Annotated in this window: 41 protein-coding genes; 23 read left to right on the forward strand and 18 right to left on the reverse strand. The window is 73.8% G+C overall.

The window, feature by feature from the left end:
• Window positions 1–216: 216 nt before the first annotated feature.
• Window positions 217–1,434 carry a thiolase family protein gene (locus AC067J_RS31650; protein WP_478305020.1) on the forward strand — a complete coding sequence of 406 codons (1,218 nt, stop codon included), beginning with the start codon at window positions 217–219 and terminating at the stop codon, window positions 1,432–1,434.
• A gap of 2 nt (window positions 1,435–1,436) precedes the next feature.
• Complete coding sequence (locus AC067J_RS31655) at window positions 1,437–3,566, forward strand: 3-hydroxyacyl-CoA dehydrogenase NAD-binding domain-containing protein (RefSeq protein WP_478305022.1); 2,130 nt, start codon at window positions 1,437–1,439, stop codon at window positions 3,564–3,566.
• A 250-nt stretch (window positions 3,567–3,816) separates the two neighbouring features.
• Here the strand turns inward: AC067J_RS31655 and AC067J_RS31660 are convergent, their stop codons facing one another.
• The 3 genes from AC067J_RS31660 to AC067J_RS31670 form a co-directional block, all read right to left on the reverse strand.
• Window positions 3,817–5,358 carry an ArnT family glycosyltransferase gene (locus tag AC067J_RS31660; protein ID WP_478305024.1) on the reverse strand — a complete coding sequence of 514 codons (1,542 nt, stop codon included), beginning with the start codon at window positions 5,356–5,358 and terminating at the stop codon, window positions 3,817–3,819.
• Window positions 5,359–5,556: 198 nt separating this feature from the next.
• Window positions 5,557–7,473: a 1-deoxy-D-xylulose-5-phosphate synthase gene (gene dxs, locus AC067J_RS31665; protein ID WP_478305025.1), complete on the reverse strand. Its 1,917-nt coding sequence runs from the start codon at window positions 7,471–7,473 to the stop codon at window positions 5,557–5,559.
• A 272-nt stretch (window positions 7,474–7,745) separates the two neighbouring features.
• On the reverse strand, window positions 7,746–8,948 hold the full coding sequence (locus AC067J_RS31670) for an ROK family transcriptional regulator (protein ID WP_478305026.1): 1,203 nt from the start codon (window positions 8,946–8,948) through the stop codon (window positions 7,746–7,748).
• A gap of 432 nt (window positions 8,949–9,380) precedes the next feature.
• Between AC067J_RS31670 and AC067J_RS31675 the strand changes: the two genes are divergently transcribed.
• Both AC067J_RS31675 and pepN read left to right on the forward strand, forming a co-directional pair.
• Window positions 9,381–11,264 carry an outer membrane protein assembly factor BamB family protein gene (locus AC067J_RS31675; protein ID WP_478305028.1) on the forward strand — a complete coding sequence of 628 codons (1,884 nt, stop codon included), beginning with the start codon at window positions 9,381–9,383 and terminating at the stop codon, window positions 11,262–11,264.
• A gap of 279 nt (window positions 11,265–11,543) precedes the next feature.
• Entirely contained in the window at window positions 11,544–14,126 is a 2,583-nt protein-coding gene (gene pepN / locus AC067J_RS31680) for an aminopeptidase N (protein ID WP_478305030.1), read from the forward strand.
• Between the two features lie 279 nt (window positions 14,127–14,405).
• On the opposite strand, the gene AC067J_RS31685 is transcribed toward pepN, so the two are convergent.
• On the reverse strand, window positions 14,406–14,636 hold the full coding sequence (locus AC067J_RS31685; protein WP_327681593.1) for a hypothetical protein: 231 nt from the start codon (window positions 14,634–14,636) through the stop codon (window positions 14,406–14,408).
• Between the two features lie 20 nt (window positions 14,637–14,656).
• Window positions 14,657–16,927: a 4-alpha-glucanotransferase gene (gene malQ / locus AC067J_RS31690; protein WP_478305108.1), complete on the reverse strand. Its 2,271-nt coding sequence runs from the start codon at window positions 16,925–16,927 to the stop codon at window positions 14,657–14,659.
• A gap of 771 nt (window positions 16,928–17,698) precedes the next feature.
• On the opposite strand from malQ, the gene AC067J_RS31695 reads away from it, so the two are divergent.
• The gene (locus AC067J_RS31695) at window positions 17,699–21,829 is read left to right on the forward strand and encodes a beta-N-acetylglucosaminidase domain-containing protein (protein ID WP_478305032.1); all 4,131 of its coding nucleotides are present in this window, start codon (window positions 17,699–17,701) and stop codon (window positions 21,827–21,829) included.
• Between the two features lie 315 nt (window positions 21,830–22,144).
• Here AC067J_RS31695 and AC067J_RS31700 read toward each other — a convergent pair whose 3' ends face one another.
• A complete protein-coding gene (locus AC067J_RS31700; protein WP_327681589.1) occupies window positions 22,145–22,789 on the reverse strand; it encodes an HNH endonuclease in 645 nt (214 codons plus the stop codon).
• 559 nt (window positions 22,790–23,348) lie between these two features.
• On the opposite strand from AC067J_RS31700, the gene AC067J_RS31705 reads away from it, so the two are divergent.
• The 12 genes from AC067J_RS31705 to AC067J_RS31760 all read left to right on the forward strand — a co-directional run bounded on the left by AC067J_RS31705 (window position 23,349) and on the right by AC067J_RS31760 (window position 38,064).
• Complete coding sequence (locus tag AC067J_RS31705) at window positions 23,349–24,575, forward strand: mechanosensitive ion channel family protein (protein WP_478305035.1); 1,227 nt, start codon at window positions 23,349–23,351, stop codon at window positions 24,573–24,575.
• Between the two features lie 317 nt (window positions 24,576–24,892).
• Window positions 24,893–26,083, forward strand: coding sequence for an ROK family transcriptional regulator (locus tag AC067J_RS31710; protein WP_478305037.1), 1,191 nt, complete (start codon window positions 24,893–24,895; stop codon window positions 26,081–26,083).
• Window positions 26,084–26,394: 311 nt separating this feature from the next.
• Complete coding sequence (locus AC067J_RS31715; protein ID WP_478305039.1) at window positions 26,395–27,750, forward strand: ABC transporter substrate-binding protein; 1,356 nt, start codon at window positions 26,395–26,397, stop codon at window positions 27,748–27,750.
• A gap of 24 nt (window positions 27,751–27,774) precedes the next feature.
• The gene (locus AC067J_RS31720) at window positions 27,775–28,773 is read left to right on the forward strand and encodes a carbohydrate ABC transporter permease (RefSeq protein ID WP_478305041.1); all 999 of its coding nucleotides are present in this window, start codon (window positions 27,775–27,777) and stop codon (window positions 28,771–28,773) included.
• A gap of 21 nt (window positions 28,774–28,794) precedes the next feature.
• Complete coding sequence (locus tag AC067J_RS31725) at window positions 28,795–29,706, forward strand: carbohydrate ABC transporter permease (RefSeq protein WP_478305043.1); 912 nt, start codon at window positions 28,795–28,797, stop codon at window positions 29,704–29,706.
• Complete coding sequence (locus tag AC067J_RS31730; protein ID WP_478305045.1) at window positions 29,706–30,995, forward strand: 6-phospho-beta-glucosidase; 1,290 nt, start codon at window positions 29,706–29,708, stop codon at window positions 30,993–30,995. The genes AC067J_RS31725 and AC067J_RS31730 overlap by 1 nt, the downstream gene beginning before the upstream one ends.
• A 151-nt stretch (window positions 30,996–31,146) precedes the next feature.
• A complete protein-coding gene (locus AC067J_RS31735; RefSeq protein WP_478305047.1) occupies window positions 31,147–32,166 on the forward strand; it encodes an N-acetylglucosamine kinase in 1,020 nt (339 codons plus the stop codon).
• A 513-nt stretch (window positions 32,167–32,679) separates the two neighbouring features.
• Window positions 32,680–34,125: a CBM96 family carbohydrate-binding protein gene (locus tag AC067J_RS31740; RefSeq protein ID WP_478305049.1), complete on the forward strand. Its 1,446-nt coding sequence runs from the start codon at window positions 32,680–32,682 to the stop codon at window positions 34,123–34,125.
• Between the two features lie 172 nt (window positions 34,126–34,297).
• The gene (locus AC067J_RS31745; RefSeq protein ID WP_478305051.1) at window positions 34,298–35,740 is read left to right on the forward strand and encodes an MFS transporter; all 1,443 of its coding nucleotides are present in this window, start codon (window positions 34,298–34,300) and stop codon (window positions 35,738–35,740) included.
• Window positions 35,737–36,729, forward strand: coding sequence for a hypothetical protein (locus tag AC067J_RS31750; protein WP_478305053.1), 993 nt, complete (start codon window positions 35,737–35,739; stop codon window positions 36,727–36,729). The genes AC067J_RS31745 and AC067J_RS31750 overlap by 4 nt, the downstream gene beginning before the upstream one ends.
• Window positions 36,730–36,876: 147 nt before the next feature.
• Entirely contained in the window at window positions 36,877–37,500 is a 624-nt protein-coding gene (locus AC067J_RS31755) for a hypothetical protein (protein ID WP_478305055.1), read from the forward strand.
• A gap of 129 nt (window positions 37,501–37,629) precedes the next feature.
• A complete protein-coding gene (locus AC067J_RS31760; protein ID WP_478305056.1) occupies window positions 37,630–38,064 on the forward strand; it encodes an SgcJ/EcaC family oxidoreductase in 435 nt (144 codons plus the stop codon).
• 146 nt (window positions 38,065–38,210) lie between these two features.
• On the opposite strand, the gene AC067J_RS31765 is transcribed toward AC067J_RS31760, so the two are convergent.
• From AC067J_RS31765 to AC067J_RS31790, 6 genes are all read right to left on the reverse strand, one after another.
• Window positions 38,211–38,879, reverse strand: coding sequence for a hypothetical protein (locus AC067J_RS31765; RefSeq protein ID WP_478305058.1), 669 nt, complete (start codon window positions 38,877–38,879; stop codon window positions 38,211–38,213).
• A gap of 180 nt (window positions 38,880–39,059) precedes the next feature.
• The gene (locus tag AC067J_RS31770; RefSeq protein ID WP_478305059.1) at window positions 39,060–39,584 is read right to left on the reverse strand and encodes a hypothetical protein; all 525 of its coding nucleotides are present in this window, start codon (window positions 39,582–39,584) and stop codon (window positions 39,060–39,062) included.
• A gap of 193 nt (window positions 39,585–39,777) precedes the next feature.
• On the reverse strand, window positions 39,778–40,971 hold the full coding sequence (gene tuf, locus AC067J_RS31775) for an elongation factor Tu (protein ID WP_478305061.1): 1,194 nt from the start codon (window positions 40,969–40,971) through the stop codon (window positions 39,778–39,780).
• 373 nt (window positions 40,972–41,344) lie between these two features.
• Window positions 41,345–42,268, reverse strand: coding sequence for a zinc-binding dehydrogenase (locus AC067J_RS31780; protein ID WP_478305062.1), 924 nt, complete (start codon window positions 42,266–42,268; stop codon window positions 41,345–41,347).
• A gap of 175 nt (window positions 42,269–42,443) precedes the next feature.
• Window positions 42,444–42,899 (reverse strand): RidA family protein, encoded by a 456-nt coding sequence (locus tag AC067J_RS31785; protein ID WP_478305064.1) that lies wholly within the window; start codon window positions 42,897–42,899, stop codon window positions 42,444–42,446.
• Window positions 42,900–43,077: 178 nt separating this feature from the next.
• On the reverse strand, window positions 43,078–44,142 hold the full coding sequence (locus tag AC067J_RS31790) for an NADP-dependent oxidoreductase (RefSeq protein ID WP_478305066.1): 1,065 nt from the start codon (window positions 44,140–44,142) through the stop codon (window positions 43,078–43,080).
• 296 nt (window positions 44,143–44,438) lie between these two features.
• On the opposite strand from AC067J_RS31790, the gene AC067J_RS31795 reads away from it, so the two are divergent.
• A complete protein-coding gene (locus AC067J_RS31795; RefSeq protein WP_478305068.1) occupies window positions 44,439–45,383 on the forward strand; it encodes a GNAT family N-acetyltransferase in 945 nt (314 codons plus the stop codon).
• Between the two features lie 537 nt (window positions 45,384–45,920).
• Here AC067J_RS31795 and AC067J_RS31800 read toward each other — a convergent pair.
• Window positions 45,921–46,286: a hypothetical protein gene (locus AC067J_RS31800; RefSeq protein ID WP_478305070.1), complete on the reverse strand. Its 366-nt coding sequence runs from the start codon at window positions 46,284–46,286 to the stop codon at window positions 45,921–45,923.
• A gap of 142 nt (window positions 46,287–46,428) precedes the next feature.
• Here AC067J_RS31800 and AC067J_RS31805 point away from each other — a divergent pair, with 142 nt between their 5' ends.
• From AC067J_RS31805 to AC067J_RS31815, 3 genes are read left to right on the forward strand one after another with little or no spacing between them, the layout of a single operon-like run.
• On the forward strand, window positions 46,429–46,788 hold the full coding sequence (locus AC067J_RS31805; RefSeq protein WP_478305072.1) for a hypothetical protein: 360 nt from the start codon (window positions 46,429–46,431) through the stop codon (window positions 46,786–46,788).
• Window positions 46,785–47,774, forward strand: a complete 990-nt coding sequence (locus tag AC067J_RS31810) for a hypothetical protein (RefSeq protein ID WP_478305074.1) — start codon at window positions 46,785–46,787, stop codon at window positions 47,772–47,774. Before AC067J_RS31805 ends, AC067J_RS31810 begins: the two co-directional genes overlap by 4 nt.
• A complete protein-coding gene (locus tag AC067J_RS31815) occupies window positions 47,771–48,160 on the forward strand; it encodes a roadblock/LC7 domain-containing protein (protein ID WP_478305076.1) in 390 nt (129 codons plus the stop codon). The genes AC067J_RS31810 and AC067J_RS31815 overlap by 4 nt, the downstream gene beginning before the upstream one ends.
• 328 nt (window positions 48,161–48,488) lie before the next feature.
• On the opposite strand, the gene AC067J_RS31820 is transcribed toward AC067J_RS31815, so the two are convergent.
• From AC067J_RS31820 to AC067J_RS31840, 5 genes are all read right to left on the reverse strand, one after another.
• The gene (locus tag AC067J_RS31820) at window positions 48,489–50,051 is read right to left on the reverse strand and encodes an alpha/beta fold hydrolase (RefSeq protein ID WP_478305078.1); all 1,563 of its coding nucleotides are present in this window, start codon (window positions 50,049–50,051) and stop codon (window positions 48,489–48,491) included.
• A gap of 543 nt (window positions 50,052–50,594) precedes the next feature.
• On the reverse strand, window positions 50,595–51,452 hold the full coding sequence (locus AC067J_RS31825; protein WP_478305080.1) for a hypothetical protein: 858 nt from the start codon (window positions 51,450–51,452) through the stop codon (window positions 50,595–50,597).
• Between the two features lie 16 nt (window positions 51,453–51,468).
• Window positions 51,469–52,041, reverse strand: a complete 573-nt coding sequence (locus tag AC067J_RS31830) for a papain-like cysteine protease family protein (RefSeq protein ID WP_478305082.1) — start codon at window positions 52,039–52,041, stop codon at window positions 51,469–51,471.
• Window positions 52,042–52,457: 416 nt separating this feature from the next.
• Window positions 52,458–53,024 (reverse strand): DUF4291 domain-containing protein, encoded by a 567-nt coding sequence (locus tag AC067J_RS31835; RefSeq protein WP_478305084.1) that lies wholly within the window; start codon window positions 53,022–53,024, stop codon window positions 52,458–52,460.
• Between the two features lie 286 nt (window positions 53,025–53,310).
• On the reverse strand, window positions 53,311–53,775 hold the full coding sequence (locus AC067J_RS31840; protein WP_478305086.1) for a VOC family protein: 465 nt from the start codon (window positions 53,773–53,775) through the stop codon (window positions 53,311–53,313).
• Between the two features lie 99 nt (window positions 53,776–53,874).
• Between AC067J_RS31840 and AC067J_RS31845 the strand changes: the two genes are divergently transcribed.
• Together AC067J_RS31845 and AC067J_RS31850 are read left to right on the forward strand one after the other, a co-directional pair.
• Window positions 53,875–54,456 carry a TetR/AcrR family transcriptional regulator gene (locus AC067J_RS31845; RefSeq protein ID WP_478305088.1) on the forward strand — a complete coding sequence of 194 codons (582 nt, stop codon included), beginning with the start codon at window positions 53,875–53,877 and terminating at the stop codon, window positions 54,454–54,456.
• Window positions 54,457–54,645: 189 nt separating this feature from the next.
• Window positions 54,646–54,936 carry a hypothetical protein gene (locus tag AC067J_RS31850; RefSeq protein WP_478305089.1) on the forward strand — a complete coding sequence of 97 codons (291 nt, stop codon included), beginning with the start codon at window positions 54,646–54,648 and terminating at the stop codon, window positions 54,934–54,936.
• Window positions 54,937–55,119: the final 183 nt, after the last annotated feature.

Consider the following 55,119-nt stretch of genomic DNA (forward strand, 5'->3'; position numbering starts at 1 on the left):
CGGCACCGGATCAAAGCGGCCCGGAGGCGAGCGGGCGACAGTACAGCCGACGACACGTGTCGCGGGACACACGAGGAGATGCACCCGTCGGGCCTGGGCAGGTTGGTTACCGGCGGGTAGCATGACGGTGAAGCAGCGCCGCTCACGTTCCCTCGTGCGACGGACGGCGGCAGCCTGCCCACCTCAACCTGTTGGTCCCTGGGAGGAGAAGCCCCCGTGCCTCGTACCGCGAGGGACGTCGTCTTCGTCGATGGCGTCCGCACCCCGTTCGGCAAGGCCGGCCCGAAGGGCATCTACCACGAGACGCGCGCCGACGACCTCGTCGTCAAGTGCATCCGGGAGCTCGTTCGCCGGAACCCGAGCCTGCCCGTCGAGCGCATCGACGAGGTCGCCATCGCGGCCACCACGCAGATCGGCGACCAGGGTCTGACCATCGGCCGCACCGCCGCGCTGCTGTCCGGCCTGCCGAAGTCCGTCCCCGGCTACTCGATCGACCGCATGTGTGCCGGCGCGCTGACCGCCGTCACCGCGACCGCCGGCGGCATCGCCTTCGGCGCGTACGACGTGGTCGTGGCCGGCGGCGTCGAGCACATGGGCCGCCACCCGATGGGCGAGGGCGTCGACCCGAACCCGCGCTTCGTCTCCGAGAAGCTCGTCGACGAGTCCGCCCTGTTCATGGGCATGACCGCGGAGAACCTGCACGACCGGTTCCCGCACATCACCAAGGAGCGCTGCGACGCGTACGCCGTGCGCTCGCAGGAGAAGGCCGCCAAGGCGTACGCCAACGGCGACATCCAGCCCGACCTGGTGCCGATCTCGATCCGCAACACCAACCCCGAGGTCGGCGAGACCGGCTGGGGCCTGGCCACCGTGGACGAGCCGCTGCGCCCGGGCACCACGATGGAGAACCTGGCGGGTCTCAAGACTCCGTTCCGCCCGCACGGCAACATCACCGCGGGCAACTCGGCCGGTCTGAACGACGGCGCCACCGCCTCGCTGCTGGCCGCCGAGGACGTGGCCGAGGAGCTGGGCCTGCCGGTCAAGATGCGCCTGGTCTCGTACGCCTTCGCGGGCGTCGAGCCCGAGGTCATGGGCATCGGCCCGGTGCCGGCCACCGAGAAGGCGCTGGCCAAGGCCGGTCTGACCATCGACGACATCCAGGCCTTCGAGGTCAACGAGGCCTTCGCCGTCCAGGTGCTGGCCTTCCTGGACCACTACGGCATCGCGGACGACGACGAGCGGGTCAACCCGTTCGGCGGCGCGATCGCCTTCGGCCACCCGCTGGCCTCCTCCGGCGTGCGCCTGATGAACCAGCTGGCCCGCCGCTTCGAGCAGCGCCCGGACGTCCGCTACGGCCTCACCACGATGTGCATCGGCTTCGGCATGGGCGGCACCATCATCTGGGAGAACCCGCACTTCGAGGGTGGTAAGTGACCATGAGCACCACGACTGAGCTGCTGACCCGCGGCGCCGAGCTCTTCCCCGGCGAGGTCGTCACCACCGCGCACGTCCGCCACCTGGACCTGCCGCTGCAGGCCGGCCGGCTGGCCCTGATCACCCTCGACAACGGCTTCGACCACACCAAGCCGACCACCTTCGGCCCGGGCTCGCTGCTCAAGCTGAGCGCGGCGCTGGACCAGGTCGAGGCGGAGGCCGCCGCGGGCACCATCGTCGGTGCCGCGATCACCGGCAAGCCGTTCATCTTCGCGGTCGGCGCCGACCTCAAGGGCGTCGAGCTGCTCAAGGAGCACGCGGACGCGCTGGCCATCGGCAAGGGCGGCCACGAGGTCTTCAAGCGGATCGCCGCGCTGTCCGTCCCGACCTTCGCGTTCTACAACGGCGCGGCGATGGGCGGCGGCGTCGAGGTCGGCCTGCACTGCGACTACCGCACGGTGTCCGCGGGCGTCCCGGCGTTCTCGCTGCCCGAGGTCTTCCTCGGCCTCGTCCCCGGCTGGGGCGGCTGCACCGTCCTGCCGAACCTGATCGGCCCGGCGAAGGCCGTCAAGGTCATCATCGAGAACTCGATGGCGCAGAACAAGCAGCTCAAGGGCAAGGACGTGTTCGAGCTGGGGATCGCCGACGCGATCTTCGAGCCGGCCGACTTCCTGGAGCAGTCGCTGCTCTGGGCGGCCCGCGTCCTCAAGGGCGACGTGACCGTCGAGCGCGAGGAGATCGACCGCGGCAAGGCCTGGGACGACGCCGTCGCCTGGGGCCGTCTGGTCGCCGACGCCAAGGTGCACGGTGCGGCCCCCGCCGCCTACCGGGCGCTGGACATCATCGCCCAGGTCAAGGACCAGGACCTGCAGGCCGGTTTCGACGCCGAGGACGCGGCCCTGGCCGACCTCATCATGGGCGGCGAGCTGCGCAGCGGCATCTACGCCTTCAACCTGGTGCAGCGCCGGGCCAAGCGCCCGGTCGGCGCGCCGGACAAGTCGCTGGCCCGCCCGGTCACCAAGGTCGGCGTCGTCGGTGCCGGTCTGATGGCCTCGCAGCTGGCGCTGCTGTTCGCCCGCCGTCTGGAGGTGCCGGTGGTCCTCACCGACATCGACCAGGAGCGCATCGACAAGGGTGTGGGCTACGTCCACGCCGAGATCGACAAGCTGCTCGGCAAGGGCCGGATCGGCAACGACAAGGCCAACCGCCTCAAGGGCCTGGTCACCGGCTCGCTCGACAAGGCCGCCGGCTTCTCCGACGCGGACTTCGTGATCGAGGCCGTGTTCGAGGAGATGGGCGTCAAGCAGACCGTCTTCGCGGACCTGGAGAACGTGGTCTCGCCGACCTGCGTGCTGGCGACCAACACCTCCTCCCTCTCGGTCACCGAGATGGCCTCGAAGCTGAAGCACCCCGAGCGGGTCGTCGGCTTCCACTTCTTCAACCCGGTCGCGATCCTGCCGCTGCTGGAGATCGTCCGCGGCGAGCAGACCGACGACGCCTCGCTGGCCACCGCCTTCGGCGTCTCGAAGAAGCTGAAGAAGACCTCGGTGCTGGTCAAGGACGCCCCGGCGTTCGTGGTGAACCGGATCCTGACCCGCTTCATGGGCGAGATCCAGAACATCATCGACGAGGGCACCCCGATCGCCACCGTCGAGAAGGGCGTCGAGCCGCTCGGCCTGCCGATGTCCCCGATCGTGCTGCTGGAGCTGGTCGGCCCGGCCATCGCGCTGCACGTCTCGGAGACCCTGCACGGTGCCTTCCCGGAGCGGTTCACCGTCTCCGAGAACCTCGGCAAGGTGGTCAAGGCCGGCAAGCGCGGCTTCTACACCTGGGTCGACGGCAAGCAGGTCCTCGACCCCGAGGTGCTGGAGCTGCTCTCCTTCGGCGACACCGTGCTGACCGAGGAGCAGGTGCTCGCCCGCTCGCTGGAGGCCGTCGCGCAGGAGATCGGCCTCATGCTGGAGGAAGGTGTCGTCGCCGAGGCGCAGGACATCGACCTCTGCATGATCACCGGCGCCGGCTGGCCCTTCCACCTGGGCGGGATCACCCCGTACCTGGACCGTGAGGGCATCTCGGAGCGCGTGAACGGCAAGCGCTTCCTCGCCCCGGGCCTGGCCTCCGTGCCTGCCTGAGGATGAACGGCGGAGCCCCGGTGACCGATGGATCGGTCACCGGGGCTCTTTCGCTTGCCGGGGCTGTTTCGCGGGGGCCTGCGCGTGCGGGTTCTCCCGCGGGTGCGACGGGCCGGGCCGCCACTGTCCCGTCCCGGCCCGGCCCGTCGCGGGCCTGGAAGGGGCGCAGAGGGCGCTCGGACCGGCGCGGGGCTCCTGGGGGCGCACGCCGGTCCGAGCGGGGCGCAGGGGCCCGTGCAGCGGCCGGGGGTCAGCGCTTGAGGCGGTAGACCACCGTGTCGGCGAAGACGCCGACCATCTCGTAGTGGGTGTCCAGCAGGGCTTCGATCTTCGGGATCATGCCGGGCTGGTACGGCGCGAGGCCGGAGTCGTCCACCACGACCTCGGGCAGGCCCTTGGCGATCTCCTGGTCGAACGTCTGCCAGGCGTTGTCCACGGAGAACTGCTCGCCGACGTTGGGGCTGCTGTCCTTGCCGCCGCTGTAGTTGGTCAGGAAGCCGGCGGTCAGGTACCGGGTGGCGGGCTTGCGGTCGGCCAGCCAGTACAGCTCCGGGTGCATGCCCCAGACCAGCACGGTGTCCTTGGGCGTGGTCTGCGCGGCGACCGCCGTGGCGACCTCGGTGGTGCGGTCGAGCCGCTCCCCCGGCCAGGCCAGGGCCAGGCCCCAGAAGACCGTCGCGGCGGCCGTGGTGTACACCAGGACCGGCTTCCAGCGGACCGCCGAGGTGGCGACCGCCCCGGTGCCCAGCAGCACCAGCGGGGGCATCAGCTGCAGGTAGTAGTGGCCGAAGAAGTGGAAGCCCACGCTGACCGCGACGACCGAGGAGAGCAGCCAGACCCAGAGGTCGGTGGTGGAGCCGTGCTCCTCCCCGGCGACGGGCAGCGGGCGGTGGCGGTACTTCAGCCAGAGCCGGCGGCCGACCGGCAGCAGGAAGCCGAGCCCGGCCCCGAGCAGGATCGCCGAGTTGCCGAGCGCCCGGCCGACCATCTGCAGCCAGGCGCCGCCGGCCGAGGCGTAGTCGCCGCTCCCGGTGACCACCCAGAAGAGGAAGCCCTTGGGCTTGGTGAGGATGACCGCGACCAGCGCTATCGGCAGCGTGAAGCCGAAGCCGATCTTGAACATCGCGGGCAGCCAGCGGACCCCGCGCCGGCGCGCGTCCTGGAAGAGCATCCAGAGCACCACCAGCAGCACCGCGCCGCCGGTCTGCTTGGTCAGCGAGCAGAGCGCGACCGCGATGCCCGCCGCCAGCCAGCGCCGCCGCTCGGCGTACCGGAAGGCGGCCACCATCGCGGGCAGCATGAAGACCTCGAAGGTCGCCGCCTGGGTGTCCTCCGGGGAGAGCCCGATGGAGACCAGCAGGTAGAGCAGCCCGGCTCCGGCGCCCGCCCGGTTGCCCCAGCGGCCGCGGGCGATCGAGGCCAGCAGGATCGCGGTGACCAGGTGGGCGACCACCGCCAGGGTGCGCAGCGGCCAGAGCGAGGCGGAGCCGAAGACCGCGAAGGAGGCCTGGTAGAGCCAGGGCAGCAGCGGGGGCTTGCGGTCGACCACGGTGTCGTACAGGACCCCGCCGTCCGCGAGCATCCGGGCCTGGGTGGCGAGGAAGCCCTCGTCGGGGCTCCACACCGGCCGGACGAAGGACGGGATGTGGGTGGCGAGCGCGACCACGGCCAACAACGGCACCAGCCGCGTCCAGTAGCCGGTGCGGACGCGCTCCCAGCCTTCGGCCGGGGGTACCCCCAAGGGCAGGCGCTCGACGAGCGCGTTCAGACGGGATCGGGTGGGGGTCGGCACGGATGACAACCTACCGGGCGGGATCGGCGCCGGAAGCGCCGGTCCCGCCTTTCGGTGCGATTATCAGCCTGATGCGTACCCGATCCGTGCCGAACTGTTGCCCGGCTGTCGCAATCGGACGGCCGAGGCGGGCCTAGGCAGCCGGGCCGGGGTGGCCGGGTGGCCGGGCCGGAGTGGCCCGGCGCCGGCCGGCAGCGGTCAGGCCTCGACGGTGGCCACGTCCAGCCGGGAGACCAGCGCGGTCACCCGGCGGGCGATGTCCGGAGCGGTGAGGCCGATCTCGGCGAGGATCTCCGGCCGCGAGGCGTGGTCCAGGAACTGCTGCGGGATGCCGAAGTCGCGCAGCGGCAGGTCCACGTCGGCGTCGCGCAGCGCCTGGGCGATCGCCGCGCCGACGCCGCCGACCCGGCCGCTGTCCTCGACCGTGACGACCACGCGGTGCTCGGCGGCCAGGCCGGGCAGGGCCGGGTCGACCGGCTTGACCCAGCGCGGGTCCACCACGGTGGCGGTGATGCCCTGCGCGGCCAGCAGGTCGGCCACCTCCAGGCACATCGGGGCCAGCGCGCCGACCGAGACGATCAGCACGTCGGCGCGGCGGCCGTCGGCCGCCTCCCCGGTGCCCGGCGCCGCCTCGCGCAGCACGTCCATGCCGCCGACCCGGCCGACCGCCGGAACGGCGGGACCGACCGTGCCCTTGGAGTAGCGGACCACGGTCGGGGCGTCCTTGACCTCGACCGCCTCGCGCAGCTGGGCGCGCACCTGGTCGGCGTCGCGCGGCGCGGCGAGCCGCAGGCCCGGGACGACCTGCAGGATCGACATGTCCCACATGCCGTTGTGCGAGGCGCCGTCGGTGCCGGTGACACCCGCCCGGTCCAGCACGAAGGTGACGCCCAGCTTGTGCAGCGCGACGTCCATCAGCACCTGGTCGAAGGCGCGGTTCAGGAAGGTCGCGTACACCGCGAAGACCGGGTGCAGGCCGCCGGTGGCCAGGCCGGCGGCGCTGGTGACGGCGTGCTGCTCGGCGATGCCGACGTCGAAGATGCGGTCCGGGAAGGCCTGGGCGAACGGGGCCAGGCCGACCGGGTGGAGCATCGCGGCGGTGATGCCGACGATGTCCTCGCGCTCGTGGCCGAGGGCCACCATCTCCTCGGCGAAGACCGAGGTCCAGTCCTTGCCCGCGCTCTTGATCGGCAGGCCGGTCTCCGGGTGGATCACGCCGACCGCGTGGAAGCGGTCCTCGTCGTTGTTCTCGGCGGCGTGGTAGCCGCGGCCCTTCTCGGTCAGGCAGTGCACGATCACCGGGCCGCCGAAGCCGCGCGCCTTGGTGAGGGCGGACTCCAGGGCGGTGAGGTCGTGGCCGTCGATCGGGCCGATGTACTTGAGGCCGAGGTCCTCGAACATGCCCTGCGGGGCGATGAAGTCCTTCAGGCCCTTCTTGGCGCCGTGCAGGGTCTCGAAGAGCTGCTGGCCAACCACGGGGGTGCGCTGCAGCGCGTCCTTGCCCCAGGAGAGGAACCGCTCGTAGCCCTGCGTGGTGCGCAGCGTGGCGAGGTGGTTGGCCAGGCCGCCGATGGTCGGCGAGTAGGAGCGCTCGTTGTCGTTGACGACGATGACGACCGGGCGGTCCTTGGCGTCGGCGATGTTGTTGAGCGCCTCCCAGGCCATGCCGCCGGTGAGCGCGCCGTCACCGATCACGGCCACCACCGGGTCGTGCTTGCCGAGCAGCTCGTTGGCCTTGGCCAGGCCGTCCGCGTAGGAGAGCACGGTGGAGGCGTGCGAGTTCTCGATCACGTCGTGCTCGGACTCGGCGCGGGACGGGTAGCCGGAGAGGCCGCCCTTGGTCCGCAGCTGCGAGAAGTCCTGGCGGCCGGTGAGCAGCTTGTGGACGTAGCTCTGGTGGCCGGTGTCGAAGAGGATGCGGTCGCGCGGCGAGTCGAAGATCCGGTGCAGCGCGATGGTCAGCTCCACCACGCCGAGGTTGGGGCCGAGGTGGCCGCCCGTCTTGGAGACCTCCGTCACCAGGAAGGTCCGGATCTCCTGGGCCAGGGTGGCCAGCTGTCCGGGCGTGAGCCGGTCGAGATCGCGCGGTCCCCGAATGCGGGTCAGCAGGGCCACCCGTTCCTCCTCGTTCAGTGTTCGCGGACCGCGGGGGTCCGACGGGCGTCGCTGCCCGGTGCGGCAGCACTCCCCGCCCCTTCGCGGTCGGTGCCGACCGGTCGAGTCTAATGTCCGGCTACCGGACACCGGGCGGGGCGTCCGGTGCCACCGGCCGGTACACGCCAGTCACCTCGACGGTCACTCTTTCGGGTGAACTGTGGAAACCGGCGTGTCGGCACGCCCGGAGAGGTCCGCGGCGCGCCGTGGCCGCCCGGCCCGGGCCGGAGGGCTCAGGGGCGGGCGGTGGCGGCCTGGGTCGGGCGGCCGAGCGCGCCGGAGTCGCCCATCTCGCTCATGACCAGCGCGAGCGCGCCCAGCACCTCGGCCCGGCCGCCCAGCGTGCCGGGGACGACCGAGAGCTGGCGGGCGGCGCTGGGGATGGCGTAACGGGCCACCGAGTCCCGGATCGGGGCCAGCACCAGCTCGCCGGCCTCGGCGAGGTCGCCGCCGAGGATCACCCGGCGGGGGTTGAGCAGGTTGCAGAGGGTCGCCACACCGGTGCCGATCTGCCGGCCCGCGTCGGCGATCACCCGGCGGCAGCCGAGGTCGCCCTGGTGGGCCAGCTCGACCACCCGGGGCAGCGAGAGCTCCGGGCCGAGGGTCGGGGTGAGCAGGTTGAGCAGGTAGCGCGAGCCGACGAAGGTCTCCAGACAGCCCCGGTTGCCGCAGCGGCAGACCGGGCCGGCCTCGTCCAGGGTGATGTGGCCGATCTCTCCGGCGGTGCCGCCCGGGCCGCGGTAGATCTGCCCGTTCACCACCAGGCCGGCGCCGACACCGCTGGCCACCTTGATGTAGGCGAGGTCGCTCAGACCGCGGCCGGCGCCCCAGACCAGCTCGCCGAGCGCGCCGAGGTTGGCGTCGTTGTCGACGTGCACCGGCATGCCGAGCCGCTGGGCCAGCTCGCGGCCCGGGGCGATCCCGGTCCAGCCGGGCAGGATCGCGGTCGAGCCCAGCGCGCCGGTCTCCACGTCGATCGGGCCGGGGACGCCGAGGCCCACGCCGATCACCTTCTCCGGGCGGAAGCCGGCCTGCGCGAGGAGCCGCTCGACCAGGGCCTCGGCGTGGTCGAAGCCCTGCGCGGCGGAGACGTCGACGTCGATCGGGGCGCTCTCCTCGGCGAGCACCCGGTGGGCGAGGTTGCCGACCGCGACCCTCAGGTGAGTGTGGCCGAAATCGATCCCCACCACGATGCCCGCGTCGCCGCTGAGCGAGACGCTGCGGGCGCGCCGTCCGCCCGAGGAGGTGTCGGCCACCACGACGGTGCCGCTCTCCTTCAGTTCCCGGACGATGTTGGACACGGTGGCCGCCGAGAGTCCGGTGCCACGGGCGATCTCGGCCTGGGTCAGCGAGCCGGCCATCCGCACCGCGCGGAGCACCCGCTCCAGGTTGGCGCGGTGCAGTGAGGACTGCGAGCCCGGTGTGTCCGACGACATGATCCACCCTCCCAAGGGCGCGGGGACCCCTCCGCCGGGCGTCCCTTTTCAAGTCCTGAAGCCTAGGCCCTGCGAGGAGGGGACGGAGCGGTCACCGGTGAAGGAGGAGGAGCGGCGCCGGGGTCGGGGGCGGACCCGGGACAGGTGAGGACTCCGGAGAGAGACCGGGGAGAGCCTGGGAAGAGGCCGGGGAGAGACCGGGGGGAGGCCGGGGAGAGTGCGGGAAGGTGACGCCCGGACACCTGCGGAGCGGGCCCCGCGGGCGGCCCCCCGACCGGTCCGACCCCAGGTCAGGACGGCGGTGCACGGGGTTGCGGGCGCCAGGGACCGTCCGAAAACCGTCCCCCCGTACGATGGTGCCCAATCTCACCCGTCCCACCGGCCGCGACGTGAACCGGCCGGGGGGCGCTTCCAGACATGACGGGGCATCAGATGGCAGGGGATCACCCTACGCCGGGGGCAGGCGACACGCCCGGCGGCGGTCAGGACAACCGGGGCGTCTCGCTCGGGCGCAAGCCCGGCGGCGCGGACCCGGCGGCCGTGGCGGACCAGCAGACACAGCTCGGCGGGTCGGCGGTGCCCGGGCAGGCCGCGCCGCCCGCACCGGCCGGCGCACCCCCGGCACCGGGCATGCCGCCGGCCCAGCCCCCGGGCCAGCCGGCCGCGGGCCAGGGCTACGCCTACGCGCCCACCGCTCCCGCCTTCCCCGCGCAGGGCCCCCCGCAGGGTCCGCCGCCGGGCGCCCCGGTCGGCCCGTACGACCCGGCCCAGCAGGCGTTCGGGGCCGCCCCGAACGCCGGGCAGCCCTACGGCTACGCGGCCCCGCCGCCCGCCGACGGCGGCGGCGCCGGGTACGGCTACCCGCAGCAGGGCGGCTACGGCTTCCCCGGCGCTCCGGCGCCGACCCCGCCGAAGCAGCGCAACCCGGTGATGATCTGGGGCGGCATCATCGGCGGCGTGCTGGCGATCGCCATCGTCGCCGCGCTGATCGTGCTGGTCACCGACAACAAGAAGAAGGACGACCCGCCGGCCGCGACCGGCGGCACCAGCGGCGAGGTGACCGGCGGCGCCACCGGCGGGACGACCACCTCCCCCACCACCGGCGCCACCACCGGCACCACCGGCGGCCCGACCACCGGCGGCGGTGGCGGCAAGGCCGGCGCGTACAACCTTGCCTGGGCCGCCGAGAAGCCGGCCAACGCGGCCAGCGGCTCGCGACTGCTCGCCATCTGGGGTGCCGAGAAGACCGCGGTGCGCGTCGACACCACCAGCATCCGGGGCATCAACACGGCCGACGGCAAGGAGAGCTGGAACATCCCGGTGCCGGCCGGCACCAAGGAGTTCTGCACAGCCTCGTACAGCACCAACTCCAAGCACATCGCCGCGATCTCGCTGAACACCGGTGACAGCGACTGCTCCACCATCGCCGCGGTCGACGTCGCCGCCGGCAAGCTCCTCTGGACCGTCAAGGTCGGCCAGCAGCGGATGTCCTCCCCGTCGCTGACCGTCACCGACAAGGTCGTCGGCATCGGCGCCAACATGGCCGGCGCGATCAACATCACCGACGGCTCCGCCGTCTGGGCGTTCCAGCCGCGCGACAAGGACTGCAGCGTCTACGGCACCGCCGCCGGCGCCCAGATCGTGGTCACCGACCGCTGCTACGGCCTCAACGCCACCGTCAAGTCGCAGCTGGTGGTCGTCGAGACGGACAGCGGCAAGGTCACCTCGCCCGCGGCGCTCCCGCTCAGCGGCACCATCGAGCGGGTCGACAAGGTCCTCTCGGACCAGCCGCTGGTGGTGCTGGTCACCAACGGTCCGAACGGCGACTACATCCTGCCGTTCGACAAGACCAACAAGGCGGCCAACCCGATGTCGGTCAAGGAGCCCGGCTACGACAGCCTGCGGCTCAGCGGCCAGTCCGACGCGTTCAGCCTGAACGTCGTCAACGGCACCACCCTGTACGTCCAGACCAACCCGACCAAGCCGGCGATCAACGCGTACGACCTGAACACCGGCAAGCGGCTCTGGTCCACCACCGGCGACGCCAAGGACGGGCTGCGACTGGTCTCCGGCACGGACAAGGAGGGCAAGGTCCGGGCCATCCTGGACATGGGCTACGGCAAGGACGCCAAGCTGGTGTCGCTCTCGCCCACCGACGGCGCGGTGACCGAGCTCGGCACCATCATCGAGAGCAAGAACGTCGACCTGAACATCAGCCTCAGCCTCACCGAGTTCGTGATGCAGTCCGACGGCTCGCTGTACGGCTTCGGGCGCAACAGCTCCGACGCCCCGGTGGCCAAGTACGTCAAGAAGTGACGCCGGACCGGTGGTGACACCGGTTCCGTGCCGGGCCGGACGGTGGTGACACCGTCCCGTCCGGCGGGACGGGCGGGGCGGGGGTGGTCCACGGACCACCCCCGCCCCGCCCTCGTCGTACCCGCTCCGGCTCCGCCCCGGCCCTGCTCCGGCCCGCGTCCCGGCTTGCCCGCGCCCTGCCCCGGCCGCCGTCCCGGCCGCCCCCGGGCATATTCCTCCGAGCCCGTAAGTCGGGCATGGCAGGATGCCAGGCATCAGCCCGACGAAGGAGTCCTGCGAGTGCCCGGCACCAACCTGACCCGCGAGGAGGCCCGCACCCGGGCCGACCTCCTGCACGTGGACGCGTACGACATCGAGCTCGACCTGAGCTCTGCCCGAGAGGGGGGCACGTTCCGGTCCACCACCGTGGTCCGGTTCACCGCCACCACGCCCGGCGCGGCCACCTTCATCGACCTCGTGGCCCCGCGCGTGGAGGAGATCGTCCTCAACGGCGAGCGGCTCGACAACGCCAACTTCGCCGACAGCCGGATCACGCTGCCCGGCCTCGCCGCCGAGAACGAGCTGCGGATCGTCGCCGACTGCGCCTACACCAACACCGGTGAGGGCCTGCACCGGTTCGTCGACCCCGTCGACGGCGAGACCTACCTGTACACCCAGTTCGAGGTGCCGGACGCCCGCCGGGTCTTCGCCTCCTTCGAACAGCCCGACCTCAAGGCCGCGTTCACCTTCACCGTGACCGCGCCCACCGGCTGGGTCGTGGTCTCCAACTCCCCCACCCCCGAGCCCGAGGGCGAGGGCGACACCCAGGTCTGGCGGTTCGAGCCGACCGGCCGGATCTCCTCCTACATCACCGCGCTCGTCGCCGGCCCGTACGTCGGCGTCTTCGACGCGTACGAGAACGGCGACCAGAAGGTGCCGCTGGGCATCTACTGCCGCCCCTCGCTGCGCGAGTTCCTGGACGCCGAGGCGATCTTCGAGGTCACCAAGCAGGGCTTCGACTACTTCCAGGAGAAGTTCGACTTCCCCTACCCCTTCGCCAAGTACGACCAGCTGTTCGTCCCGGAGTTCAACGCCGGCGCGATGGAGAACGCCGGCGCCGTCACCCTGCGCGACCAGTACGTGTTCCGGTCCAAGGTGACCGACGCCGCGTACGAGGCGCGGGCCGCCACGATCCTGCACGAGCTCGCCCACATGTGGTTCGGCGACCTCGTCACCATGGAGTGGTGGAACGACCTCTGGCTGAACGAGTCGTTCGCCACCTTCGCCGAGGCCGTCTGCCAGGCCGAGGCCCCCGGCTCGAAGTGGCCCAACTCCTGGACCACCTTCGCCAACCAGATGAAGACCTGGGCGTACCGGCAGGACCAGCTGCCGTCCACCCACCCGATCATGGCCGAGATCAACGACCTGGAGGACGTCCAGGTCAACTTCGACGGCATCACCTACGCCAAGGGCGCCTCGGTGCTCAAGCAGCTGGTGGCCTACGTCGGCCAGGACGCCTTCTTCGAGGGCGTGCGCGCCTACTTCAAGCGGCACGCCTGGGGCAACACCCGGCTCGGCGACCTGCTCGGCGCCCTGGAGGAGGCCAGCGGCCGCGACCTCAAGGCCTGGTCCACCGCCTGGCTGGAGACCGCCGGCATCAACGTGCTGCGCCCCGCCCTCACGATCAACACCGACGGCGAGATCGAGTCCTTCGCCGTCCTCCAGGAGGCCCCCGCGCTGCCCGCCGGCGCCAAGGGCGAGGCCGTGCTCCGCCCGCACCGGATCGCCATCGGCCTCTACGAGCTGAACGACGGCGCGCTCGTCCGCACCGACCGGATCGAGCTCGACGTCGACGGCCCGCGCACCGAGGTGCCCGAGCTCACCGGCCGGCACCGCCCGGCCGTCATCCTGCTCAACGACGACGACCTCTCGTACGCGAAGGTCCGGCTCGACGAGGACTCGCTGGCCGTCGTCACCGAGCACCTCGGCGGGTTCCCCGACTCGCTGCCGCGCGCCCTGTGCTGGGCCTCCGCCTGGGACATGACCCGCGACGGCGAACTGGCCGCCCGCGACTACCTGACGCTCGCCCTCTCCGGCCTCCAGCAGGAGACCGACATCGGGGTCGTCCAGTCCGTGCAGCGCCAGGTCAGGGCCGCCCTCGACGCCTACGCCGACCCGGCCTGGCGCGAGCAGGGCCTGGCCCGCTGGGCCGAGGCCGCCGAGGAGCGGCTGCGCACCGCCGAGGCCGGCAGCGACCACCAGCTGGCCTGGGCCCGCGTGCTGGCCTCCGTCGCCCGGACCGACGGTCAGCTCGGCCTGATCGCCGGACTGCTGGACGGCACCGCCGAGATCGCCGGCCTGGCCGTCGACACCGAGCTGCGCTGGACCCTGCTGGGCCGGCTCGCCGCCACCGGCCGCGCCGACGAGGCCGCGATCGAGGCCGAACTCGCCCGCGACAACACCGCGGCCGGCCAGGAGCACGCCGCCAGCTGCCGGGCCGCCCGGCCGACCGCCGAGGCCAAGGCCGAGGCCTGGGCCTCCGTGGTGGAGTCGGACACGCTCACCAACTACGTGCAGGCGGCCGTGATCGGCGGCTTCCAGCAGCCCGACCAGCGGGAGCTGCTGGCGCCGTACGTGGCGAAGTACTTCGCCGCGGTCAAGGGCGTCTGGGAGGACCGCAGCCACGAGATCTCGCAGCAGATCATCGGGGGCCTGTACCCGGGTCTGCTGGTCGAGCAGGCGACGCTGGACGCCACCGACGCCTGGCTGGCGTCGGCCGAGCCGGCGCCGTCGCTGCGGCGGCAGGTCGTCGAGGCGCGGGCCGGGGTGGAGCGGGCGCTGAAGGCGCAGGCCGCCGACCGGGCGGCGGGGGCGCGGGGCTGACGTCCCGGCGCCGCGGACCCGCCGTCCTGCTGCCCGCTCCTCGCCCCCTGCTCCCGGTGTGATCCGGGGGTAGGGGGCGGGGGCAGGGGCGGGGTGCGCGGGGTGCGCGGGTGGCTCCGGCGGTCCGGTTCGAGCCGTTCCGGCGGTTCGAGCGAGGGTGGACCGGGCGGGGCCGACGGGTGCGTGTCCGCCCGGCCCGGGAACGCCCGAGGGGGCGTCGGACGTGGTCCGGCGCCCCCTCGGGGTCTGTGCTGGGCTCCGTGGGCGGAGGGCCCTCGGCTACTTCTTCTCCTTGCCGCCGCCGTACGGCAGCGCGGCCAGGGCGGCGATGATCACGAAGGACGCGATCGGGATCACCACGAACAGACCGATGGTCTGGGCGACGCTCAGGCCGCTACCCGGGTCGTCGCCGTCGTCCCTGGTGAGGGCCATGGCGGGCGACGACAGCAGCATCATCAGCGTGACCGTTGCGGTGACCGCGCCGGCTCGCAAAGCGTTCCTCTTGTCCACGATGCCAACTTACCCGCCACTTACGCGGGACCGCTCGGCGGGGTCGGCCTTTCGGGCCGCGGCCCGGCCCGGTGCCCGACGGTCCGCAGCAGGTCGGCCAGGGCACCCGCGGCCGGGGCGGCGGCCAGCGCGTCCAGGGTGACCGGGGCGCCGGACCCGTCCGCGACCGGGAGCCGCCAGTTCGGGTACTGGTCCCAGGTGCCCGGCAGGTTCTGCGGACGCGGGTCGCCCACCACGTCCGGCAGCCAGACCCCCACCAGCTCCGCCGGGGTGTCCGCCAGGAACCGGTACAGCGCGGCCGCCGACAACGCCTCGCCCTCCTCCAGCAGCCCCAGCCGGGCCAGCTCGGCGCGCCAGTCGGCCAGCTCGGCCGCCGCCTCCGCCTGCTCCTCCCCGAGCGGCCTGGCCAGCAGCCCGAGCCGGTGCCGCAGCTCCACGTGCTCGCCCGAGAGCCGGGCGGCCGTCGACGGCAGGTCGTGCGTGGTCAGCGTCGCCAGGCTGCCCGGACGCCAGCGCCCGGGCGGCAGGATCTCGCCCTTCGCCTGCCAGTCCCGCTCGAACCACAGCACCGACGTCCCCAGCACACCGCGCGCCGCCAGCTCCTCGCGCACACCGGGCTCCACCGTGCCCAGGTCCTCGCCGACCACCGCCGTGCCGGCCCGGTGCGCCTCCAGCGCCAGCACCCCGAGCATCGCCTCGGCGTCGTAGCGCACGTACGCGCCCTCGGTCGGCGAGTGCCCGGACGGCACCCACCAGAGCCGGAACAGGCCCATCACGTGGTCGATCCGGATCGCCCCGGCGTGCCGGGCGGCCGAGCGGAGCAGCTCCGCGAACGGCGCGTAGCCGGCCTCCGCCAACGCGTCCGGGCGCCACGGCGGCAGGCCCCAGTCCTGGCCGTGGGCGTTGAAGGCGTCCGGGGGCGCGCCGACCGAGATGCCGGTGGCGAGGACGTCCTGCAGCGCCCAGGCGTCGGCGCCGTCCGGGTGGACACCGACCGCGAGGTCGTGCACCAGACCCACCGGCATGCCGGCGGTGCGGGCCGCCTGCTGGGCGTGCGCGAGCTGCTGGTCGACCTGCCAGGCCAGCCAGCGGTGGAAGCCGACCCGGTCGGCGGACTCGGCGGCCTCGCGGACGACGTGCGGGGAGTCCGGGTGGCGCAGGCCCTTCGGCCAGGAGTGCCAGTCGGGGCCGTGCTTCTCGGCCAGGGCGTTCCAGACCGCGTACCGCTCCAGCCACGCGCCCTCGCGGGCCCGGAACGCCTCGAAGGCCGCCCGGCGGACCGCGCCGCGCTCCGCCGCGTACCGCTCGAACCGCTCGTGGAGCAGCTCCAGGGCGCGGCGCTTGAGCGCCCAGACCTCGTCACGGTCGATCAGGCCGTCGTGCTGCAGCACCTCGGCGCGCAGGCGGGTGGCGCGCAGGCCCAGCTCGTCGGCCTCGGCGCGGTGCTCTCCGGTCAGGTAGGCGTACTCGGGCACCGCCTCGACCCGCAGGTGGACCGGGTCGGCGAAGCGGCGGGACGACGGGCGGTACGGCGAGGGGTCGGACGGGACGGCGGGGAGGGCCGCGTGCAGCGGGTTGATCTGGAGGAAGCCCGCGCCCAGGTCGGCGCCGGCCCACTGGGCGAGGTCGGCGAGGTCCGCGAGGTCGCCCATGCCCCAGGAGCGGTCGGAGAGCACGGAGTACAGCTGGGCGAGGAAGCCCCAGCTGCGACCGGGCAGGGCGGGGAGCCGTTCGGGGGCGACGATCAGATGCGCGGTGCCGGTCCGTGCGGGCGCGGCGGGATGGGAGGGCGTGCCGGTCGCTGCGGGTGTGCCGGGGTGGGAGGGTGCTTCGGGGTGGACGCCCGGTGCTGGAGCTCCGGTCCGTGCCGGGGCTCCGGTCCGTGCCGGGATTCCGCTCCGTGCCGGTGTCTCGGCCCGGAGGATGTGACGGCCGAGCGGCAGGTCCGCGGGCAGCCAGTGGGCGTGGCCGCGCGGCAGGTCCCAGCGGCCGCCGTCCTCCAGCTCGACGGTCAGCCGGGTGTCGGCGGGCACGTCGAGCGCGGTCCGCCGGCCGGCCCGGACCACGATGGTCGGGGGCAGCAGCCGGGTGCGCTGCTCGGCGCGGTGGTGCTCCAGCGCGGCCCGGGCGGCGTCGGGCGTGGCGGCGTCCACGCCGAGCGCGGCGAGCACCGCGACCAGCGTCCGCGCGCCCGCCGGCACTCCTCCGGGCCCGTACCGGGCGTCCACCCCGTACGCCTGCGCCAGCGCCACCAGCTCCGGCGGGGGCGGCGGCGCATCCTGCGCCGGCACCTCCAGGCCGTCGGCTCCGTCACGGTCGAGATAAGCGGCCACTCGCGGCTCCTGCGATGTCTCGGCAACGCCCAGTCAGGACAGCCACAGTCCTACCCGCGTGACACCCCGGCGACCCTGCGCGACACACGCGCCCGGGGGTGGCTGAGGAGCACCGGACCGCTCGGGGGCGCGCACAGGAAGTCGGCTCTGTCGACTTCCTGTGCGCGGGGCAGGCTCCGGCCGACTATGTAGACCGATCGGCATATTCTGTGAAACCGGCCCCGGCGCTCGGGCGCGAGAAGTCGGACAGGCCGACTTCCTGCGCTGAGGGCGCGCTCCTCGGCGCGCCGACGGACCGTCGGCGGACGGCCGACGGACGGCCGACGGACGGCCGACGGACGGCCGACGGACCGCCAGCGGACGGCTCACGGACGGCTCACGGACGGCTGGGGGCCGGTGGGGCGGCGGGGGGCAGGGCTATCTGTAGACCGGTCGACATATTCGGACGCTGCGCCAGGGGCGGCACTTCGCAGGGGAACTGACGATGCGCAGGAAGTCGGCCTGGCCGACTTCCTGCGCGAGGTGAGGACGGGCGCGGGAGTACTATGTAGACCGGTCGACATATTTCCACCGAATGCGGCGCATGCGGACCGTTTCGGTGCGGGGGCGAAGCGTTGAAGTCCGGGGTAAATCGGACAAAGTCGTCATACCCGTCGGCGACGTTGACACCGGGAGGGGTACCTGGTGGGCTTTGGCGCGATGTGGTTCCAGCCTGGCGAGGAGGCTCCTGTGCAAGCCCGAGTGTCCGAGGTAGCCGGGCGGCGGCTGCGTCAGCAGCTGGAGCAGAGTCCGGCACTGCGTGACGTGCTGCAGCACCCGGCGGCCCTCGCGGCTCGCCGGGCGACGGCACGGACCTGCCGGCAGCTGGCGCCGAGGACGGCGGACCGGCTGATCGCGGATCTCAAGGGGACGGCGCCGCTGCTGCAGTCGGTGCGGGCCGAGCGCGCGCTGGCCGCGCGGCCGGGGGCCCCGAGCCGCCGGACGCTGCAGGTGGCGGCGACCCTGTCGGCGGCGGCCGTGGTCGGCGGGCTGCTGGTGAGCGGTCCGGCCGCGTACGCGTACTCGCCGGGGCCGGACGTGGTGAGCACCGCGAGCAGTGCCGCGCAGACCCCGCTGGGCAGTGTGAGCAACCCTCAGGTGTTCCCGCGTCCGCAGGAGCAGGCGGTGGCCGGCAAGCCGGTCGCGGTACCGGACACCGTCACGCTGGTGGTCGCGCCGAAGGCCGACCACGGCGCGGTGGACGCGGTGCGCGAGGTGCTGGCGGTGGCCGGCGCGACCGCGGTGACCCCGCAGCCGGAGCCCGGCACGCCGGTAGCCGGCGGGCTGGTGGTGTACATCGGCGGCCCCGCCGAGGGCGCGGGCGGCGACACCGACCGGGTGCTGCGGGAGCTGGCCGCGGCGGCCGGCCGCACGGACGGCACGGCCCCGAGCACGGCCGGGATGCCGGCCGGCGGGTACGTGCTGTCGGCCGGTCAGCTGCCGGTGCAGGGCGGCGGGACGTACGGTGCGGTCGTGCTGGCCGGCACCGACGCGGCGGGCACCTTCTACGCGGCGCAGTCGCTGCGCCAGCTGCTGGCCGTCGTACCGGCCGGGCAGGGGCAGGCGCCGGGCGCGGCCGGCCTCGGCCTGCCCGGCATCACGCTGCGGGACTGGCCGTCCGGCGCGCCGGTGCGCGGCACCGCCGAGGCGTTCTACGGCACCCCGTGGACCCAGCAGCAGCGGCTGGACCAGCTGGACTTCCTCGGCCGGGCCAAGCAGAACTTCTACCTCTACGCGCCGGGCGACGACGCGTACCGGCTCTCCCGCTGGCGGGACGCCTACCCGCAGGCGAAGGCGGACGACCTGCGGGCGCTGGCCGCCCGGGCCGGGCGCAACCACGTGACGCTCGGGTACGCCGTCGACCCCGGCCAGTCGTTCTGCTACAGCTCCGCGAAGGACGCGGACGCGCTGGTGGCCAAGCTGGACGGGCTGCGGAAGCTCGGGTTCGGCGCGTTCCAGTTGCAGTTCCTGGACGTCTCCTACGACGAGTGGCACTGCTCCGACGACCGCGCCAAGTACGGCACCGGCCCGGCCGCCGCCGCCAAGGCGCAGGCCGAGCTGGTCGGCCGGGTGCAGGAGCGGCTGATCGCCCGCAACCCCGGCCTGGCGGCGCTCTCGGTGGTGCCCACCGAGTACCACCAGCAGGGCGCGACCCCGTACCGGAGCGCGCTGGCGGCGGCGCTGCCGTCCGGTGTGCAGGTCGCCTGGAGCGGGGTCGGGGTGATCCCGGAGCGGATCACGGGCCTCCAGACCGCCGACACCGCGGGCCTGTACGGACACCCGCTGGTCACGATGGACAACTACCCGGTCAACGACGCCACCCCGGACCGGCTCTTCCTCGGCGCCTACACCGGGCGCGACGCCGAGGTGGCGACCCGCTCGGCCGTGATGCTGACCGGTGCGATGCAGCAGCCGGTGGCCTCCCGGATCGCGCTGTCCACCGCCGGCGACTTCGCCTGGAACCCGGTCGGGTACAAGGCGGAGGACTCCTGGCAGGCCGCGCTGCGTTCGCTGGCCGGTCCGAGCGGTGCGGCCTCGACGCCCGCCGGCGCGGCGCTGGCCGCCGTCACCGCGCTGGCCGGCAACAGCGTCTCGTCGCCGCTCGCCAAGCAGGAGTCCGGTTACCTGGTCCCGCTGCTGGAGCGGTTCTGGGCCAGCGCCGAACCGACCTCGGGCGCGGCGCCCGACCTCGCCAAGCTGATAGAGGCGGCCGCCCCGCTGCGGGACGCCTTCGCCGCGATGGCCGGCGCCCAGCAGACCCTCGCCACCACCCCGTCCACCGCCCAGCTGGCCGCCGAGGCCGCCTCCTGGCTGGCGCCGCTGCGCGACTACGGCCTGGCCGGCCAGGCCGCCCTGGACATGCTGCTGGCCCAGCGCGGCGGCGACGGCGGGGCCGCCTGGAAGGCCCGCGTCGAGGTGAACAAGCTCCGCGAGCAGCTCGGCCAGAGCCCGGCGACGGTCGGCGCGGGCGTGCTCGGCCCGTTCCTGGAGCGCGCGCTGCAGGCCGCCGACACCTGGGCCGGCGTGCTCGACGGCGGCGTCACCCCGACCACGACCCTGGGCACCGCGCACGACCACCTGCCCGCGCTGATGACCGACGGCGTCGCCGACACCTTCTACTGGAGCTCGGCGCCGCCGCAGCCCGGCGACTCGGTCGGCCTGGACCTCGGCGGCGGCCGCCCGGTCGGCAGCGTCACCGTGCTGATGGGGTCCTGGGGGAACGGTCCGGACGGCCAGAACGCGCTCGACGACTACATCCGCGACGGCGTGCTGGAGTACTCGACCGGCGAGGGCGGCTGGAAGAAGCTGGCCCAGGTGAAGAACCAGAAGTCCGTCTCCGCGCAGCTGCCCGCCGGGACCGTCGTCCGGGCGGTCCGGCTGCGGGCCACCGCCGCGCAGAAGACCGCGGTGGCGGTGCGCGAGTTCTCGGTCACCGCGCCGGACGAGGCCCCGGCCAGCGTCTCCGGCGGCCCGGCCGCGCTGCCCGGCTCCTCGGCCGCCGCCGTGCTGGACGGCAACCCGGACACCGCCTACCGGGCGGCCACCGCGCCGACCGCCCAGGACGAGCCGCTCACCGTCGAGCTGGGCGCGGCCCGGCCGCTGGACCGGCTGACCATCCTCACCGACCCGGCCGTACGGGCCTCCGCCACCGTCTCGGTGCGGCACGCGGACGGCACCTGGGCGGAGATCGGCACCATACAGCCGGGCTGGAACGAGCTCTCGGCCGGCGGACAGCCCGCCGACGCGTTCCGGCTGGCCTGGAAGCCGGGCGGGGAGCCTCCGGTGGTCAACCAGGTGATCCCCTGGTACGCGGACGCCCCGGCGGCCCGGCTCAGCCTGGCCGACGCGGCGGTCGACGCGGTCATCGGGGAGAGCGCGCCCGTCCAGGCCCGGGCCACCGTCGAGGCGGGCCGGCCGGAGGGCGTGACCGGCGAGCTGCGGACCGAGGTGCCGGCCGTCGCCAAGGGGCTGACCGTGGCGCCCGCGACCGGCGTGACCGTGCCGCGCGGCGGCAAGGTGGGCGTCCCGCTGCTGGTCACGGCCGCGCCGGACACGCCGTCGGGCACGTACCAGGTGCCGGTGGTGTTCGTGACCGGGACGACCAGCGTGCGGCAGGTGCTCCAGGTGCACGTGGTGCCGCCGACCGGCGGACCGGACCTGGCGATCACCGCCGAGGCCACCTCCTCGGGCGACGAGACGTCGAACTTCCCCGCCTCGGCGGTCGCCGACGACGACCCGAAGAGCCGGTGGTCCTCGAAGGCCAGCGACGACGCCTGGGTGCAGCTGGAGCTGCCGAAGGCCACCCACCTGGGCTCCGCGGTGCTGCACTGGCAGGCCGCGTACGCCGCCGCGTACAAGATCCAGGCCTCGGCGGACGGCCGCTCCTGGACCACCGTGGCGACCGTGGAGGACGGCAGGGGCGGCAACGAGACGGTGCGGTTCGACGCGCCGGGGGCCAAGTTCCTGCGGGTGCAGGGGGTGGCCCGGGCCACCAAGTACGGCTACTCGCTCTGGGGCGTCGAGCTGTACGCCGTCGCCGGGGCCTCGGGGGCCACCCCGCCGGTGACGCCTCCCGTCACGCCGCCGGTGACGCCTCCGGCCGGGCAGACCGGCGGTTCGACGGGCGGCCAGCAGGGCGGCGGACAGCAGGGCGGCGGGCAGCAGGCGGGCGGCCAGACCGGCGGGCAGACCGGCGGCCAGACCGGCGGTACGGCGACCACGCCTCCGGCGACGCCGACGCCGTCGGCCACGCCCACCGGGCCGGTGCCGACCCCGTCCGGTTCGGCCGGCGCCCCGACGGGCACGCCGCCGAAGCCGTAACGGCGGGACGGGAGCGGGGCCCGGGCTGAGGACACCTCGGACGACGCGCCGCACGGCTGCACGGACGGCCGCACGGGCGGCGGGCGGCTCCGGCGGGCGGATCCGGTGAGCGGGTCCGGCCTGCGGGTCCGGCCGCCCCGTGCACCGGCACCGGGCGGCGGCGCGGGCCCTGACGGCCTGGTCCTGACGGCCCGGCCCGGGCGGGCGCAGGCGGGCGCACAGCCGGCGGGCCGCCGTGCTCCCCGGTTGCGGGGTGCGCGGCGGCCCATGAGGCGTACCGGGAAATATGACGGGCAAGCCCTTGTGGAGCAGTGGTCAGGCGGAGAGCGGTTCGGGCTGCTCACCGCGGCGGACGGGGGCCGAGTGGGCGGCGTGCGCCCTGCCGAGCGGCACCGGATGGGTGGCCTCGGTATGGTCGTGGTGTTCGTACTCGCCCCACTGCGGGGCGCGCAGCTGGTCGCCGCCGCCGTACGGTTCCAGGTAGGGCCGCCAACGCGGGTCCTTGATCCCGGTGCCGATGATCCGCCAGGCCAGGCCGGACGGCGGGGCCGGCGGGCGTTTCATCCGCCAGCCGAGTTCGGTGAGGTGGCGGTCGGCCTTGGTGTGGTTGCAGCGGCGGCAGGCGGCCACCACGTTGTCCCACCGGTGCTGGCCTCCCCGGCTGCGCGGGATGACGTGGTCGACGCTGGTGGCGGCGGCCCCGCAGTAGACGCAACGGCCGTGGTCGCGGGCGAACAGCGCCCGGCGGGTGAGCGGGACGGGCCCGCAGAACGGGACCCGGACGAAGCGGGTCAGGCGGACGACGGACGGCGCCGGAAGGGCGCTGGTGGCGCTGTGCAGAGTGACACCCGAGTCCTCAAGGCTGACGGCCTTGTGGTTGAGGACGAGGATGAGTGCGCGGCGCATCGATACGACGCCGAGTGGCTCGTAGGACGCGTTGAGGACCAGGACATGCGGCACGGATGCCTCCTTGGACGCCTGCGGCGCGTGGCTCGCGCCGGGACGAGCGGTTGGATCACACAGCGGGTGCGTGATCTCCCCCAGTGTCGCCTTACGCCTTTGTACGGCGCCACCACTCCTGTGTAACGGACCTGATGTGAACTCCGGGTGTGGCTTCTGTCATACCCGGTATGCCCGGGGGAAGGGCGGGTTGCACCCCGGTGCCCGCGGGGCGCGCCGCGGCGCCCGGGCGGGGGACGGCTGGGCCGGTCGGAGCAGCGGGCGCGAACGGGCCTCCGCCGGTCGGAGCAGCGGGGGCGGGCGACGCGGCGGGCGGCGCGGCGGGCAGCGCGCCGGGGCGTTGACGGGGCGTCCGACGGGCCGCCGTGCGCCCTCCCGGGGCCGGTGGCCGGAGCGTGGGAGAGCCGTGCGCGAGCGGTGCAGGGGTGGTCGGCGCGTCAGGGTCCCGGGTGGGCGGCGGATAGGGTAGTACGGACGGTCCGCAGGCCAGGGGCGTGCCTCCCGGGTGTGCCTCCGCGGCGGCGGGCTGTGCCACGCCCCCTGCAGGAAGGTCCCGCTCGTGTTCAGGTCCGGTGCCGCCGGCCTCCTCGCCGACGCGTCCGCCACGCCGTCGGCCTCGACGCCGAACCCCTCCCCGAGTCCCACGGCCCCGGGACTGCCGCAGCTCGACCTCAGGATCCCGACCAGCGCGCAGGAGGTCTCCGACACCACCCGGCAGGCCGCCAGCTGGTTCGACTCGCACTGGCAGGAGTGGCTGGCCGGTGGGGTGCGGATCGTCTTCATCGTCGTGCTGGCCCTGGTGCTGCGGGCGATGGTCCGCAAGCTGATCTCCCAGCTGATCGCGCGGATGGTCAAGCCGACCGAGGGCGAGGACGAGCCCGGGCGGCTCGGCGGGCTGCTGGCCAACACCGGGGTGGTCAACCCGGAGCGGCGCCAGCAGCGCTCGGAGGCGATCGGCTCGGTGCTGCGCAGCGTCGCGTCGTTCACCATCCTGGGGACGGCCGCGCTGATGGTGCTGTCGGCGCTCGGGGTGAACCTGGCTCCGCTGCTGGCCAGTGCCGGTGTGGCCGGTGTGGCGATCGGTTTCGGCGCCCGCAACCTGGTCACCGACTTCCTCTCCGGGGTCTTCATGATCATGGAGGACCAGTACGGCGTCGGCGACGAGATCGACACCGGGGTGGCCACCGGCACGGTGCTGGAGGTCGGCCTGCGGGTGACCAAGCTGCGCGGCGCGGGCGGCGAGATCTGGTACATCCGCAACGGCGAGGTGAAGCGGATCGCCAACATGAGCCAGGGCTGGTCGACCGCCTCGGTGGACGTCCAGGTCGGCTACAAGGAGGACCTGCTGCGGGTCGAGGCGCTGATCCAGGAGACCGCGGAGACGCTGGCCAAGGAGGCGCCGTTCGACGAGCTGGTCTGGGCGCCGTTCTCGATCCTGGGTGTGGAGTCGGTGGCGGTGGACTCGGTGGTGCTGCGGGTCGAGGCGCGGACGGCTCCGGGCAAGTCGCTGAGCGTGGCGCGGGCCCTGCGGCAGCGCCTGAAGGTCGCGTTCGACGAGGCCGGGATCAAGGTCAAGGAGGAGGTCGCGCCGGCCGCCGCCGGAGCGGGTGCGGCCGCCGGGACGGCCGCCGCCGGGGTGGTGCTGACCACCGCGACGGCCGGCACGCCGGTCGCCGACCCGGCTCCGCCGTCCGCGCTGGCGGACCCGAACTCGCCGCGCTACCAGGCGACGGCGCCGATACCGGCGCCGGTGAAGCCGGTCGACGACGCGGCGAAGGCGCCCTGACGGGCGGCGGGCGACCGCCCGGCCGGCGCACGTGAACGAACGAGGCCCCGTCTCCCGAGCACGTCGGAGGCGGGGCTCCGTGCTGCCCGGTAACGCTTCGGCATCCACCGCTGGAAGGACCATTGACACCCTCCCGACGTGGACCGTACGGTCCTGTCTCAAGCGACTGGAAAGTTTCCTAACAGTTCGCCCCGGCCCCGCCCACCGGCCGCCCGGACCCGCACCGGAGCTGCCCCGCGGCCGACTCGGAACAGCCCGGGCCCGACCCGTGCGCCCCCGTCGGCCGACCCGACCAGCAGGAAGAGGAGGATCTCCGCGTGACCAAGACGACCGCCAAGGCCCCCCTCGCCGGCACCCCCAGCCTGCTGCGCGCGATCAACGACCGCGCCGCCCTCGAACTGCTGCTGGAGAACGGCCCGCTCTCCCGCACCCAGATCGGCACGCTGACCGGACTCTCCAAGCCCACCGCCTCCCAGCTGCTGGCCCGCCTGGAGGCGGCCGGCCTGGTCCTCCCGGTGGGCACCACGGCGGGCGGCCCCGGGCCGAACGCCCAGCTGTACCAGGTGAATCCGGCCGCCGGGCACGTCGCCGGACTGGACGTCACCAACAGCCACGTCCGGGTCGCCGTCGCCGACATCACCGGTTCCACGCTCGCCGAGCTCGTCGTCCCCACCAAGGGGTGGACGGCCGCCGAGACCGTCCCCCGGGTGGCCGGGACGGTCGCCGAGGCGGTCCGGTCCGCCGGACTGGCCGAGGGCAGCCTGCACACCGTGGTGATCGGCGTCGGCGGGGCGCCCGACCCCGGCACCGGAAAGCTCCGGTACGCCTCCCACCTGCCCGGCTGGCACACGCCGCGGCTGGTCGAGGAGCTGTCCGGGGCGATCGGCGCGCCGGTGTCGATCGAGAACGACGTGAACCTGGCCGCCGTCGCCGAACAGGCCTCCGGCGCGGCACGCGGGTTCGAGGACTTCGTCCTGCTCTGGGCCGGCGAGGGCATCGGCGCGGCGATCGTGATCGCCGGCCGCCTGCACCGCGGCTTCACCGGCGGCGCGGGGGAGGTCGGCTACATGCCGGTTCCCGGCGCACCGGTGGTGCGGGACGTGCGCCGCCGCAACTCCGGCGGGTTCCAGGAGCTGGTCGGCGCACCCGCCGTCCGGGTGCTGGCCCGGGAGCACGGGCTGGGCGCGCCGACCGCCGAGGAGTCGCTCGCCAAGGCGCTGGAGACCCCGGGCGCCGGGGACGCGTTCCTCACCGAGCTGGCCGGCCGGCTGGCCGTCGGGCTGGCCGTGATCGTCGCCGTCGTCGACCCCCAGCTGGTGGTGGTCTCCGGCGGTGTGCCTACCGCGGGCGGCGAACGGCTGCGGGCCCTGGTCGAGGAGGAGCTGGCCCGGATCTCGATCGCCAGACCCGAGGTCCGCGGCAGTGCCCTGCCCGGCTCCCCCGTCCTGCTCGGCGCGCTGCAACGCGCGCTGGCAGCCGCCCGCGAGGCGGTCTTCTCCACCCACTGAGGACCGCCCCCACGCGCCGACGCCGCACCCACCGGCGCCCGCACCACCCGAGAAGACGTCCACCCCCACCACGGCGACCGACCGGCACCCGACCCGACGGCGCCCGACCGACGATCACCGGCACCCGACCGACCACCGGCGCCCGACCCGCCGGCGCCCGACCGACCCGACGCTCCCGCCGAGCACCACCCGCACCTCCCGCACCAGGCACCACCCGCACCGCTCGACCCCTGCACCCACCTCTCCCCAACCCCCGAACGCGGGACCCGAGGCAATGACGCCTGCCCGCGCACCCCCAGGAGGACCTCGAAGTGCACTCCACCACCTCCCGCAGAGGCCGCCGTACGATCGCCGCCGTCACCGGCAGCGCCGTCCTGGCCCTGCTGGCCACCGCCTGCACCGGTTCCAGCGACGGCGGCGGCAGCGACGACTCGGCCAGCGGCAAGGACGTCACCATCACCTTCTGGCACGGCTGGAGCCAGGAATCCGAGGTGAAGGCGATCAACGACAACATCGCCGCCTTCGAGAAGGCCCACCCGAACATCCACGTCAAGGCGACCGGCAACATCGCCGACGACAAGGTCAACCAGGCCCTGCGGGCCGGCGGCGACGAGGCACCGGACGTGGTCTCCTCGTTCACCACCAACAACGTCGGCATGTTCTGTTCGACCAAGGCCTTCACCGACCTCAAGCCCTTCCTGGCGAAGGACAACATCGACGCGGCCAAGACCTTCCCGGCCGCGATGCTCAACTACTCGCAGTTCCAGGGCAACCAGTGCTCGCTGCCGCTGCTCGGCGACGCCTTCGGCCTGTACTACAACAAGAAGGCCTTCGCCGATGCCGGTATCGCCGGCCCGCCCAAGACCTTCAGCGAGTTCGCCGAGGCCGCCGTCAAGCTCACCGTCGCCGAGGGCGACGGCTACAAGCAGCTCGGCTTCATGCCGCTGTACCACGGCTACGAGTCGACCACCGAGCACTTCCTCGGCCAGTACGGCCCGAGCTACTTCGACGCCTCCGGCAAGTCCAGCATCGCCACCGACCCGAAGGTCGCCGCGATGATGAAGTGGCAGAAGGGCCTGGTCGAGAAGCTCGGCGGCTACGACAAGCTGGACAAGTACCGGGCCACCTTCGGCGAGGAGTTCAGCGCCAAGAACCCGTTCCACACCGGCCAGGTCGCGATGGCCATCGACGGCGAGTGGCGGACCGCCTCGCTCGCCACGGACAAGCCGGACTTCGAGTGGGCGACCGCGCCGTTCCCGGTGCCGGACGACCAGGCCTCCACCTGGGGCCGCGGCTACCAGACCGGCACCATCGTCGGCATCGCCAGCACCAGCAAGAAGCAGGCCGCCGCCTGGGAGTTCGTCAAGTTCCTGACCACCGACACCGACGCGGTGGTCTCGTTCGCCAACGCGATCCACAACGTGCCCAGCACCTTCGCCGCGCTCGACTCGCCGAAGCTGATCAGCGACCCGAACTTCAAGACCTTCCTGGACATCGCGAAGAACCCGAACTCCGGCACCACCCCGGCCAGCGTCAACGGCGGCGCCTACCTCGTGTCGGTGCAGAACCTCGGCTACGACTTCGAGTCCGGCAAGCAGGCCGACCTCGCGGCGGGTCTCGCGGCCACCGCCAAGGAGATCGACGCCGCCATCGCCCAGGCCAAGTAGCGCGCAACGGTTCACGGAGCTCCCATGTCACTCGCGTCCGCAACCCGCAAGGGCACCGGACCGACCGACCCGGCGGCGCCCTCCACGCAGCACCTGCTGCGCCGGAAGCGCCGCCGGGAGGCGGCCCGCACCCTGGCCTTCCTCTCCCCCTGGCTGATCGGCTTCGCGGTCTTCTTCCTGTACCCGCTGATCTCCACCGTCTACTTCTCGTTCACCAAGTACAACGGGTTCGGCTCGCCCGCCTTCAGCGGCCTGAAGAACTGGGACTACGTCTTCAACGACCTCCCGGCCTTCTGGAAGGGCCTGCGCAACACCGTGTGGCTGGTCTTCATCATGGTGAGCCTGCGGGTGGCGTTCGGCCTCGGGATCGGGATGCTGATCACCAAGGTCAAGACCGGTGCCGGGTTCTTCCGTACCGCGTTCTACCTGCCGTACCTGGCACCGCCGGTGGCCGCCACCGTCGCGTTCGCCTTCCTGCTCAACCCCGGCACCGGCCCGGTCAACCACTTCCTCGGCGAGATCGGGCTGCCGCAGCCCGGCTGGTTCGCCGACCCGGACTGGTCGAAGCCCGCGCTCACCATGCTCGCCCTGTGGGGCATCGGCGACCTGATGGTCATCTTCATGGCGTCCCTGCTGGACGTCCCCAGGGACCAGTACGAGGCCGCCGAGCTCGACGGCGCCGGCCCGTTCCAGCGCTTCCGGTACGTCACCCTGCCGAACATCTCGCCGATCATCATGTTCGCGGTGGTCACCGGCGTCATCCAGACCATGCAGTACTACACGCAGGCGATCGTCGCCGCGAAGGTCGCCGGCGGCAACGCGGGCAACTCCGGGCAGCAGTTCGAGCCCGGCTACCCGCAGGGCTCCACCTGGACCCTGCCGCAGATGGTCTACAACCTCGGCTTCCAGCGCTTCAACTACGGCGCGGCGTGCGTCGTCGCCCTGGTGCTGTTCGCCATCTCGATGGCCGTCACCTCGCTCCTGCTCCGCCGCAAGTCCGGCTTCATGGCGAGCGACGACTAGCGGCCCAGTGAGGACACGATCATGACTCTCAGCTCCACCCTCACGGCGGAGGCCCCCGCGAAGGGGCCCGCCCGGCGCGGCACCCCCGCCGCCGCCCGCGCGGCCCGCCGCCGCGCCCTGCTCAACTGGGTGGCCGTGCACTCGCTGGCCGTCGCCGCCACCCTGTTCTTCCTGCTGCCGTTCGTCTTCGCCTTCCTGACTTCGGTCATGACGGACAGTCAGGCCCTCACCACCGACTACTGGCCCACCTCCTGGGAGTGGGGCAACTACCGCAAGGTCTGGGACACGCCCGGCTTCCTCACGTGGTGGCGCAACACCCTGCTGTACGCCGGCCTCGGCACCGTGCTGACCATCGTCTCCAGCCTCCCGGTGGCCTACGCGCTCGCCAAGTTCCGCTTCCGGGGCCGCAACCTGGCACTGATGGCGGTCATCTCGATGATGATGCTGCCGCCGCAGGTCACCATCATCCCGATGTACCTGTTCTGGGCGAAGGAGCTCGGTCTCAGCGGCTCGCTCTGGCCGCTGATCATCCCGATGGCCTTCGGCGACGCCTTCTCGATCTTCCTGCTCCGGCAGTTCCTGCTGACGATCCCCAAGGAGTACATCGAGGCGGCCCGGATCGACGGCTGCGGCGACCTGCGGACCCTCCTCAAGGTGGTGCTGCCGATGGCAAAGCCGGCCATCGCCGCCGTCGCCCTGTTCCAGTTCTTCTACTGCTGGAACGACTTCTTCGGCCCGCAGATCTACGCCAGCAACAATCCCGGCGCCTGGACCCTCTCCTACGGCCTGGAGTCCTTCAAGGGCGCCCACCACACCAACTGGAACCTCACCATGGCCGCCACCCTGCTGGTGATGGCCCCGGTGATCGTCCTCTTCTTCTTCGCACAGAAGGCCTTCATCGAAGGCGTGACACTGACAGGGGTCAAGGGCTGATGTCCACACTCAAGCTGGCCATCGTCGGCGGCGGTTCGACGTACACCCCGGAGCTGATCGACGGCTTCGCCCGGCTCCGGGACACCCTGCCGATCGGCGAGCTGGTCCTGATCGACCCCGCCGCGGACCGGCTGGAGCTGATCGGCGGACTGGCCCGGCGGATCTTCGCCAAGCAGGGCCACGGCGCCGTGGTGACCACCACCACGGACGTCGAGGCGGGCGTCGCCGACGCCGACGCCGTCCTGCTCCAGCTGCGGGTCGGCGGGCAGGCGGCCCGCAACCAGGACGAGACCTGGCCGCTGGAGTGCGGCTGCGTCGGCCAGGAGACCACCGGCGCGGGCGGGCTCGCCAAGGCGCTGCGCACCGTCCCGGTGGTGCTCGACATCGCCGAGAAGGTCCGGCGCACCAACCCCGACGCCTGGATCGTCGACTTCACCAACCCGGTCGGCATCGTCACCCGGGCCCTGCGCGAGGCCGGCCACAAGGCCGTCGGCCTCTGCAACGTCGCCATCGGCTTCCAGCGGCGGTTCGCCAAGCACCTGGGCGTCGCCCCGGAGCTGATCCGGCTCGACCACGTCGGCCTCAACCACCTCACCTGGGAGCGCGGCGTCACCCTGCTCGACGCGCCGGGCGCCGCGGGCGGCCGGGAGGTGCTGCCGGAGCTGCTCGCCGGCTTCGGCCAGGAGATCGCCGACGACCTGCTCCTGCCCCGGCGGGTGATCGAGCGGCTCGGCGTCGTCCCCTCCTACTACCTGCGCTACTTCTACCAGCACGACGCCGTGGTGGAGGAGCTGAAGGCCAAGGGCTCGCGGGCCGCCGAGGTCGCCGAGATCGAGCGGCAGCTCCTGGAGATGTACGCCGACCCCGCGCTGGACACCAAGCCCGAGCTGCTCGGCAAGCGCGGCGGCGCGTTCTACTCCGAGGCGGCCGTCCAGCTCATCGCCGCGCTGCTCGGCACCGACGGCGCCACCTCGGTTCAGGTGGTGAACACCCGCAACGACGGCGTGCTGCCGTTCCTGCCGGACGACGCCGTCATCGAGGTGCCGGCCGAGGTCGACGCGGCGGGCGTGCGCCCGCTGCCGCAGCGCCCCGTCGAGCCGCTCTACGCCGGCCTGATCGCCGCCGTCACCGCGTACGAGCACCTCGCGCTGGACGCCGCCCTGCGCGGCGGCCGCGACCGGGTCTTCGACGCCCTGCTCGCCCACCCGCTGGTCGGCCAGATCGAGCTCGCCGACCAGCTGACGGACCGGCTGCTCGCCCACAACCGCGAGCACCTCGTCTGGGCCTGACCAGCCCGGCCGTACTCCGGCCCGCACTCCGTGGGGGGTGCGGGCCGGGCCGCCGAGGGCCCGCCGGCCCTCCGCGGCGAGGCCGCGAGGAGACCGCCCACCCCCGGCCGGAGCAACCACGGCCGGGCCACGTACGAGCCGCGGGGACCTGATGACCCACCAGCCCGAACCACACCTGCCCGGCGTCCTCGCCATCGACGCGGGCAACTCCAAGACCGACGTCGCCGTCATCGGCGCCGACGGCACCGTCCTCGGCTCCGCCCGGGGCGGCGGCTTCACACCGCAGAAGGTCGGCGGCGCCGCCGCCGTCGCCGGCCTCGCACCCCTGGTCGAGCAGGCCGCCGCGGCGGCCGGGGTCACCGCCTGGAACGGCCCGCTGACCAGCCACGTCAGCGCCTGCCTCGCCAACGCCGACCTCCCGGTCGAGGAGCAGGCGCTGCGCGCCGCCCTGGAGACCCACCCGTGGGGCGCCACCAACACCGTCGTCAACGACACCTTCGGCCTGCTGCGCGCCGGGACGGACGGCCCGCGCGGCGTCGCGGTGGTCTGCGGCGCCGGCATCAACTGCGTCGGCCTGCTGCCCGACGGCCGCACCGCCCGGTTCCCCGCCCTCGGCGAGCTGACCGGCGACTGGGGCGGCGGCGCCGGCCTCGCCCTCAACAGCATGTGGCACGCCGTCCGCGCGGAGGACGGGCGCGGCGGGCCGACCGTCCTGGCCCCGGCCATCGCCGAGCACTTCGGCCTGCCCAGCGCCGGCGCCGTGGCCGAGGCCGTGCACCTGGGGCACCTGCCGTTCGCCCGGCTGCACGAGGTCGCCCGGGTGCTCTTCGCGGTCGCGGAGGGCGGGGACCGGGTGGCCCTGGAGCTGATCGACCGGCAGGCCGACGAGATCACCCGGCTCGCGGTCGTCGCACTGCGCCGGCTCGACCTCCTGGACTCGCCCACGCCGCTGGTGCTCGGCGGCGGGGTGCTCGCCTCGCGGCAGCCGCTGCTGCTCGGCAACCTCACCGCGCGGCTGGCGGAGGCCGCGCCGCTCGCCGAGCCGCGCGTCGTCGTCGCGCCGCCGGTGCTGGGCGCGGCCCTGCTCGGCCTCGACCACCTGGGGGCCGGCGCCGAGGCGCAGGCCCGGGTGCGGGAGGCGTACGACCAGGACCGGCCGGTGGCGGCGTAGCGTCCGGTCCTCCCGCTGCCGTGCGGTGAGGCCGCCGGCCCGCTCAGCCGCGGCGCGCCCTTCCGGCTCCGCCCGCCTTCTTCCGACCCCACCTTCTTCCGCCCCCGCCGGGTCCGCACGCCCGGCGGGGGCGGTCGTCCGTCCGGGGCGGGGCGGGCCGCCGGCGGGACGGACGGAGGCGCGGCCGCGTGGCGGTGCGGACGGACGGCGGGACGGACGGCGGTGCGGACGGGTGGCGGAAGGGCGACGGCGGGCGGAGGGGCGACGAACGCGGGGGGTGGACGGGACGCTACCGCGCGGTAATCTGACGACGAGTCAGTGAACCCGGGCGACGCGCCACGAAAGGCGGCGGGCAGCGGGGAGGAGCCCGCAGGGCGGGTGGGGCGACGGCACCAGGCGTTCACCGAGCGGCCATCGGTGCAGGGGCAGTCCATCACCCTGGGGCAGGCTGCCGTCCCTAGCGTCTCCCGACGCACCGCCGACCGTCCCCGTCCTCTCACGAAGGGTCACCCCATGCCCGGACGCAGAGTCGTCGTCGCGGCCACCCTCGGCGCCATGACCGCCGGCGCGCTGGCCGTCACCGCCTTCTCCGGTGCCGCCACCGCGGCGGTCGGGACCACCACGTTCACCCCGGTGGCCGACACCTACGCGTACAGCAGCAACCCGAGCACCAACTACGGCACCTCCGGCCAGCTCGGGGTGGACAACAGCCCCGTCAAGCGGATCTTCCTGAAGTTCACCGTCTCCGGGCTCACCGCACCGGTGACCAGCGCCAAACTCCGCATCCACACCGACGACGTGTCCGGTGCCGAGAGCGGCAACGGCGGCACCTTCCGCTCGCTCAGCAGCACCACGTGGTCCGAGACCGGGCTGACCTGGAACAACCAGCCCGCCGTCGACGGCCCGGTGCTGGGCTCGATCGGCGCCGTCTCGCGCAACTCCTGGTACGAGGTGGACGTCACCTCCTACGTGACCGGGAACGGCACCTTCGCCATCGGCGCGACCTCCTCGTCCAGCGACGGCGCCGACTACGACTCGCGCGAATCCGGCTCCACCGCACCGCAGTTGGTGATCACCACCGACACCGGCACGCCGTCCCCGTCGCCGACCCCGACCACCCCCTCGCCCACCCCGACCGCCTCGCCGACGCCCACCGCGTCCCCGACCGGCGGCGCCGACCCGGTGCTGGTCGGGGCCGGTGACATCGCCAACTCCGGGAGCGGGGACGAGGCGACGGCGAAGCTGCTGGACGGCATCCCCGGCACGGTGTTCAACGCGGGCGACAACGCCTACCCCGACGGCAGCGCCTCCGACTACACCAACTACTACGCACCGACCTGGGGCCGCCACAAGGCGCGCACCAAGCCGGCGCCCGGCAACCACGAGTACAACACCTCGGGCGCCACCGGCTACTACAACTACTTCGGCGCCGCCGCCGGCACCCCCGGCCAGGGCTACTACTCCTACGACCTGGGCAACTGGCACGTCGTGGCGCTCAACTCCAACATCGCCACCAGCGCCGGCTCCGCCCAGGAGCAGTGGCTCCGCGCCGACCTCGCCGCCAGCAACAAGCCCTGCACGCTGGCGTACTGGCACCACCCGCGGTTCACCTCCGGCTCCAACCACGGCCCGAGCACCTCCGTCGGCCCGCTGGTCCAGGCCCTGTACGACAACAACGCGGACGTGATCGTCACCGGCCACAACCACCAGTACGAGCGGTTCGCGCCGATGAACCCGAGCGGTGCGCTCGACACCACCCGCGGCATCCGGCACTTCGTGGCCGGGATGGGCGGCGCCAGCCACTACAGCTTCGGCACCATCCAGGCCAACAGCGAGGCGCGCAACAGCGACACCTACGGCGTGCTGAAGTTCACGCTGCACGACAACGGTTACACCTGGCAGTTCGTCCCCGAGGCGGGCAAGACGTACAACGACAGCGGCACCACCAGCTGCCACTGACGTCCCTGCGGACCGTCCGAGCGACGGCGCGGCCGGGACCTCCCCGGCCGCGCCCCGCCGCGTGCCACCGCGCGCACCGCGTCCGCTGCGCCGCGCCCCGCTTCCGCCGCACACCGCTTCCGCCGCTACGCCGACCACCCCGCGCCGAGCGCGCACCGGCGAAAGGCCACCCGTGTACCTGTCCACCATCGGCCGCCCGGCCGCCGCCGACCCCTCCTCCGCCCCCGCCGACGGCCCCACCGAAGGCCCCTCCGAAGGCCCTGACGGCCCCGACGGACCCGTCAAGGGACCGAAGCGGCGGCGCTGGGCCCTGGTCGGCGGCAACGTCGTCGCCCTCGGGACGGTCAGCCTGGTGACCGACGTCTCCTCCGAGATGGTCACCGCCGTCCTCCCCCTCTACCTGACCGCCGCCCTGCACCTCGGCCCCGCCGCGTACGGGGTGATCGACGGCCTCTACGGCGGCGCGACGGTGCTGCTGCGCCTGGTCGGCGGCTTCCTCGCCGACCGGATCCAGCGCCGCAAGGCCGTCGCCGGGTTCGGGTACGCGATCTCCGCCGTCGCCAAGCTCGGCCTGCTCGCCGCCGGCTCCGCACCCGCCGCACTCGGCCTGGTGATCACCGCCGACCGGGCCGGCAAGGGCCTGCGCAGCGCCCCGAGGGACGCGCTGATCACCCTCTCCGCCCCGGAGGGCTCGCTGGGCCGGGCCTTCGGCGTGCACCGCACCATGGACGCGGCCGGAGCCTTCGCCGGACCGCTGCTCGCACTCGCCGTGCTGGCCGCGGCCGGACAGGCCTTCGACGCCGTCTTCGTCACCAGCTTCTGCGTCGCCGCCTTCGGCGTCCTGGTGCTGCTGCTGTTCGTCCGCGACCACCGCACCCCGCTGCCCGCCGCCGGCGCGATCTCCGCCCGCGCCGCGCTGGGCCTGCTGCGGCAGGGCCCGGTGCTGCGGCTGGTGCCGGCCGCCGCCCTGCTCGGGCTGGCCACCATCGGCGACGGCTTCGTCTACCTGCTGCTGCAGCGGCGTTCGGACCTCTCGCTGGGCTGGTTCCCGCTGCTGGCGGTCGGCACCAGCCTGACGTACCTGCTGCTGGCCGCGCCGCTGGGCGCACTGGCCGACCGGATCGGCCGCCTCCCGGTGCTGCTGGGCGGCTACGCGGCGCTGGCCGGCGCCTACCTGCTGCTGTACGGGCCGCTCGACGGGACGGGCGCGACGGTGGCGGTGCTGGCGCTGCACGGCCTCTTCTACGCGGCCACCGACGGCGTGCTGATGGCCCTGGCCGGGCCCCGGCTGCCGGAGGCGCTGCGGACCACCGGGATCGCGCTGATCCAGAGCGGGCAGGCGCTGGCGTACCTGGCCTCCTCGGTGCTGTTCGGGCTGGCCTGGCAGTACTGGGGGCCGGTCACCGCGAGCCGGGCCGCCGCGGCGGCCGTCGTGGTGGCGCTGCTGGGGAGCGTCGTGCTGCTGTCCGGCGGTCCGCGCCGCTCCACCGGCACGACCGACGCCCCGGCCCCGCACGGCGTTCCCGACGCCACCGGCACCCCTGACGCCCCGGTCGTCCCGGCCGCCCCCGACATGCCCGACATGCCCGACACCACTGCGGAGGACCCGCGTTGAACCTCTCCCCGCGCGCCCGGCTGCTGGTGGTCGCCAGCGCCGCCCTGCTGCTCGGCGCCGCCGCCACCACCTACACGCTGACCGCCGCCGACCCGGCGCCGCGCACCACCGCGAGCGCTCCCGACCACGACGACGCGCCCGGCGACACGGCGGGCGGTCCGCGCATCCAGGTGCTGAGCAACGGCCTGCTCTCCTCGGTGTCCCGCGGGGCCCCGGGCGGCAGCCGCGAGGTCGGCAGCCGCCGCTGCGAGCGCGCGTACGCCGCCGCCGACACCGTCGCCTGCCTCGCCCCGGCCGGCGCCCTGGAGGGCCCCGAACTCGTCGTGCTGGACCGGGCCTCGAACGAGCGCAGGAAGGTCGCGCTGACCGGCATCCCGAACCGTCTGCGGGTCTCCGCCAGCGGCCGGATGGTCTCCTGGACGCTGTTCGTCGGCGGCGACTCCTACGCGGGCAACTCCTTCTCCACCCGCACCGGCGTCCTCGACACCACCGACGGCCGACTGCTCAACACCCTGGAGGAGTTCGCGATCACCCGGGACGGCCGGCCGTACCGCGCCGCCGACGTCAACTACTGGGGGGTCACCTTCACGGCCGACGACAACCGCTTCTACGCCACCCTCGCCACCGACGGCCACCGCTACCTGGTGGAGGGCGACCTCGCCGCCCGGACCGTCCGCACCCTCGCCGACAACGTCGAGTGCCCGTCCCTCTCCCCCGACGGCCGCCGGATCGCCTTCAAGCAGGCCGTCGACGGCGACCCCGCCAAGGGCTGGCGCCCGGCCGTCCTGGACCTTGCCACGCTGACGGCCACCCGGCTGCCCGAGCAGCGCTCGGTGGACGACCAGCCGGCCTGGCTCGACGACGCCACCGTCGCGTACGCGATCCAGCGTTCGGACGGCGTCAACGACGTCTGGGCGGTGCCGGCCGACGGTTCGGCGGCGCCCGCGCTGCTCGTCCCCGAGGCCAACTCCCCGGCGCCGCTGCCCTGACCGCGAACCCGCCCCCCGACCGATGCCGGCCACCGACACGGCCGCCGACACCGCCGCCGGCCCACCTGCCGGACAGCGGAACCGGGCCGACCGATTCCGCGTGTACGGGGGTGCCGTGTCCGGCCGCCTTCCTGGGAGACTCGCCCCATGACCGCCCCCAGCCGCCTCCTCCTCGCCGTGCTGCTCTGCTGCACCGTGACCGCCGGCGTCGCCGCCTGCACCCCGATCGACGAGGACCCCACGGTGGCCATGGCCTCGGACGGCGACGAGTACGCCGTCGACGACGAGGACCCCGACACGGCGGCGCCCTGGGACGAGGACGAGGGCACGGACCCGGACGCGTACGCGGACGAGGCGTACGGCACGGGGACCGACTCCGCCCCGGCCGCCCCCTCCCCCGCCGACTGCACCGCCCTCGCCCGGAACCCCGGCCACCAGGTCGTCCAGGTCGTCGGCGAGGTCGAGGGCCGTCTCGCCGCCCGCCCGACCCGGTACGTGTGCGGCCCCGACGCCCCCGGCGACGGCTCCTACGACCCGGTCGGCGAACCCGTCACCTACCCGCTCGCCGCCCGGGTCACCGCCACCCTCGTCGACCTCGAACACGCGGAGCCGGCCAAGGAGGTCCAGCTTCCCGTCCTCCTGCAGCACCTCGACGACTGCCTCTCCGACCGCGTCCCCGACGCCCCGTACGGCTGCTACGGCGACACCTACGACATCGTCCTCGACGCCCGCGGGCGGATCACCCGCATCAAGGAGCTGTACCGCCCCTGACGCACCCGTCACCGGCGCCGTTCGGGCTCCCGGGCACCCGGGCTTGACCTCAAGTGGGGTTCAAGTCATCGAATGGTGTCCGGCGGTGATCACCACCGCCGTACGAAGCACCGAGCGGAGGGGTCCGTCATGACGAACGACGTGCTGGTGGTGGGGGCGGTTCCGGCCGACGTCCGGGAGGCGGTGACCGGCGTGGTCGCCGCTCTGGAGAAGGCCTTCAACACCAAGGACGCGGCGGCCCTGGGCGAGCAGTTCGGCGAGCAGGCCTCCTGGACCAACGCACGGGGCGTGCGGCTCGACGGACGGGCGGCGATCGCCGAGTTCAGCCGGCCGGCGATGGAGAGCTTCCTGCGGGACTCCTACGCCCGGTACGAGGTGGTGAAGATCCTGGCGATCGCCGAGGACGTGATCGCCGTCAACGTCGCACAGACACCCACCGACGCCGCGGGCACGCCCGTGGAGGGAGCGCACGGCGCGGCCCTCTACGTGGTGGCCCGGCAGGCGGACGGGTGGAAGATCGTGGCCGGTCAGAACAACGCGGTCGATGCCCCGTCCGCAGGGTGAGTGACGACCGGTCCCGGACCGGGGGCCGCCTCCGATCCTGCGATCGTGCCAGGAGGCGGCCCCCTTCCCGCTGACACCCAGGAGGTTCAGGGCGCTCAGGGGTTCAGGGCGCTCAGGAGGTCAAGGGCGCTCAGGACCTTCGGGGCCTACGCGCCCGCGGGGGCGGGCAGGTGCCGTGCGAAGTGGTCGGCGACCGCCTCGGCGGTCGCCGTGACCGGCCCGGCGCCGTCCACCTCGATGACGCGGATGCCGAGGCGGCGGGCGCTGCGGACGGCGTCGTCGGCCACCAGGCGGTCCCGGGCGACGCGGTTCGCCTGCGCCCGGGCCGGGTCGCCGACCTCGGCCTCCAGCGCACCGGCCCGGGGGAGGGTGCGGATCTGGTACTGCCGGAACTCCTCGGTGGGGACGAGCACGACCATCCGGTCCGGCGCGTCGAGGAGCGGCGCGACGAGTTCGGGCCGCAGCCCCCAGCCCTCGGCGACCAGCGGACGGCCGGCGGTCAGTGCCCGCAGGTCGTCCAGCGCCCAGCCGAACCGCTCCGGGAAGCCCGCGAGGGTCTCGGCCGCCATCTCCTCCGGGCTGCGGTCCACCCAGACGCCGTCCGGGTCCGGGTCGGCGGTGGGCACGCCGGTCGCGACCCGGAGCGCGATGCGGCGGGCCCGGTGGCCGCGAGCGTCGTGGAAGTCGTAGTGGTAGGCGGTCAACCCGTAACGGGCGGCGAGCACTTCGGCGACCGTGGTCTTGCCGGCCCACTGCGCGCCACCGATCCAGAGGGTGCGGTGCAGGCTGCCGTGGGGGTCCCAGATGTCGGGCACAGCTGTCCTCCTGAGGGGAGTGGGGGGAGAAGCGGGAGATGCGCGCGGCCGCCGGGTGTCCACCGGTGCGGCCTGCGCCCCTTCAGGAGTCTGTGGGTTTCCGCGGAAAAATTGCAGTCTTGTTCTTGCCGGGCAACCGGCGGAGAGTGGAAGAGCGGGTCGGGCGGAGAGCGGCCGGGCTCAGCCGGCCGTGCGGCGCCGGCGGGCGTAGCCGACCGTGAGCACGCCGACCATCGGTCCCCAGAGCAGCATCGGCGCGTAGCAGAGGTCCATGACCAGACCCGCCGTACCCTGCGGGAACTCCGGGCTGTCCAACGGCCCGCCGGGCACGAACGCCACCGCCGCGCACAGCGCCGTCACCGCGACCGCCCCCGCCGTCGCGGACACCACCACCGCGATCGGCGGGATGCGTCGGCCGCCCCACCGCGGGACCCACTGCGGGACCCGCTCGCCCCACGGCCTCACCAGGCCCAGGGTCAGGCAGGCCGCCGCCTGCGAGACCACGGACAGGATCAGCACGTAGACCAGGATCGATACCCCCGTGTACATCGATCCGAGCCGACCGCTGAAGCCGACGTCGACCCCGAAGCCGAGCAGCAGCCGCCACACGCACGAGGGCACCGTGCAGAGCACCGTTGCCCAGGCCACCCACACCGCCCAACGAGGGCTGGTGGTGGTGTTGGGAAACGTGCGGGAAGTGGCCATCACAGGGCTCCGGCGGGGTGGGGCGAACCGACTCCCCGACGATGTCACCGGCCGGAGGGCGCCGGCGTCATCCGGCCGGCCGGACCGCCTCCCCCGCGCGAGGGATCCGCCGGTCCTCCGACCGGCTAGGCTCACGGGCGAACCGAACCGACCGAACCCCACCCGACCCGGCTCCGGAGCTCGGCGCCGCTCCCTACTTGGTGATCTTCGTGACCTGGCCGGCGCCGACGGTCCGGCCGCCCTCGCGGATGGTGAACCGCAGGCCCTCCTCCATCGCGATGGGCTGGATCAGGCTGACGGAGATGTCGACGTTGTCCCCGGGCATGACCAGCTCGGTGCCCTCCTTGAGCGTCACCACGCCGGTCACGTCGGTGGTGCGGAAGTAGAACTGGGGCCGGTAGTTGTTGAAGAACGGGGTGTGCCGGCCGCCCTCGTCCTTGGACAGGATGTAGGCCGTCGCCTCGAACTCGGTGTGCGGGGTCACCGAGCCGGGCTTGATGATGCACTGGCCGCGCTCGACGTCCTCGCGCTTGATGCCGCGCAGCAGCAGGCCGACGTTCTCACCGGCCTGGCCCTCGTCGAGCAGCTTGCGGAACATCTCGATGCCGGTGACCGTGGTCGTGGTCTTCTCCGGCTTCATGCCGATGATGTCGACGGTCTCGTTGACCTTCAGCACGCCGCGCTCGATCCGGCCGGTCACCACGGTGCCGCGGCCGGTGATGGTGAAGACGTCCTCGATCGGCATCAGGAAGGGGTGGTCGACGTCCCGCGCGGGCTGCGGGATGTTCTCGTCGACGGCCTTCATCAGGCCCAGCAGCTTCTCGCCCCACTCCTTGTCGCCCTCCAGGGCCTTGAGCGCGGAGACCTGCACCACCGGGGTGTTGTCGCCGTCGAACTCGTACTCGGTGAGGAGTTCGCGGACCTCCAGCTCGACGAGCTCCAGGATCTCCTCGTCGTCGACCATGTCGGCCTTGTTCAGCGCGACCACGATGTAGGGGACCCCGGACTGGCGGGCCAGCAGGACGTGCTCCTTGGTCTGCGGCATCGGACCGTCGGTCGCGGCGACGACGAGGATCGCCCCGTCCATCTGGGCCGCACCGGTGATCATGTTCTTGATGTAGTCCGCGTGCCCCGGACAGTCGACGTGGGCGTAGTGCCGCGCCTCGGTCTGGTACTCGACGTGCGCGATCGAGATGGTGATGCCGCGCTGCCGCTCCTCCGGCGCCTTGTCGATCTCGTCGAACGGCGTGAACGGGTTCAGGTCCGGGTACGCGTCGTGCAGGACCTTCGTGATCGCCGCCGTCAGCGTCGTCTTCCCGTGGTCGACATGGCCGATCGTGCCGATGTTGACATGCGGCTTCGTGCGCTCGAACTTCGCTTTCGCCACGCGCTCCTCCTCAGGTGTCGGGCCCGGGCGGACGGCCCACCGGGCCTTCCGCCCCGCCCACGCTGCTACTGGAAAGCACGGGGCACGGCCGTCGCGTGCGGGATCACCCGAACCCGCCGCCGCGACCAGGAGTGGCCGACCCCGTGCAGACAGTAACCATAGCCGCCGGAGGTGCGGCCCGACGGGACCGCGCCCCCGACGGGACCGACGCCACCCGCACCGCCTCCGTGTCCGCCCTCCGCTACGGCCCTCCGGGCCCGCCCCGCTCGTCCGGTCCGGCTCGTCCGGCTCGTCCGGCTGATCCGGCCGCCCCGTCCGGGCTGCCCGGCCCGCCCGCTCGTGCGGCCTGCGCGTCCGGTCCGGCTCGTCCGGGCTACTCGTCCGGACCGAGGTCCAGCACGGCCTTGCCGAGGACCTCGCGCCCGACCAGCGCGTCGGCCGCCTCGTGCGCCCTGCTCCAGGAGCCGCGCCAGCCGATCTCCGGCGCCAGCCGGCCCGTCTCCACCAGGTGGAGCAGGTAGCCGAGGTCTCCCCCGACGGGCGTGCTGACGTTGAAGTTCTCCAGCCGCCCGCTCGGGCTCTCGACGCGGGCCCGCTCGAAGTCGATGACGGTCGGCTCGCCGGAGGCCTTCCCGATGGCCTGGACGACACCGTCGGGCTCCAGGCGGTAGAACGCCTCGGCCAACTGGCTGCCGCCGACGTTGTCGAGCACGCCGTACACCGGCGCGGTCAGCTCCGCGGGCCCGTGCACGACCTCGGCCGCGCCGAGCTCGCGCAGGCCCTCCGCGCGGGCCGGGCCGCCGACCGAGGCGATGACGTGCGCGCCCGCCAGGGCCAGCAGCCGGACGGCGAAGCGCCCCACCCCGCCCGAGGCGCCGGTGACCAGGACCCGGCGGCCGAGGACCGACCCCAGCCGGCGGACCGCCTGGAGCGCGGTGACCCCGGCCACCGGGAGGGCGCTCGCCGTCCCGAGGTCGACGCCGTCGGGCACGACCGCCAGCTCGGCGGTGTCCACCGCCCGCAGCCGCGCCCAGGCGCCGCCCCAGCCGAAGCTGACCACCCGGGTCCCGGCGGGCGGGCCCGAGCCGTCGGCGGCGGGCCGGACCACGACGCCCGCGGCGTCCCAGCCGGGCACCCGGCCGTACGGGGTGTCGGGCGAACGGTAGACGATCTCACCGAAGTTGAAGGAGACCGCCGCGACCTCGATCAGCGCCTGCCCGGCGGACGGTTCCGGATCGGGCACCTCGGCGAAGCTCAGCTGTCGGGGCGCGTTCGGGTCGTGCACGAGTGCCTTCATGTCGGGCCTTTCGGTGAGGTGGGCCGGCGCGGACGACGGCCCCGGGGAGGGCGGCGGGGTGGACGGCTGGGTGGGCGGTGGGGAGGGCGGTGGGGAGGGCGCCAGGACGCGCCCCGGAGGGTCAGCGGGGTGCCTCCGGGCTCGGCCGGCCCCGCTGACCCTGCTCCTGCGGCTGCTACTGCCCCTGCTCCTGGACCCGCTCCTGGACCTGTTCCTGACCCACCGGGCGGACGGCGACCGCGTCTATCTCGAAGAGCATTCCGGGCAGCGCCAGCGAGGCGACCCCGCTGAGCGTCTGGGCGGGCAGCCGGTCGCCCCAGCCGGCGTTCAGGGCCTTGCCGAGCACGCCCAGCTTCTCCAGGTCGTGGTCGACGATGTACGAGCCGAGCCGGACGACGTGCTCGAAGCCGAGGCCGACGCCGGCGAGCGCGGCGCGCAGGTTGTCGAAGGACCGCTCGACCTGGGCGGCGAAGTCCCCGGCGACGACCTGGCCGGTCCCGTCGGAGGCGTACTGGCCGCCGATGAAGACGAGTTCGCCGGGCGCGGAGGCGGCGTGGCTGTAGCCGAACGGGGTGGGGTCGTGCAGGCCGGCCGGGTTGGTGATGGTGCGGTGGTCGAGGTTGTCGCTCATGTTCGGTGCTTCCTTCGGGTGCGGTGTGCCGGTCGGTCGGGCAGTAGGTGAGTCGGGCAGTAGGTGCGTCGCGCAGTACGCGGGTCGGGTGCCGCGTCCCGGGTCCGCCACCCCGGAGGGTTCCTGACGGTTCGCCACCGAACGGAGCCCTCCGGGGCAACGCTCCGCGCGGCGGTGATCATCCCTCCAGGCGGACGAGCATCTTGCCGGTGTTGGCACCGCGCAGGACGCCGAGGAAGGCGGCCGGGGCCTGGCCGATGCCGTCGACGACGGTCTGCTCGGTGCGCAGGCTGCCGTCGGCGAGCCAGCCGGCGGCCTTGCCGATCCACTCGGGGAAGAGGTGGAAGTAGCTGCTGACCAGCATTCCGCGCAGGTTCAGCTCCTTGGCGGCCGCCTGGAAGAGGTTGTCGGGGCCGGGCGCCGGGCTGGTCGCGTTGTAGGTGCTGATCGAGCCGACCAGGGCGATCCGGCCGCCGGTGCGCATCGCGGCGACGGCGGCCCGCAGGTGGTCGCCGCCGACGCTGTCGAGGTAGACGTCGATGCCCTCGGGGGCGGCCTCGGCGAGCTGCTCCTCCAGCGAGCCGGCCCGGTAGTCGATGGCGGCGTCGTACCCGAAGTCCGTCACCAGCCTCTTCGTCTTCTCCGGTCCGCCGGCCGAGCCGATCACCTTGGACGCGCCGAGCTTGCGGGCCAGCTGTCCGGCGATGCTGCCCACCGCGCCGGCGGCGGCGGAGATGAAGACGACGTCGCCCTCGCGGACCGGAGCGGTCTCGGTGAGCGCCGCGTAGGCGGTGAGGCCGGTGGTGCCCAGGGCGCCCAGGTAGGCCGGGGCGGGGGCGAGGCCGGTGTCGACGACGGTCGCGGCGGCGGCGTCCAGGACGGCGTACTCGCGCCAGCCGAGGAAGTGGGAGACGGTCGCGCCGACCGGTACGGCCTCGGAGCGGGAGGCGACCACCACGCCGACCGCGCTGCCGTCCAGGGCCGCGCCGAGCTCGAACGGCGGGATGTAGGACGGCGCGTCGTCCATCCGGCCGCGCATGTACGGGTCGACCGACATCCAGGTGTTGCGGACGACGATCTCGCCTTCGGCGGGCTCCGGGACGGCGGTGCGGACCAGCTCGAAGGTGTCGGCGGTGGGCTCCCCGACCGGGCGGGCGGCGAGCCGGACCTCGGTGGAGAAGGTGGTGGCGGCGGTGGCGGCGGTGGCGGCGGTGGTGGTGCCGGTGGTCTGCTGGGCGCTCATGGCGGGTTCCTCGTTCTTCGTCCGGTGCTGCCGTTTCCTGCTGACGAGGAAGACTCTGCCGGGGGCCGCGCACGATCGGCTGACGGTCCGCGCACGGCCGCCCGGGCGGCGCGCACAGGCCCGCACAGGCCCGCACAGGCCCGCACGCACAGGGCCGGGCGGGCGGCGCGCGCACAGGAAGTCGGCCGGTCCGACGTCCTGCGCGGGACATCCCCGCGGGGAGGCGCCGGACAGGACGTGGCAGTGCGCCGAATCCGGTCGACAGGAACGGCGCGGGTGGCGCAGAGTCAGGACGCATGACCGGTCTCGCCGAACTCCCGCCGCTCCCCGCCCGCTACCGGACCGGACCGGCCACCGCCGCCGACGCCCCGGCCGTCCACCGGCTCGTCGCCGCCTGTGAGCGCGACCTGCTCGGCCGCACCGAGAGCGCGCCGGACGACGTCGCCGCCGACCTCGCACAACCCGGCCTCGACCCCGCCCGGGACACCCTGCTCGTACGGGACGGCCGCGGCGGGGTGGCCGGCTGGGCGTGGGTGCGCGGCGCGCGACGCAGCCGGGTCGACGTGCACCCCGACCACCGGGGCGCCGGGCTGGGCGGGTGGCTGCTCGACTGGACCGAGGCACAGGCCCGGCGGGCGGGCGGGGAGCGGCTCGCCCAGGCCGTGGAGGACGGCGACCGGGCCGCCGTCGCACTGCTGCGCTCGCGCGGGTACCGGCCGTTCGTCTCCCAGTGGCAACTGGGGATCGCCCTGCCGGCCGAGCCGGTGGCGGCCGCGCCGCCGGACGGGGTCACCGTGCGGCCGTTCCGCCCCGGCGACGAGCAGGCGGCCTACCGGGTGACCGAGGACGCGTTCGACGAGTGGCAGGTGCGGCGCAGCTCCTACGAGGAGTGGGCGCTGCGGACGGTCGGGCGGGACTCGTTCGCGCCCGCGCTCTCCCGGGTCGCCCTCGCGGGCGGGGAGATGGTGGGCGCGGTGCTGGCGCTGGACGTGCCGGACAGCGGCGAGGGCTACGTGGAGCGGCTGGCCGTCCGCCGCGACCACCGGAACCGGGGGATCGCACGGCTGCTGCTCGGCGAGGTGTTCGGCGCGTTCCACCGGCACGGGCGGGAGCTGTGCACCCTGTGGACGCACTCGGAGACCGGTGCGCTGCCGCTGTACGAGCGGGTGGGGATGACGGTCCGCCGTACCTCGTCGATGTACGGCAAGGCCCTCGACGGGTCGGTTCCTCCCGTCGGGTGAACCGGTTGCCCGGGCTGCCCTCCGGGGCTCCGTCTCCTGCGACCCTTCTCCTCGGCACGAGTCGCACCTCATACGACCTTTGGGAGATGGATCATGCCGACCCCCGCTCCGGCCGCAAGGGTTGGGCCGCCGCCCTCGCCGTGACCGCGATGGCGGGAGTGCTCGCCCCCGCCGCCCACGCGACCCCCGCCGCCCCCGAGGAGGAGGCCCTCGAAACCGGAGCCGCAACGCCGGTGCCGCCGCATTCCGCCCCGCGCCACGGCGTTCCGGCGGCCCGGATCCCGCCGGGCCGCGGGGGCGGATATGACGCCCGGTCATCGGAAAGTCACGCATTTCCGTGATTGATGTGCACCTGCGAAATTCTGGCCTCAATTACCGCGCACGGATCACCGTAGCCGGCTCATCACGCTTCGCATCCACTCCATCCGGAATCCCGCGCACGGCGCGGGCCGTCCGGAGTTTCCGGGACTCGCCTGCCGGCCCCGACAGGGCTCCGGGCGGCAGGGCTCCGAGCGGCAGGGGTGCGGGCGGCAGGCCTCAGACGTCGAGCCCGGCCTCGATGCGCTTGAGGCCGTGCCGGGCGAGCGCCAGGTTGGCGCGCGAGCGGTCCAGCGCCAGGTAGAGGAAGAGCGACCCGTGGCTGCGAGCCAGCGGGCGTATCAGGTGGTACTGGGTGCCGAGGGTGATCAGGATGTCCTCGATGACGTCGTCGATCGACAGCGCGGCCAGGGCCCGCGTCTTCGCGCGGACGACCTCGGTGTTGGCGGCGGCCGCGACCTCCAGGTCGAGCTGTTGGCCCCCGCCGAGGAATCCGAGTGACATACCGCTCTCGTAGTCGGCCAGCGCCACGCCGATGGCGCCTTCGATGGCCATCGCGTCCTTGAGTGCGTCGTCAATGTTCATGCGCTGTTCGTCCTTTGCGTGACTTCCGGGCGGAACTCCCCTGTGCGGGAACAAAGTAGCAAGAAGTCACCTGCGGTGGTCACCCCGTGGAAATGGTGGAATAAAGTACGCTGCCAAGAGTTCAGAACGCGAAGGGGTACTGGTGCGCGCGCTCGAAGCTTCCCTCTCCGATGTGCTCGACTCCCCCGGAGTGGTCGGTGCCGTTCTCGTCGACGCCGTCACGGGCCTCGGCTACCAGTCCGCCGGGGACCACCGGCTGCTCGGGACCGGCGCCGAACTCGCCGAGCTGGTCGACCTGATCGGCGAGCGGCTCCACGAGGCCGGGGCGGAGAGCGAGTTGGAGAGCGTGGTGGTCACGAGCACCCGTCACCACGAGGTCGTCCAGGTGGTGCCCCGGCAGGGTGACCCGCTGCTGCTGGCCACCGTGCTGGACCGGGGACGGACCAACCTGGCACTGGCGATCCGCCAGACAGCCGCCCACGCAGCGGACTTGCTGGCATGAACGGACCGACCCACGACCGCGCCCACGATCCGGCCCCGCCCGCCGCTCCCGGGCGGCCTTCGGCCCGCAACGTACCCGCGCTGCTGCTCGCACTGCGCGGTGAGGGCTTCACCGGATCCGTCACCGTCTCCAGCGCGCCGGGCGGCACGATCCACCTGGAACAGGGGCTCGTCACGGCGGTCGAGACCCCCGGTGCCCCGACCGTCGAAACCCTGCTGCTGAAGTCGGGGCGCATCGGCGAGGCGGACTGGGCGGCGGCCGAGACCGCCGCGTCCGCCGCCCGCCCGAGCGGTGCCCCCGCGGGCTGGGGTGGCGACCTCGGCGCGGCCCTGGTCGCCCAGGGATCGATCGGCGCCGCCGAACTCGAAGCCGTCTGCGCCGCCGCCGCGTTCGACGGCGCCTTCGCCCTGGTGCTGAGTCCGCCCGGCAGCTGGGAGACCGCCGAAGCGGCCCCACCCGCCGGTATCGCGCTGCGCCCGGGCATCGAGCCGCAGCGGCTCTTCGAGGAGACCGCCCGGCGGGTGGCCCTGCTGACCCGCCTCTGGGGCCCGCCCGGCGAGCTGGCCCGCACCCGGATCCGCCCCGCCGCCCTGCCCGGCGTCGGGGCCGGCATCGGAGCCCGGCGGATCCTGCCCCGCTACCAGGAGATCCTGGCCGCCGCCACCGGCCGCCGCACCGCGCGCGACATCGGATTCGCCCTGGGGCGCGGGGTGTTCGCGGTACTCCTCGACGTCGCCCGGATGGACGCCCGGCACCTGCTCCACCGGGAACCGGCGCACCCGGCTCCCCTGGCCCCGAGCGTGGCCCCCCGTACGGCGCCGAGCGGGCCGCTGCCGGAGCCGAGCGGGCCGCTGCCGCGCCGCGTCCGCGGCCACGGCGGCCCGGTCGGCCCGGTCGGCCCGGCAAGCACTTCCGACGCGCCCCCGAACGCACACCGCGCCAAGCGCACCGAGACGACAGACACGACCGAGAAGAGCACACCATGAGCAGCCAGACACCGACCGCCGTGCTGGTCGACGAGTTGAAGTCCCTCCGCGACCGGGTCATGGGCATCTCGGAGAGCGTCGTCTCCACCGCCGACGGCCTGCTGGTGGCCGCCGACACGGCCGCCGTCCACCCCGAGTCGGCCGCCGCGCTGTCGGCCGCCATGCTCGGCCTCGGCCGGCGCACCGCGGCCGAGTTCGGCGTGGGCGGCCTGCGCGACGTGGTCACCCGCTGCGGCGGCGGCTACGTCGTGGTGCTGGCGATCGGGGACCAGGCGCTGCTGATGGTCCTGGGCGACGAGGGCCTCGACATCGCCGGACTGCACCGCGAGTCCCCCGCCACGGTCCGCCGCCTGAGCGAGCTGCTCGGGATGGTCCCCGCGATGTAGGGAGGCCCTCGGGCCAGGGCCCGCCCGAGACGGACGGGGGCACTCCCACATCTCCGCGAGCGGCCCGGACCACCCCCTCCCCCTCCCCTGCCTCCAGGCCGCCCCGCCCGACAACCCAGGCGGCAGCGGAGGTTGGGCCAGCCGACACAGCAGGCCCGACACCCGCCCACCGACAACGGCCCGGAGCACTCCCGCAAGCCCGCAAGCAGCCCGGACCGCACACTCCCCTGCCTCCGGGCAGCCTCGCCCGACGGCCCGGGCGTCGGCGGGGGTCGGGCCGACAGGCGCGGGCGGCTCGGCGCCGGACTCGCGGGACCAGCCCCGCGGATCAGCCCTGCGGATCGGTCAGGTAGGCGTCGAACGCCGCCTTCGTCGCCGGGTCGACGGCGTAGACCCAGTGGCCCACGACGTCCGGGGTCAGCAGGGTGGCCTTCGGGAAGGACTGTGCCATCCGGCGCGCGCCCGGCAGGGGGGTCCGCAGGTCGAGGGTGGCGTTGGCCACCAGGACGGGCGGGAGGTCGCCCCTGACCCGGCCGGGCTGGGCCTTCGGCGGGACGGTCCAGCCCTGGCAGCCGAGCACGATGTCCAGGGCCTGGGTGCTGACTCGGACGTGCGGGGCGGCCTTCGCGACCCGTTCCCGAATGGCCCGGTACTCGGCGAAGTCGCGGATCAGGAGGTCGTGGTCCCGGCACAGCACGAGTTGCATGTCGCGGCCGGGTCCCTGGTAGTCGGGCCAGTAGGCCTCGCCCCGCCCGGTGTACACGGCGGCCAGTTGCCGCGTCGCGCGCTCCGGGTCCCATCCCCAGGCCAGGAAGGTGAGGAAGGCGGACAGCCCGTCGGCGTCGGCCACGGTCTCCGTCGGCCCCTCCGGTCCGGGGACGCGGAGGGTGCCCGCGTCGGCGCGGGCGAACAGTTCGGCCGCGACGGCCGCCAGGTCACGGCCCTTCAGCGCGCAGGCCTGGTCCGTCGTGCACCAGGCCGCCAGGCGCTCGAAAGTGGCGTCGACGGTGGCGCTGCTGTCGGTGAGGAAGCGCTCCGCGTCCGGCCGGGCCGGGTCCACCACGCTGTCGAGGGCCAGCGCGCGCAGCCTGCCGGGGAACAGGCGTGCGTAGCGCTCGCCGAGGAGTGTGCCGTAGGAGTGGCCGAGGTAGCTGATCCGGCGCTCGCCGAGGGCGGCGCGGATCGCGTCCATGTCGCGGGCGACGCTCTCGGTGTCCATGTGGGCGGCGAGCGGGCCCGTCAGCCGCAGGCAACTGGCCGCCAGCCGGCCGTTGGTGGCGCGCATCCGCTCGAAGGCGGCCGCGTCGCGGGGGCGGGTCGTGTTCTCGCCGGCGATCGTCTCGTCGCAGCGGGCGCGCCCGCTGCGCTGGGTGCCGCGGGGGTCGAACCCGACGATGTCGAACCGCTGCAGCATCTCCGGGGTGTAGGTGCTCCGGCCGGGCATGCCCGCCTCCAGCGCGTCGTCCGCTCCGGGGGCGCCCGGCCCGCCGGGGTTCGACAGCAGGACGCCGATGCGGTGGGCCGGGTCGGCGGCCCGGAGGCGGGCGACGAAGATCCCGGTCTTCGGGCCGTTCGGCTTCGACCAGTCCACCGGCACCCGGACCGTCGCGCATTCCGCCTGCGGGTTCGGGTCCGGCATGGGCGGTTCGCTCTTGGGACACGCTCCCCAACTGACGGGCAGGACAAGGGTGATCGGGGCGGAGGGATCCTCGGCGGCGGAAGCGGAGGCAGAGGAGGCGGAAGCGGAGGCAGAGGCGGGGGCGGAGGCGGAAGCGGAGGAGGCGACGGCCGGGCCGGTCAGGGCCGGGGTGGCGGCGGAGGCGGTCAGCGCCAGGAGGGCGGACAGGACGCGCCGGGGGCGGTCCGGACGGGTGTTCCCACGCGTGGTCATGCCCGTCAACAACCCGCCGGCACCGCCGCCGGGTTGCCTCCGGTCGCGAAGCCCACCGATTCCGTGCCCGATGGGGCAGGTTCTTCTGTCCTTCAAGTCCGTTGAGCGGAAGGCTTGTTGACGAAAGGGGGCGCCGGTCCGGAGGGTTCTCCGCGAGGCCGGCACCCGCTGCCCCGGTCCTTCGACCGTGGGTGTCCGGCCCGTCCTGCCCTGCCGTCCCGCCCTACTCCGCCGCCCTGCCCTGCCGTCCTGCTCCACCGTCCTGCTCCACCGCCCTGCGGGGGTGAGCCGGCTCACCACCTGGGGACCTGCCGATGAAGAGGACCAAGAGCCCCGCCGCCACGGCGGTGCCCGTCATGGCGGTGGCGACGGGGGCGCGGCCGGGACCGGTGGCGGCAGATCCGCTGCGCCGGCGGTACGTGGAGCGGCTGGTTCAAGCCACAGGGCCCGAGACCTCATGAATGCCGGACCCGCCGGTGGGGGCGGGTCCGGCCCCTCCGCCCCGGCTGTCGTCCTGACGGCGCCGGGGCGGAGGTGTGGCACTCAGGCGTTACCGCGGCTGCGGCGTCTGCGCCGGAGCCGGCCGAGGACGACGGCACCGCCCGCGAGTGCGAGCGCCGCGATCGAACCGCCGGCGAGCAGCGGCGTACGGGAGGCGGGGTCGGCCGCCCGGTCATCGGTCCCGTACCCGCTGGACAGGCCCCGGGTGTCGTAGTCGGAGCCGGGCAGCTTGTCCGCGTAGCGGGCCTTGACGAGCTGCTGGTAGTCGGCGAGCGAAACCGCCGACCGGCCGTCGAGCCCTTCCCGGGCCTGGTCGTTGAGCGGCTCCACGGTGGTGAGCGTCAGCTGGTACCAGCCGCGGATCTGCGGTTCGGTGAAGACCAGGGTGCCCAGGGTCGCCTTGCCCGCGTACGTGGCGTCGGTGTCTCCGTCGCGCACCCCCGCCAGGTGCCAGCCGCCACCCTCGGTCGGGGCGAGCAGCACGGTGGCGGTGCGGTCGTTGACGGTGACGTCGAGCGTGGAGACGAGGTGGCTCAGCCGGACGGCCTCGGTGGGGACCGGCTGGGCCGTGCCCGCGACGAACGCCGGGGCGACCTCGTTCACCGCCAGCGGGTCCTTGAGGGTGAACGCGGGCAGCCCTTCGCAGGGGTCGGGCTTGTCGGGGACCGTCACCATCGTGTCGGATCCGCCCTCGGGCAGCGGCGTACCGAGGAAGCGGCAGACGGCGTTGTGGACGTCGGCCGACCTCACCACGTCGAGGGCGGCCTGGTAGTCGGGGATGTCGACCGCGCGGGCCGGTCCGACGGCGGACAGCAGTGCGGCGGCGCTCAGCGCCAGGACGATGGGCAGCCGGGAGAACCGGGTGGCCTCCTGCCCGACGGGCGTTCCTCGGTCGCGCATGTGTCGTCCTCCTTCTCTATCGGGAGATGCCGGTACGGGAGTGGGTCCACCTGAACGAGCTGTTGTTCACGTAGTCGTCGTAGTTCCACCACGTGTAGGTGGCGGTGTCCGGCCACGGGTCGGCGACGCCGATGGTGTTGTTGGAGGTGTCGAAGCCGTAGACGACGTTCATGTGGCCACCGCCGGACTTCCATCCGATGCGGGCACCGATCGGCCGGGCGGCCTTGACGTCGGCGGTGACCTGGGCGAACGAGGCCGCGCTGCTGAGGCCGGTGCCGGGGTTCGCCATGCCCAGGCTGTACCAGGCGTTGGCCATGTCCTCCAGCCGGGCGGGCTGGTTGTCGCAGCTCGGTCCGCCGCTGTACCGGGAGGCGCGTTCGCAGAAGTCCGCCTGCGTGGTGCCGTATCCCTGGAACTTGGCGATGGTGAGCCCGGCGGCCGACCAGCACCACTGGCTCTTCTCCTGCTTCAGCATGGCGATCTGGTCGTAGCCGGCCTCCGCCCGGGCCGTGCCTCCTGTTGCCAGGAGGCCCGCCGAGACCGCGAGTACCAGGGCCGGTCCGGTGGCCGCGTATCTGAATCTGCTCATGTCCCTGCCTTCTCATGGGGCGCGTGGGGTTGCCCAGCCACATGAGAGCGCGGACCGCCGCCGTTTCCCCGAGGGCTCGTGGAAGGCAGGGCCGAAGGGGTTGTTAGCCATATGAGAGTGGGATGGCTTGAAACGTTCGCAGTCGGAGGGCCCTTGGGGCGTCTGGACTCCCTGGCGTCGCTGCGGCTCTGCGCCGCCTAGGCTGCCTGCGCTGACCCGCCCCGCCTGCCCTGCGCTGCCCCGCCTGCCCTGCCGCCCCCGCCTGCACGGGCGAGGGGCCGGGCAGCCCTCCGCGTCCCGCACGAAAAGTCGGAGCGGCCGACTTTTCGTGCGGGACGGGACAGCCGAAGTCACCGGCCGTTCAGGTCGGTCAAGTCGTTCAAGCCGATCCGGCCGATCCGGCCGATCCGGCCGGATCAGCGGTCCATGCCCAGCCGGGCCGCGAGCGGTCCCGGAAGGGGGTACGGGCGCTCGGGCGGGAGGAGGCGCTGCGCCTGGGCCGCCCGGCCGCCCTGGACGAGCGCGGCGATCTTCCGGACCTGCGGGGTGAGGTCGGTGATGCCGGCGATCCACTCCTCGGCGAAGGTCCGGATCAGGGCACGGCCCACGCCCACCTGGATGCTGTAGTGGTTGAGCGCGGCGCCGCGCAGCGAGCGCTCCGGGTCCCACTGGACGTGCACCTCGGCGCGGGTGAGCGCCGTCGGGTCGGCGGTGGTCAGGACGGCGCGGCCCAGCGCTTCCTCCCACCCGGCACGGGTGATCCGGACGGCGAGGATGCGTTCCTGGCCCGCCTTGCGGGCCCAGTTGCTGCGGTGCATCAGCCAGGTGAAGGAGGGCTTGATCCACGTCATCCGACCGAAGGAGAAGGGCGGCACGAACCGCCCTGCCGCGAGGGCGGGTTCGGCGACGGCCGGGGCGTACGCCTGGTAGAGGGTGATGGTGGTGGCGTCGAAGTCGGCCCGGATCTCACGCAGGTGCTGCATGGCGCCGACTCTGCCAGCGGACCGGCGGGCGGAGCGACCCGTTTTCGACCGGCCGCCCGACCGGTGGGCCGGCGGGCCGGTGGGCCGCCTGGCCACCCGGCGGGCCGACGGCGCTCGCCCGGCGCTTCGACGGGCAGCCGACGGAACCCGGCCTTCGCCCCCGCCCGTACCCGCACCCGCGACCACGCCGCGCCCACGACCGCGCCCGCGCCCGCACAGGAAGTCGGCCGGTCCGACTTCCTGCGCGGGCGGTCCGACTGGCGGAGGTGCCCGGCCACGGCCGGCGTCAGGCTCCGGTGTACTGGGCGGCGTACTCCTCGCTGGGCGGGATGACGGTGATGACGTCGATCAGCACGCCGTCCGGGGCGGCGACGATGAAGTGGCGCTGGCCGAACTCCTCCGTGCGCAGCGGCAGCAGTTCGGGCAGTCCGGCCTCCGTCACGAGCCGCCGGTGCTCGGCGTCCACGTCGTCCACCTCGAAGTTGAGCAGCAGGCCGCCCCGGAGTGCCGCCCGGTGGCCCTCGGGGAGGGTCGGGTGGGTGTGGTCCAGCAGTGCCAGTTCGTACTGCGGGGCGTCCGGGCGTCGCAGGCTCACGTACCAGTCGGCCTCGAAGGTGACTTCGAAGCCGAGGTGGCGGGTGTAGAAGTCGCGGGAGGCGGCCACGTCCTGGGTGGCGAGCACGGGGTAGAAGCCGCCGAGCTTGGACGCCGGGCCGTTCGCGGGCCCGTCGGCGGTGAGGTCGTTCGTCATGGCGCAGACCTTTCGCATCCGTTTCACATACCCGGGGTATGTGAGTCATGGCGTTAGCATACCCCGGGTACGCGAAACGGAAAGGGCGGTGCGCAGGCGATGGCGGTCAACCGGGCGGAGCAGCGGGCCGCCACACGGCGGGCACTGCTGGACGAAGGGCGGCGCCGGTTCGCCGCCGACGGGTACCACCACGTGGTGCTGACCGACGTGGCGAGGGCCGTCGGGGTCACCAAGGGCGCCGCCTACCACCACTTCGACAGCAAGGCCGGGCTCTTCCGGGCCGTCGTCGCCGAGGTGCAGCAGGAGTTGGGCGAGCGGGTGGCCGCCGAGGCCGAGCAGCACGAGGACCTCTGGGAGCAGCTCCGGGCCGGATGCCGGGCCTTCCTGGCCGCGGGGACGGATCCGGCGGTGCGGCAGGTCCTGCTGGTCGACGCGCCGACGGTCCTGGGGTGGGACGAGTGGCGGGCGCTGGACGAGGAGTCGTCCGCCCGGCACCTCGCGGAGGCCCTGGCGGCGCTGGTCGCGGCCGGGACCATCGCCGATCAGCCGGTGGAGCCGCTGGCCCGACTGCTCTCGGGGGCGATGAACGAGGCCGCGCTCTGGATCGCGCGCGGCGGGGACCCGCAGGCGGCGGAGCAGGCACTCGACCGGCTCCTGTCGGGGCTGCGCACCCCGGCCTGAGCTCGCTCTTCGGCCTCGGCACTGCCGGTGGGAGGCGACGCTCCCGTGGGATTCCGCCGCCCGGCCGGGCGGCTGGTCCTGCCCGCCGCCGTCCGATGCGGCGCGCTGTCGGTGCTGCTGACTACGGTGACGGCGAGAACGCGAACTGCGCTCGCCCCCAGCCGACGTCATGCCACATCAGGAGACCCCGTGCGTCTGATCTTCGCCCACCCCGACGACTACCCCCACTACGAGCACGTCGAGGAGCTCCTGAACGACGGGTTCGAGACCACCCTGCTCCGGACGGACTTGACCGACGACTCGTGGATATCGCTGATCAGCTACGACGCCGGACAGGGAAACATCGTCTACGGCGCCGCCCGGTTCGCCCCGTACACCCGCTACGTCGAGGAAGCCGACACCCGCGAGGAGGCCGAGGCGCGGTACGAGGAGATGGTCCGCGAGGCCGCCGAGGAGGCAGCCACCGCACAACCGGGCTGAGCCCCACGAAGCTCCCGGCAGCGACCGGCCCGGGCCTTTGCAGGCCCGGGCACCGCTGGTCGGTCAGTGGGGTATGCGGTGGCGGCCTTGGGGCTGCCGGTTGTCGGGGGTGGGGTTGGTCTCGGGGCTGAAGTGCCCGGCCTGGCGGGCGATCCAGGTGTACTCGGTGGTGCCGTCGGGGAG

The sequence above is a fragment of the Kitasatospora sp. NPDC042419 genome (assembly GCF_056437345.1).

Excerpts from the sequence above, each read along its gene's own strand:
- AC067J_RS31655 (WP_478305022.1), top strand. The coding sequence starts at position 1,437 with ATGAGCACCACGACTGAGCTGCTGACCCGCGGCGCCGAGCTCTTCCCC.
- AC067J_RS31670 (WP_478305026.1), bottom strand. The coding sequence starts at position 8,948 with ATGTCGTCGGACACACCGGGCTCGCAGTCCTCACTGCACCGCGCCAAC.
- AC067J_RS31675 (WP_478305028.1), top strand. The coding sequence starts at position 9,381 with ATGGCAGGGGATCACCCTACGCCGGGGGCAGGCGACACGCCCGGCGGC.
- AC067J_RS31720 (WP_478305041.1), top strand. The coding sequence starts at position 27,775 with ATGTCACTCGCGTCCGCAACCCGCAAGGGCACCGGACCGACCGACCCG.
- AC067J_RS31725 (WP_478305043.1), top strand. The coding sequence starts at position 28,795 with ATGACTCTCAGCTCCACCCTCACGGCGGAGGCCCCCGCGAAGGGGCCC.
- AC067J_RS31730 (WP_478305045.1), top strand. The coding sequence starts at position 29,706 with ATGTCCACACTCAAGCTGGCCATCGTCGGCGGCGGTTCGACGTACACC.
- AC067J_RS31735 (WP_478305047.1), top strand. The coding sequence starts at position 31,147 with ATGACCCACCAGCCCGAACCACACCTGCCCGGCGTCCTCGCCATCGAC.
- AC067J_RS31740 (WP_478305049.1), top strand. The coding sequence starts at position 32,680 with ATGCCCGGACGCAGAGTCGTCGTCGCGGCCACCCTCGGCGCCATGACC.
- AC067J_RS31755 (WP_478305055.1), top strand. The coding sequence starts at position 36,877 with ATGACCGCCCCCAGCCGCCTCCTCCTCGCCGTGCTGCTCTGCTGCACC.
- AC067J_RS31760 (WP_478305056.1), top strand. The coding sequence starts at position 37,630 with ATGACGAACGACGTGCTGGTGGTGGGGGCGGTTCCGGCCGACGTCCGG.
- AC067J_RS31770 (WP_478305059.1), bottom strand. The coding sequence starts at position 39,584 with ATGGCCACTTCCCGCACGTTTCCCAACACCACCACCAGCCCTCGTTGG.
- AC067J_RS31780 (WP_478305062.1), bottom strand. The coding sequence starts at position 42,268 with ATGAAGGCACTCGTGCACGACCCGAACGCGCCCCGACAGCTGAGCTTC.
- AC067J_RS31785 (WP_478305064.1), bottom strand. The coding sequence starts at position 42,899 with ATGAGCGACAACCTCGACCACCGCACCATCACCAACCCGGCCGGCCTG.
- AC067J_RS31790 (WP_478305066.1), bottom strand. The coding sequence starts at position 44,142 with ATGAGCGCCCAGCAGACCACCGGCACCACCACCGCCGCCACCGCCGCC.
- AC067J_RS31795 (WP_478305068.1), top strand. The coding sequence starts at position 44,439 with ATGACCGGTCTCGCCGAACTCCCGCCGCTCCCCGCCCGCTACCGGACC.
- AC067J_RS31800 (WP_478305070.1), bottom strand. The coding sequence starts at position 46,286 with ATGAACATTGACGACGCACTCAAGGACGCGATGGCCATCGAAGGCGCC.
- AC067J_RS31810 (WP_478305074.1), top strand. The coding sequence starts at position 46,785 with ATGAACGGACCGACCCACGACCGCGCCCACGATCCGGCCCCGCCCGCC.
- AC067J_RS31815 (WP_478305076.1), top strand. The coding sequence starts at position 47,771 with ATGAGCAGCCAGACACCGACCGCCGTGCTGGTCGACGAGTTGAAGTCC.
- AC067J_RS31820 (WP_478305078.1), bottom strand. The coding sequence starts at position 50,051 with ATGACCACGCGTGGGAACACCCGTCCGGACCGCCCCCGGCGCGTCCTG.
- AC067J_RS31825 (WP_478305080.1), bottom strand. The coding sequence starts at position 51,452 with ATGCGCGACCGAGGAACGCCCGTCGGGCAGGAGGCCACCCGGTTCTCC.
- AC067J_RS31830 (WP_478305082.1), bottom strand. The coding sequence starts at position 52,041 with ATGAGCAGATTCAGATACGCGGCCACCGGACCGGCCCTGGTACTCGCG.
- AC067J_RS31835 (WP_478305084.1), bottom strand. The coding sequence starts at position 53,024 with ATGCAGCACCTGCGTGAGATCCGGGCCGACTTCGACGCCACCACCATC.
- AC067J_RS31840 (WP_478305086.1), bottom strand. The coding sequence starts at position 53,775 with ATGACGAACGACCTCACCGCCGACGGGCCCGCGAACGGCCCGGCGTCC.
- AC067J_RS31845 (WP_478305088.1), top strand. The coding sequence starts at position 53,875 with ATGGCGGTCAACCGGGCGGAGCAGCGGGCCGCCACACGGCGGGCACTG.